The sequence below is a fragment of the Maritimibacter sp. HL-12 genome, assembly GCF_900177545.1.
Lineage (GTDB): Bacteria > Pseudomonadota > Alphaproteobacteria > Rhodobacterales > Rhodobacteraceae > Sinisalibacter.
The window spans coordinates 111,370-167,219 of the sequence record NZ_FXBQ01000001.1; the positions used below are offsets into that span (position 1 = coordinate 111,370).

General features: G+C 67.4%; 55 protein-coding genes and 2 tRNA genes (2 of these 57 only partly in view). 33 read left to right on the forward strand and 24 right to left on the reverse strand.

Annotation, left to right across the window (positions count from 1 at the left end; all coding sequences use genetic code 11):
* The 4 genes from B9Y97_RS00580 to B9Y97_RS00595 form a co-directional block, all read right to left on the reverse strand.
* Positions 1-59, reverse strand: the beginning of a protein-coding gene (locus B9Y97_RS00580; RefSeq protein WP_085528026.1) for a DUF3179 domain-containing protein. 901 nt of this gene lie to the left of the window's left edge; only the first 59 of its 960 coding nucleotides appear in the window; it begins with the start codon at positions 57-59; its stop codon lies beyond the left edge, outside the window.
* 138 nt (positions 60-197) lie between these two features.
* Entirely contained in the window at positions 198-524 is a 327-nt protein-coding gene (locus tag B9Y97_RS00585; RefSeq protein ID WP_085524934.1) for a hypothetical protein, read from the reverse strand.
* 375 nt (positions 525-899) lie between these two features.
* Positions 900-1,448, reverse strand: a complete 549-nt coding sequence (locus tag B9Y97_RS00590) for a peptidylprolyl isomerase (RefSeq protein WP_085528027.1) — start codon at positions 1,446-1,448, stop codon at positions 900-902.
* Positions 1,449-1,551: 103 nt separating this feature from the next.
* A complete protein-coding gene (locus tag B9Y97_RS00595; protein ID WP_085524935.1) occupies positions 1,552-2,058 on the reverse strand; it encodes a peptidylprolyl isomerase in 507 nt (168 codons plus the stop codon).
* A gap of 197 nt (positions 2,059-2,255) precedes the next feature.
* Here B9Y97_RS00595 and pgk point away from each other — a divergent pair, with 197 nt between their 5' ends.
* From pgk to B9Y97_RS00630, 7 genes are all read left to right on the forward strand, one after another.
* A complete protein-coding gene (gene pgk, locus B9Y97_RS00600) occupies positions 2,256-3,452 on the forward strand; it encodes a phosphoglycerate kinase (RefSeq protein WP_085524936.1) in 1,197 nt (398 codons plus the stop codon).
* 135 nt (positions 3,453-3,587) lie between these two features.
* Positions 3,588-4,478, forward strand: coding sequence for a fructose bisphosphate aldolase (locus B9Y97_RS00605; protein WP_085524937.1), 891 nt, complete (start codon positions 3,588-3,590; stop codon positions 4,476-4,478).
* Between the two features lie 133 nt (positions 4,479-4,611).
* Positions 4,612-4,914: a septum formation initiator family protein gene (locus B9Y97_RS00610; protein WP_085524938.1), complete on the forward strand. Its 303-nt coding sequence runs from the start codon at positions 4,612-4,614 to the stop codon at positions 4,912-4,914.
* Positions 4,915-5,090: 176 nt separating this feature from the next.
* Positions 5,091-6,080, forward strand: a complete 990-nt coding sequence (gene pdhA, locus B9Y97_RS00615) for a pyruvate dehydrogenase (acetyl-transferring) E1 component subunit alpha (protein WP_085524939.1) — start codon at positions 5,091-5,093, stop codon at positions 6,078-6,080.
* 10 nt (positions 6,081-6,090) lie between these two features.
* Positions 6,091-6,474, forward strand: a complete 384-nt coding sequence (locus B9Y97_RS00620; RefSeq protein ID WP_085524940.1) for a VOC family protein — start codon at positions 6,091-6,093, stop codon at positions 6,472-6,474.
* A 7-nt stretch (positions 6,475-6,481) separates the two neighbouring features.
* Positions 6,482-7,873 carry a pyruvate dehydrogenase complex E1 component subunit beta gene (locus B9Y97_RS00625; protein WP_085524941.1) on the forward strand — a complete coding sequence of 464 codons (1,392 nt, stop codon included), beginning with the start codon at positions 6,482-6,484 and terminating at the stop codon, positions 7,871-7,873.
* A gap of 13 nt (positions 7,874-7,886) precedes the next feature.
* Positions 7,887-9,206, forward strand: a complete 1,320-nt coding sequence (locus tag B9Y97_RS00630) for a pyruvate dehydrogenase complex dihydrolipoamide acetyltransferase (RefSeq protein WP_085524942.1) — start codon at positions 7,887-7,889, stop codon at positions 9,204-9,206.
* Positions 9,207-9,260: 54 nt separating this feature from the next.
* Here B9Y97_RS00630 and B9Y97_RS00635 read toward each other — a convergent pair whose 3' ends face one another.
* Together B9Y97_RS00635 and cysE are read right to left on the reverse strand one after the other, a co-directional pair.
* Positions 9,261-9,845, reverse strand: a complete 585-nt coding sequence (locus tag B9Y97_RS00635; protein WP_085524943.1) for a Tll0287-like domain-containing protein — start codon at positions 9,843-9,845, stop codon at positions 9,261-9,263.
* Positions 9,846-10,223: 378 nt separating this feature from the next.
* Positions 10,224-11,033, reverse strand: a complete 810-nt coding sequence (cysE, locus tag B9Y97_RS00640; RefSeq protein WP_085524944.1) for a serine O-acetyltransferase — start codon at positions 11,031-11,033, stop codon at positions 10,224-10,226.
* 149 nt (positions 11,034-11,182) lie between these two features.
* On the opposite strand from cysE, the gene B9Y97_RS00645 reads away from it, so the two are divergent.
* Positions 11,183-12,367 (forward strand): vWA domain-containing protein, encoded by a 1,185-nt coding sequence (locus B9Y97_RS00645; protein WP_085524945.1) that lies wholly within the window; start codon positions 11,183-11,185, stop codon positions 12,365-12,367.
* Between the two features lie 537 nt (positions 12,368-12,904).
* Here the strand turns inward: B9Y97_RS00645 and B9Y97_RS00650 are convergent.
* Entirely contained in the window at positions 12,905-13,318 is a 414-nt protein-coding gene (locus B9Y97_RS00650) for a VOC family protein (protein ID WP_085524946.1), read from the reverse strand.
* 161 nt (positions 13,319-13,479) lie between these two features.
* Between B9Y97_RS00650 and B9Y97_RS00655 the strand changes: the two genes are divergently transcribed.
* Positions 13,480-14,766 carry an O-acetylhomoserine aminocarboxypropyltransferase/cysteine synthase family protein gene (locus B9Y97_RS00655; protein WP_085524947.1) on the forward strand — a complete coding sequence of 429 codons (1,287 nt, stop codon included), beginning with the start codon at positions 13,480-13,482 and terminating at the stop codon, positions 14,764-14,766.
* 366 nt (positions 14,767-15,132) lie between these two features.
* On the opposite strand, the gene B9Y97_RS00660 is transcribed toward B9Y97_RS00655, so the two are convergent.
* From B9Y97_RS00660 to B9Y97_RS00670, 3 genes are all read right to left on the reverse strand, one after another.
* A complete protein-coding gene (locus tag B9Y97_RS00660) occupies positions 15,133-16,398 on the reverse strand; it encodes an NAD(P)/FAD-dependent oxidoreductase (protein ID WP_085524948.1) in 1,266 nt (421 codons plus the stop codon).
* Positions 16,399-16,463: 65 nt separating this feature from the next.
* Positions 16,464-17,165 (reverse strand): c-type cytochrome, encoded by a 702-nt coding sequence (locus B9Y97_RS00665; protein WP_085524949.1) that lies wholly within the window; start codon positions 17,163-17,165, stop codon positions 16,464-16,466.
* 331 nt (positions 17,166-17,496) lie between these two features.
* Positions 17,497-19,308 (reverse strand): divergent polysaccharide deacetylase family protein, encoded by a 1,812-nt coding sequence (locus tag B9Y97_RS00670; protein ID WP_176224260.1) that lies wholly within the window; start codon positions 19,306-19,308, stop codon positions 17,497-17,499.
* Positions 19,309-19,420: 112 nt separating this feature from the next.
* On the opposite strand from B9Y97_RS00670, the gene B9Y97_RS00675 reads away from it, so the two are divergent.
* The 6 genes from B9Y97_RS00675 (at position 19,421) to B9Y97_RS00700 (ending at position 25,860) form a co-directional block, all read left to right on the forward strand.
* Positions 19,421-20,002, forward strand: coding sequence for an anthranilate synthase component II (locus tag B9Y97_RS00675; RefSeq protein ID WP_085524951.1), 582 nt, complete (start codon positions 19,421-19,423; stop codon positions 20,000-20,002).
* A complete protein-coding gene (trpD, locus tag B9Y97_RS00680; RefSeq protein WP_085524952.1) occupies positions 19,999-21,015 on the forward strand; it encodes an anthranilate phosphoribosyltransferase in 1,017 nt (338 codons plus the stop codon). The genes B9Y97_RS00675 and trpD overlap by 4 nt, the downstream gene beginning before the upstream one ends.
* Positions 21,016-21,082: 67 nt before the next feature.
* Positions 21,083-22,261 (forward strand): aminotransferase, encoded by a 1,179-nt coding sequence (locus B9Y97_RS00685; protein WP_085524953.1) that lies wholly within the window; start codon positions 21,083-21,085, stop codon positions 22,259-22,261.
* A gap of 83 nt (positions 22,262-22,344) precedes the next feature.
* Positions 22,345-24,192: a peptidyl-prolyl cis-trans isomerase gene (locus B9Y97_RS00690; RefSeq protein ID WP_085524954.1), complete on the forward strand. Its 1,848-nt coding sequence runs from the start codon at positions 22,345-22,347 to the stop codon at positions 24,190-24,192.
* A gap of 9 nt (positions 24,193-24,201) precedes the next feature.
* Positions 24,202-25,710 (forward strand): anthranilate synthase component I, encoded by a 1,509-nt coding sequence (gene trpE / locus B9Y97_RS00695; RefSeq protein ID WP_085524955.1) that lies wholly within the window; start codon positions 24,202-24,204, stop codon positions 25,708-25,710.
* Positions 25,711-25,786: 76 nt separating this feature from the next.
* Positions 25,787-25,860, forward strand: a tRNA-Gly gene (locus B9Y97_RS00700).
* 37 nt (positions 25,861-25,897) lie between these two features.
* Here B9Y97_RS00700 and B9Y97_RS00705 read toward each other — a convergent pair.
* Together B9Y97_RS00705 and B9Y97_RS00710 are read right to left on the reverse strand one after the other, a co-directional pair.
* A complete protein-coding gene (locus tag B9Y97_RS00705) occupies positions 25,898-27,715 on the reverse strand; it encodes an ABC-F family ATP-binding cassette domain-containing protein (RefSeq protein WP_085524956.1) in 1,818 nt (605 codons plus the stop codon).
* A 48-nt stretch (positions 27,716-27,763) separates the two neighbouring features.
* On the reverse strand, positions 27,764-28,510 hold the full coding sequence (locus B9Y97_RS00710) for a GNAT family N-acetyltransferase (RefSeq protein WP_085524957.1): 747 nt from the start codon (positions 28,508-28,510) through the stop codon (positions 27,764-27,766).
* Positions 28,511-28,614: 104 nt separating this feature from the next.
* Between B9Y97_RS00710 and msrB the strand changes: the two genes are divergently transcribed.
* A complete protein-coding gene (gene msrB / locus B9Y97_RS00715) occupies positions 28,615-29,010 on the forward strand; it encodes a peptide-methionine (R)-S-oxide reductase MsrB (RefSeq protein WP_085524958.1) in 396 nt (131 codons plus the stop codon).
* A gap of 11 nt (positions 29,011-29,021) precedes the next feature.
* Here the strand turns inward: msrB and B9Y97_RS00720 are convergent, their stop codons facing one another.
* Positions 29,022-29,480 (reverse strand): outer membrane protein assembly factor BamE, encoded by a 459-nt coding sequence (locus B9Y97_RS00720; protein ID WP_254900817.1) that lies wholly within the window; start codon positions 29,478-29,480, stop codon positions 29,022-29,024.
* Between the two features lie 87 nt (positions 29,481-29,567).
* Between B9Y97_RS00720 and B9Y97_RS00725 the strand changes: the two genes are divergently transcribed.
* From B9Y97_RS00725 to B9Y97_RS00760, 8 genes are all read left to right on the forward strand, one after another.
* Complete coding sequence (locus tag B9Y97_RS00725; RefSeq protein ID WP_085524959.1) at positions 29,568-30,149, forward strand: YceD family protein; 582 nt, start codon at positions 29,568-29,570, stop codon at positions 30,147-30,149.
* Positions 30,150-30,325: 176 nt separating this feature from the next.
* Positions 30,326-30,535 carry a 50S ribosomal protein L32 gene (rpmF, locus tag B9Y97_RS00730; protein ID WP_085524960.1) on the forward strand — a complete coding sequence of 70 codons (210 nt, stop codon included), beginning with the start codon at positions 30,326-30,328 and terminating at the stop codon, positions 30,533-30,535.
* 20 nt (positions 30,536-30,555) lie between these two features.
* Positions 30,556-31,680 carry a phosphate acyltransferase PlsX gene (gene plsX, locus B9Y97_RS00735; protein WP_085524961.1) on the forward strand — a complete coding sequence of 375 codons (1,125 nt, stop codon included), beginning with the start codon at positions 30,556-30,558 and terminating at the stop codon, positions 31,678-31,680.
* The gene (locus tag B9Y97_RS00740) at positions 31,677-32,651 is read left to right on the forward strand and encodes a beta-ketoacyl-ACP synthase III (RefSeq protein ID WP_085524962.1); all 975 of its coding nucleotides are present in this window, start codon (positions 31,677-31,679) and stop codon (positions 32,649-32,651) included. The genes plsX and B9Y97_RS00740 overlap by 4 nt, the downstream gene beginning before the upstream one ends.
* 103 nt (positions 32,652-32,754) lie before the next feature.
* Positions 32,755-33,057, forward strand: a complete 303-nt coding sequence (gene ihfA / locus B9Y97_RS00745) for an integration host factor subunit alpha (RefSeq protein ID WP_085524963.1) — start codon at positions 32,755-32,757, stop codon at positions 33,055-33,057.
* Positions 33,058-33,125: 68 nt separating this feature from the next.
* Complete coding sequence (locus tag B9Y97_RS18280) at positions 33,126-34,337, forward strand: MerR family transcriptional regulator (protein ID WP_254900818.1); 1,212 nt, start codon at positions 33,126-33,128, stop codon at positions 34,335-34,337.
* Between the two features lie 62 nt (positions 34,338-34,399).
* Positions 34,400-34,476 (forward strand) — tRNA-Pro (locus B9Y97_RS00755).
* 37 nt (positions 34,477-34,513) lie between these two features.
* The gene (locus B9Y97_RS00760) at positions 34,514-35,605 is read left to right on the forward strand and encodes a 2'-deoxycytidine 5'-triphosphate deaminase (RefSeq protein WP_085524964.1); all 1,092 of its coding nucleotides are present in this window, start codon (positions 34,514-34,516) and stop codon (positions 35,603-35,605) included.
* Between the two features lie 93 nt (positions 35,606-35,698).
* On the opposite strand, the gene B9Y97_RS00765 is transcribed toward B9Y97_RS00760, so the two are convergent.
* From B9Y97_RS00765 to B9Y97_RS00795, 7 genes are all read right to left on the reverse strand, one after another.
* Complete coding sequence (locus tag B9Y97_RS00765; protein ID WP_085524965.1) at positions 35,699-35,929, reverse strand: hypothetical protein; 231 nt, start codon at positions 35,927-35,929, stop codon at positions 35,699-35,701.
* Between the two features lie 84 nt (positions 35,930-36,013).
* The gene (scpB, locus tag B9Y97_RS00770; RefSeq protein ID WP_085524966.1) at positions 36,014-36,670 is read right to left on the reverse strand and encodes an SMC-Scp complex subunit ScpB; all 657 of its coding nucleotides are present in this window, start codon (positions 36,668-36,670) and stop codon (positions 36,014-36,016) included.
* Entirely contained in the window at positions 36,660-37,451 is a 792-nt protein-coding gene (locus tag B9Y97_RS00775) for a segregation and condensation protein A (RefSeq protein WP_085524967.1), read from the reverse strand. The genes scpB and B9Y97_RS00775 overlap by 11 nt, the downstream gene beginning before the upstream one ends.
* Before the next feature lie 10 nt (positions 37,452-37,461).
* On the reverse strand, positions 37,462-38,466 hold the full coding sequence (nagZ, locus tag B9Y97_RS00780; protein WP_085528029.1) for a beta-N-acetylhexosaminidase: 1,005 nt from the start codon (positions 38,464-38,466) through the stop codon (positions 37,462-37,464).
* Complete coding sequence (locus B9Y97_RS00785; protein WP_085524968.1) at positions 38,463-39,629, reverse strand: SPOR domain-containing protein; 1,167 nt, start codon at positions 39,627-39,629, stop codon at positions 38,463-38,465. The genes nagZ and B9Y97_RS00785 overlap by 4 nt, the downstream gene beginning before the upstream one ends.
* An 87-nt stretch (positions 39,630-39,716) precedes the next feature.
* Positions 39,717-41,438, reverse strand: coding sequence for an arginine--tRNA ligase (argS, locus tag B9Y97_RS00790; RefSeq protein ID WP_085524969.1), 1,722 nt, complete (start codon positions 41,436-41,438; stop codon positions 39,717-39,719).
* Between the two features lie 51 nt (positions 41,439-41,489).
* Complete coding sequence (locus B9Y97_RS00795) at positions 41,490-42,695, reverse strand: deoxyguanosinetriphosphate triphosphohydrolase (protein ID WP_085524970.1); 1,206 nt, start codon at positions 42,693-42,695, stop codon at positions 41,490-41,492.
* A gap of 86 nt (positions 42,696-42,781) precedes the next feature.
* Between B9Y97_RS00795 and B9Y97_RS00800 the strand changes: the two genes are divergently transcribed.
* Together B9Y97_RS00800 and B9Y97_RS00805 are read left to right on the forward strand one after the other, a co-directional pair.
* Entirely contained in the window at positions 42,782-43,117 is a 336-nt protein-coding gene (locus B9Y97_RS00800; RefSeq protein WP_085524971.1) for a HesB/IscA family protein, read from the forward strand.
* Between the two features lie 58 nt (positions 43,118-43,175).
* The gene (locus tag B9Y97_RS00805; RefSeq protein ID WP_085524972.1) at positions 43,176-43,547 is read left to right on the forward strand and encodes an iron chaperone; all 372 of its coding nucleotides are present in this window, start codon (positions 43,176-43,178) and stop codon (positions 43,545-43,547) included.
* Here the strand turns inward: B9Y97_RS00805 and B9Y97_RS00810 are convergent.
* The gene (locus B9Y97_RS00810; protein ID WP_139828182.1) at positions 43,541-44,080 is read right to left on the reverse strand and encodes an NADase-type glycan-binding domain-containing protein; all 540 of its coding nucleotides are present in this window, start codon (positions 44,078-44,080) and stop codon (positions 43,541-43,543) included. The genes B9Y97_RS00805 and B9Y97_RS00810 overlap by 7 nt on opposite strands.
* 147 nt (positions 44,081-44,227) lie before the next feature.
* Here B9Y97_RS00810 and B9Y97_RS00815 point away from each other — a divergent pair, with 147 nt between their 5' ends.
* The 5 genes from B9Y97_RS00815 (at position 44,228) to B9Y97_RS00835 (ending at position 48,766) form a co-directional block, all read left to right on the forward strand.
* Entirely contained in the window at positions 44,228-44,878 is a 651-nt protein-coding gene (locus B9Y97_RS00815; RefSeq protein WP_085524974.1) for an SDR family NAD(P)-dependent oxidoreductase, read from the forward strand.
* Positions 44,879-45,017: 139 nt separating this feature from the next.
* Positions 45,018-45,911: a hypothetical protein gene (locus tag B9Y97_RS00820; protein WP_085524975.1), complete on the forward strand. Its 894-nt coding sequence runs from the start codon at positions 45,018-45,020 to the stop codon at positions 45,909-45,911.
* A gap of 125 nt (positions 45,912-46,036) precedes the next feature.
* The gene (gene surE / locus B9Y97_RS00825) at positions 46,037-46,822 is read left to right on the forward strand and encodes a 5'/3'-nucleotidase SurE (RefSeq protein WP_085524976.1); all 786 of its coding nucleotides are present in this window, start codon (positions 46,037-46,039) and stop codon (positions 46,820-46,822) included.
* A complete protein-coding gene (locus B9Y97_RS00830) occupies positions 46,819-47,466 on the forward strand; it encodes a protein-L-isoaspartate(D-aspartate) O-methyltransferase (protein WP_085524977.1) in 648 nt (215 codons plus the stop codon). The genes surE and B9Y97_RS00830 overlap by 4 nt, the downstream gene beginning before the upstream one ends.
* A gap of 121 nt (positions 47,467-47,587) precedes the next feature.
* Positions 47,588-48,766 (forward strand): M23 family metallopeptidase, encoded by a 1,179-nt coding sequence (locus B9Y97_RS00835; RefSeq protein ID WP_085524978.1) that lies wholly within the window; start codon positions 47,588-47,590, stop codon positions 48,764-48,766.
* A gap of 109 nt (positions 48,767-48,875) precedes the next feature.
* Here the strand turns inward: B9Y97_RS00835 and der are convergent, their stop codons facing one another.
* The 3 genes from der to B9Y97_RS00850 are packed head-to-tail and all read right to left on the reverse strand — an operon-like array spanning position 48,876 to position 52,460.
* A complete protein-coding gene (gene der / locus B9Y97_RS00840; protein WP_085524979.1) occupies positions 48,876-50,351 on the reverse strand; it encodes a ribosome biogenesis GTPase Der in 1,476 nt (491 codons plus the stop codon).
* A 52-nt stretch (positions 50,352-50,403) separates the two neighbouring features.
* Entirely contained in the window at positions 50,404-51,774 is a 1,371-nt protein-coding gene (locus B9Y97_RS00845) for an outer membrane protein assembly factor BamB family protein (protein WP_085524980.1), read from the reverse strand.
* A gap of 38 nt (positions 51,775-51,812) precedes the next feature.
* Positions 51,813-52,460, reverse strand: coding sequence for a hypothetical protein (locus B9Y97_RS00850; protein WP_085524981.1), 648 nt, complete (start codon positions 52,458-52,460; stop codon positions 51,813-51,815).
* A 192-nt stretch (positions 52,461-52,652) separates the two neighbouring features.
* Here B9Y97_RS00850 and B9Y97_RS00855 point away from each other — a divergent pair, with 192 nt between their 5' ends.
* Together B9Y97_RS00855 and B9Y97_RS00860 are read left to right on the forward strand one after the other, a co-directional pair.
* The gene (locus B9Y97_RS00855; RefSeq protein WP_085524982.1) at positions 52,653-53,915 is read left to right on the forward strand and encodes an efflux RND transporter periplasmic adaptor subunit; all 1,263 of its coding nucleotides are present in this window, start codon (positions 52,653-52,655) and stop codon (positions 53,913-53,915) included.
* Positions 53,912-55,850 carry the 5' portion of an efflux RND transporter permease subunit gene (locus tag B9Y97_RS00860; RefSeq protein ID WP_085524983.1) on the forward strand. It continues 1,850 nt past the right edge of the window, so only the first 1,939 of its 3,789 coding nucleotides appear in the window; its start codon is at positions 53,912-53,914; its stop codon lies off the right edge, out of view. Before B9Y97_RS00855 ends, B9Y97_RS00860 begins: the two co-directional genes overlap by 4 nt.

Genomic DNA, 55,850 nt, shown 5'->3' on the forward strand with positions numbered 1-55,850 from the left:
TCGGGGTCGGCGCGGGCAGCGCTGGTGACAACGGCAAGGGCGAGACCGAAAGCAAGCATGCGGGCGAAGATGCGGGCCATCATGGCGGGCGTCCTTCTCATGGATATGCCTGCCACAGCCTAGGCCATTGCGCGCGATCGCGTCAGTCACACTGCCGTCGCGCCCGATCACATCTGCCCGACCATTGCGGCAGGCGATCAGGTCAGCGCGGTCACCGTGATGTCGGCCGGATCGAGCGCCGGATCACCCTCGATGAGGGCCACGACCACGCCGTTGACCGCCACGGCGGTGGTCTTGCTGGCCCGGTCATAGGCAACCGTGGCCACCGGCCAGACACCGGGGACAAGCCCGAACAGCGCGGCATCGAGAAGGTGCAGATGCAGGGCATCGCGCTTCGGGTCGAAACCGTGGATGCGCGCAGGGGCCTCCGCGCCGGGCATGTCGAAAACCGCGTAGGCCCCCGGCTCCTGCGCCACGTCATCCGGGTCGGGGCGAAACAGGTTTTCGCGCTGCAGGCGGGTCATCTCGCGGCCCCGGTTTCGAGGCGGGATCGTGTCCGGCCCGGCCCTGTCGTGATCTGTGGCATCTGTGGCATCTGTCGAAATCCCGTTCTCCCCCCCGACCCGTTCTCAGCCCCGACACAATCTCGGACAATACAGGCGAATTGTAGGAATTTCAGAGGTATTTGCGGGGTTTATGCGAGGGGCGCGAAACAGTCTGTCGCCGCCAACGGGCCCAAATCGGAAAGGATTCATTAACCAAGTTATGCCAAAAACCGGGCATGAGCAGAATCATCCCCATCCCCGCCCTCGAAGCCCTCGCCCTTGCCGCCTTCATCGCCGCGCTCTGGGCCTCGGGCTGAAACGCCAGCGCCCCCGGTTTCGGGGGCGCGGCCCTTGCTACTGCACCACCCGGGCGCGCTCGATCAGGTCCGGCTCGCCGGTCACCGCACCATTGCGGCCGGTGCCGCGCTTGATCGACTGCACCACCTCCATGCCGGAGATCACCCGGCCAACGGCGGTGTACTGGCCATCGAGATGGGTGGCGGTGTCGAACATGATGAAGAACTGCGAGTTGGCCGAGTCGGGATCGGCCGAGCGCGCCATGCCGACCACGCCCGCCACGAAGGGCTCCTCGGAAAACTCCGCCGCAAGATCGGGGTAGGACGACCCGCCCATGCCTGCCCTCGACAGATCGCCGCCCTCGCGGCCGAATTCCACGTCGCCGGTCTGCGCCATGAAACCGTCGATCACGCGGTGAAACACCACGCCGTCATAGGCCCCCTCATCCACCAGCGTCAGGATCCGCTCGGCATGGTTCGGGGCGAGATCGTCGAACAGCTCGATCACCACCTCGCCCGATCCCTCGCCCGCTACCGTCAGCGCCACCTTCGGGCCGTCGCCGGGCGGCACGGTGACGACCTGCGGCGTCGAGCCGGGCACGGTCATGAAATAATAGAGCCCGATCAGCCCGACGCCGACAAGGAAGATGATCCAGGCCACCAGCCGCGACCGGCGACCCCGCCCGCCCTGCTGATCGCGCGGCCCTTGATCAGACATCCGCGGCCACCTTTACCGAGATCATCTTGTCGGGGTTCGCGGGCGGCTCGCCTCGGGTGATCTTGTCGACATGCTCCATCCCGGAGATCACCCGGCCGTAGACGGTGTATTGCCCGTTGAGGAAATGGTTGTCGCCGAAGTTGATGAAGAACTGGCTGTTGGCGCTGTTGGGGTTCTGCGACCGCGCCGCGCCGAGCGTGCCGCGATCATGCGGCAACTTGGAGAACTCGGCCGGGAGGTCAGGCAGATCGGAGCCGCCGGTGCCGGCCCGGCGCAGATCGCCGCCGCCGTCGACATTGCCATGCTCCACGTCGCCGGTCTGGGCCATGAAACCCTCGATCACCCGGTGAAAGACCACCCCGTCATACTTGCCCGCGCGCGCCAGTTCCTTCATCCGCGTCGCGTGCTGCGGGGCCACGTCGGGCAGAAGCTCGATCGTCACGGTGCCATCCTTCAGCTCGATCAGGATGGTGTTTTCAGGGTCTTTGATCTCGGCCATGGGGCGCTCCTTCGGATTTCGTTTGGCGAAACCTATGCCCGCGAGGTGCAAAGGAAAAGGGGGCATCCACCGGTGCCACAATTAGATTTTCGTTTCATGCAAGAAAAAAAGAAATTGCCGGCCCGTGCATTTGTCTCATTGACCCGTCGCCCCCGGATCGTGTCTTTGACCCGTAAAAGACAGCACGGGAGAAAGATATGGCCTGGAAAACCCTCGACGACATGGATCTGGCCGGCAAGGTTGTGCTGGTGCGGGTGGATATCAACGTGCCGGTGGACGAGGCCGGCAATGTCACCGATGCCACCCGGATCGACCGGGTCGTGCCAACGGTGCAGGACATCGTCGCCAAGGGCGGCAAGCCGGTTCTGATGGCGCATTTCGGCCGTCCGAAGGGCCAGCCGGTGCCCGAGATGAGCCTCAAGACAATCCTTCCCGCGCTCGAAGCGGCCTTTGGCATGCCGGTGAAATTCGCGACCGATTGCATCGGCGGCCCGGCCAAGGAAGCGGTCGGAGCGCTTGGCGACGGCGAGGTTCTGCTGCTGGAAAACACCCGGTTTCACAAGGAAGAAACCGAGAACGATGCGGTCTTTGCCGCTTCGCTGGCAGCGCTTGGCGGTGTCTACGTCAACGATGCCTTTTCCGCCGCGCACCGGGCGCACGCCTCGACCGAGGGCATCGCCCGGCTGTTGCCGGCCTGCGCCGGACGGCTGATGGAGGCCGAGTTGTCGGCGCTCGAGGCCGCGCTCGGCAACCCCGCGCGCCCGGTGGTGGCGGTGGTCGGCGGGGCCAAGGTCTCGACCAAGCTCGACCTCTTGGGCAATCTCGTCGGCAAGGTCGATCACCTTGTGATCGGCGGCGGCATGGCCAACACCTTCCTCGCCGCGCAAGGCATCAACGTGGGCAAATCGCTCTGCGAACACGATCTGGCCGATACCGCCCGCGAGATCCTCGACAAGGCCGAGGCCGCGGGCTGCGAGATCATCCTGCCGCGCGACGTGGTGATCGCGTGGGAATTCGCCGCCAACACCCGCCATGAAACCGTCGCCGCCGATGCCTGCCCGGCCGATGCGATGATCTTCGACGCCGGGCCCGAGACGCTGGCCTACATCACGTCGGTGCTCGGCGGTGCCAAGACCCTGATCATGAACGGCCCGCTCGGCGTGTTCGAGCTGGAGCCCTTCCACAAGGGCACCTTCGAGATGCTCGACGAGATCGCCCGGCTGACGAAGGAGAACGGCCTGGTTTCGGTCGGCGGCGGCGGCGATACCGTGTCGGCGATCAACGCCTCCGGCCACGGCGAGGATTTCACCTATGTCTCCACCGCGGGCGGCGCCTTCCTCGAATGGATGGAAGGCAAGGAATTGCCCGGTGTCGCGGCGCTCGACCAGGACTGAACCGGACACGGCCAGCAGGAGCGGCGGGCCCCGAGCGGCCCGCCGTTTTCGTGCCCGCAATAGCGCTACCACGATTGAACCCCCTTGCGGCCCGGCCTACAAAGCCCGGGAAACCAGCCACGAAAGGGGGCCGACATGCCGAACCAGGACAAACTCGCCCAGATGAAGACGGGCCAGGGCTTTATCGCCGCACTCGACCAGTCCGGCGGCTCGACGCCCAAGGCGCTCGCCGCCTACGGCGTCGGCGAAGACGCCTGGACGACCGAGGAAGAGATGTTCGACCTGATCCACGCCATGCGCGCGCGGATCGCCACCGCTCCCGCCTTCACCGGCACCAAGGTGCTCGGCGCGATCCTGTTCGAGATGACGATGGAGCGCGAGATCGCGGGCAAACCGGCGGCGGAGTTCCTGTGGAACGAGCGCCGGGTGGTGCCCTTCCTCAAGGTCGACAAGGGGCTCGACACCGAGGCTGACGGCTGCCAGTTGATGAAGCCGATGCCCGAGCTCGACGCGCTCCTCGACCGTGCGGTGGCGGCGGGCATCTTCGGCACCAAGATGCGGTCGGTGATCAATGCCGCCAACCCGCAAGGCATTGCCGCCGTGGTGGCGCAGCAGTTCGAGGTGGGCAAACAGATCCTCGCCAAGGGGCTGGTGCCGATCATCGAGCCGGAGGTGAGCATCCACTGCCCCGAGAAGGCCGATGCCGAGGATATCCTGCTGGAAGAAATCACCCGGGCACTCGACGCGCTCAACGAAGGCCAGGAGGTGATGCTCAAGCTCACCCTGCCGACGATCACAAATCATTACGGCACCCTGATCAAGCACCCGCGCGTGGTGCGCGTGGTGGCGCTTTCGGGCGGCTATGCGCGCGACGAGGCCAATGCGCTGCTGGCCCAGAACGAGGGCATGATCGCGAGCTTCAGCCGCGCGCTGACCGAGGGGCTGACCGCCGATATGAGCGACGACGCCTTCAACGCCGCCATCGGCGAGGCGATCGAGGCGATCTACCAGGCTTCGATCACCTGAACCCGCTTGACCGGCGGGAGGCCGCCCCCGGCCCGCCTCCCGCCGCAAAAGGGGATTCACAAGCCGAATCACCTGTGCGATAGTCGCCCGTAGCGTCCGCGAGAGGCGCGCAAGAGGCAGAGCAGTCGTTCCTATGGTCAATTCGCGCAATCAATCCGGGCTTGGCGGGGGGATCTTCTTCATCGGTCTGATCGCGGCAGGGCTCTATTTCACCTTCGCCAGCGTGCAGGGCGATTTCGGCCTGTTCAATCGGGTGCGGATCGACGCCGAGGCCGAGGCCCTGCGCGCCGAGCGCGACCGGCTGGCCGAGGAGCTTGGCGTGCTGCGCAACAAGACCCGCCGACTGTCCGACGATTATCTCGATCTCGACCTTCTGGATGAACAGGCCCGCTCGGTGCTGGGCCTCGTGCGCGGCAACGAAGTGGTTCTGCGCTGAGCACAGCCCCCGCCCGCCTTGGCCCTCCAGCGATCCAGCCCCCGCTTCGCGCCCTTGCGTCGCCGCAAACCCGCCTTGCAAAACCCGCAGGAAAACCCCCCTCGCATCGAAGCGCATTTTGGTGTAAAAGGTAGTTTAGTATTAAACCAATTCCCGCACCGGTGAGGAGGCTGCCGATGGCGACCGCCAAAAGCAAAAAGAAATCAAACACATCCAAGGAAGACCTGCTCCATTATTATCGCGAGATGCTGCTCATCCGTCGATTCGAGGAGAAGGCCGGTCAACTTTACGGCATGGGCCTGATCGGCGGGTTTTGCCACCTCTACATCGGTCAGGAGGCCGTGGTGGTCGGGCTCGAAGCCGCCGCCGAGGAAGGCGACAAGCGCGTCACCTCCTACCGCGATCACGGCCACATGCTGGCCGCCGGGATGGACCCGAAGGGCGTGATGGCCGAACTCACCGGGCGCGAGGGCGGCTATTCCAAGGGCAAGGGCGGCTCGATGCACATGTTCAGCGTCGAGAAGCACTTCTACGGCGGCCACGGCATCGTCGCGGCGCAGGTGCCGATCGGCACCGGCCTCGCCTTCGCCGACAAGTACAACGAGAACGGCCGCGTCACCTTCACCTATTTCGGCGATGGCGCGGTGAACCAAGGCCAGGTTTACGAGGCGTTCAACATGGCCTCGCTGTGGAAACTGCCGGTGATCTACGTGATCGAGAACAACCAGTATGCCATGGGCACCTCGGTGGGCCGGTCGTCCTCCACGCCCGAGTTCTACACCCGCGGCGAAGCCTTCGGCATCCCCGGCGAGGCGGTTGACGGGATGGACGTGCTGGCGGTCAAGGAAGCCGGCGAGCGCGCCATCGCGCATTGCCGCGAGGGCAACGGGCCCTACATCCTCGAGATGAAAACCTACCGCTACCGCGGCCACTCGATGTCGGACCCGGCGAAGTATCGCACCCGCGAGGAAGTTCAGAAGGTGCGCGAAACCCAGGACGCGATCGAGCATGTGCGCGAGCTTTTGCTCCAGGGCAAGCACGCCGACGAGGACGAGCTGAAAGCGATCGACAAGGAGATCAAGGCGATCGTCAACGAGGCCGCCGACTTCGCCCGCGAGAGCCCCGAGCCGTCCCTCGACGAGCTCTGGACCGATATCTACGCGTGAGGCCTGAGCGATGCCGCATTTTGAAATCCACGTGAACGATGTCGACGAGGCAAAGAGCTTCTACGCCGGGCTGTTCGGCTGGAGCTTCACGCCGATGCCGGGTGGCGAAGAGATGGGTTACCATTTGATTGAAGGCGCTGAAATCGGTGACGGCAAAGGCCTTACCGGCGCGATCATGCAGCGCGTGGGCGCTGCGCCCGAGCCGCACGGACCAATCCGTGGCGGCACCATGACCCTGGAAGTCGACAACTGCGACGACCGCTATGCCTGGGCGCTTGCCAACGGTGGCGGCGAGGCGCTTCCCCCGACAGACTACCCCGACATCGGCCGCGCGGCTTACGTCGAGGATGGACAAGGCAATGTCGTCGGAATGATTACACCGGCAAAAGGATAATACCGAGATGGCTACCGAAATTCTCATGCCGGCGCTGAGCCCGACGATGGAAGAGGGCACGCTGGCGAAATGGAACGTGAAGGAAGGCGATACCGTCTCCGCCGGTGACGTGATCGCCGAGATCGAAACCGACAAGGCGACGATGGAGTTCGAGGCGGTCGATGAAGGCACCCTCGGCAAGATCCTGATCGCAGAAGGCACCGAAGGGGTGAAGGTCAACACCCCGATCGCGGTGCTGATCGAGGAAGGCGAAAGCGCCGAAGATGCCGCGGCCTCGGTCGAGAAGGCCCATGCCGGCACCCATGAACAGGGCGCGGGCCACCCTGCCCCGTCGAAGGTGGTGGACGAAGCCGGCCCCGGCGGCCAGGCCCCGGCCCCTGCCGTTCCGGATGATCCCGAGATCCCCGAGGGCACGAAGATGCGCGAGATGACCGTGCGCGAAGCCCTGCGCGATGCGATGGCCGAGGAGATGCGCGCCGACGAACGGGTGTTCCTGATGGGCGAGGAGGTCGCCGAATACCAGGGTGCCTACAAGGTCAGCCAGGGCCTGCTCGACGAGTTCGGCGCCAAGCGGGTGATCGACACACCGATCACCGAGCACGGCTTCACCGGGCTCTCCACCGGCGCGGCGATGGGGGGGCTGAGGCCGATCGTCGAGTTCATGACCTTCAACTTCGCGATGCAGGCGATCGACCAGATCATCAACACCGCCGCCAAGACCCGCTACATGTCGGGCGGACAGATGAGCGTGCCGGTGGTGTTTCGCGGTGCCTCCGGTGCGGCGGCCCGCGTTGCCGCCCAGCACAGCCAGGATTATGCCGCCTGGTATGCCCACATCCCGGGCCTTCACGTCGCCATGCCCTATTCGGCGGCCGACGCCAAGGGCCTCCTGAAAACCGCGATCCGGGGCGAAACCCCGGTGATCTTCCTCGAAAACGAGCTGCTCTACGGCCATTCCTTCGAGGTGCCCGAGCTTGACGATTTTGCCATTCCCTTCGGCAAGGCGCGGATCTGGCGCGAGGGCAGCGACGTGACGCTGGTCAGTTTCGGAATCGGCATGGAATACACCCTCAAGGCCGCTGAAAAGCTGGCCGAAGACGGCGTGAGCGCCGAGGTGATCGACCTGCGCACGCTCAGGCCGATGGATACCGCCGCGGTGATCAAGAGCGTGAAGAAAACCAACCGCTGCGTCACAGTGGAAGAGGGCTGGCCGGTCGGCTCGATCGGCAACCATATCTCGGCGGTGTTGATGCAGGAGGCCTTCGACTGGCTCGACGCCCCGGTGATCAACGTCACCGGCAAGGACGTGCCGATGCCCTATGCCGCCAACCTCGAAAAACACGCGCTCACGAGCGTCGAGGAAGTGCTCGAGGCGGTCCGTCTCGTGACCTATCGCTGAGGAGGACGACGACATGGCAACCGAAATCCTGATGCCCGCGCTTTCCCCGACGATGGAGGAAGGCACGCTGGCGAAATGGCTGGTCAAGGAGGGCGACACCGTCGCCGCCGGCGACCTGATCGCGGAAATCGAGACCGACAAGGCGACGATGGAATTCGAGGCCGCCGACGAGGGCATCGTCGGCAAGATCCTCGTTGCAGAGGGCAGCGAGGGGGTGAAGGTCAACACCCCGATCGCGGTGCTGGTCGAGGAAGGCGAAAGCGCCGACGACATCGAGGCCTCCGCGCCCGCCCCGAAGGACAAGGACGAAGGCGAACAAGAAGGCGAACAAAAGGACGAGGCCGCCCCTGAGGCGAAGACGTCCGACGACGCTCCTGCCACCAAGGCGGCCCCGGCCGCGCCGAAGGACGACAGCGGCGAACGGGTCTTTGCCTCGCCGCTGGCGCGCCGGATCGCCGCCGAGAAGGGGATCGACCTGACCGCGCTGCAAGGCTCCGGTCCGCGCGGCCGGATCGTGAAGGCCGACGTCGAGGCGGCAAAGCCGGGGGCTGCCAAGGCACCCGCAGCCGACGAAGCGGCCCCGAAAGCCGCTCCTGCCGCCGGCCCCGACGCCGCGCAGGTGATGAAGATCTACGAGGGCCGCGACTACGAGGAAGTCAAGCTCGACGGCATGCGCAAGACGGTGGCCGTCCGGCTCACCGAGGCCAAGCAGACGATCCCGCATTTCTACCTGCGGCGCGACATCCTGCTCGACGAGCTCCTGTCCTTCCGTGCCCAGCTCAACGCCCGCCTCGAAGCCCGCGGCGTCAAGCTTTCGGTCAACGATTTCATCATCAAGGCCTGTGCCCTCGCACTACAACAGGTGCCGATGGCCAACGCGGTCTGGGCCGGCGACCGGATTCTCAAGCTCACCCCGTCCGACGTGGCCGTGGCCGTGGCGGTCGATGGCGGGCTGTTTACGCCGGTGCTGAAAGACGCCGAGCAAAAGAGCCTCTCGGCGCTCTCTGCGGAAATGAAAGACCTCGCCAGCCGCGCCCGCGACCGCAAGCTCGCGCCGCACGAATACCTTGGCGGCTCCTTCGCGGTTTCCAACCTCGGGATGTATGGCATCGACAATTTCGACGCCGTGATCAACCCGCCGCACGGCGCGATCCTCGCGGTCGGCGCAGGTGTGAAAAAGCCCGTGGTGCAGGACGATGGCAGCCTCGGGGTGGCCACGGTGATGAGCGTGACGCTCTCGGTCGATCACCGGGTGATCGACGGCGCACTCGGGGCCGAACTGCTGGAAGCGATCAAGCAAAACCTCGAAAACCCGCTCGCCATGCTGGCCTGAGCCGGGCACTCGCAAAAAAAGACAGCCCCGGCCCGAAGGCCGGGGCTTTTTCGTTCAGTCGAGAACCTTCGACAGCGTGAACACGCCGCGCATCTGGCCCGGCGAGAAGCCGCGCGCGGTATCCTCGGGATACATCTCCGCCAGCGCCGCCACGACCTCGTCCTTCACGTTGTCGCCGCCGTGGCAGGCCACGCAAGGTTCGCCGGTGGGGATCGCCTTGACGATGTGAAACACGCGTTTGCCGTCTTCTTCCACGACCGCCGCCGTGGCGAGGCTGTCGACCGCTTCGCCTGCCGCTTCGCGGGCAAGGAAATCGTCGATCGCAGCGGCGGTGAAGGCGTCGGGGGCATTGTCGGGATTGCGCAACCTGTGGCTCGACCGGCCCACGCTCCAGCCCGAATCGGCCGACACCGACTCGGCGATCGCCGGGGCCGCTTCGTTGCAGACCGAGATCGCCTTGACCGGCCCGCCCGCCTCGATCGCCGCCACCAGTTCACCGCGCAGCGTATCGCCGAACGACTTCATCAACCCGGCGGCTTCCGCCTTCAACGCCTCGACATCCGCGTCGGACGCCAACGCCGGCCCCGCCAAAGCGATCGCCACGCCGCAGAACGCCGCGCGCAATGTAGTGACTTTCATGAATATCTCCCTCTCGTCGTGCTGATACCAGGTTCGCGCCGGGCGATCCTGCCACGTTGGGCCTCCGCCGCGAAGAGGGTAATGCGCAATAAAATTGCGCGGGCGATCTTTCGCCTAGAGGGCGGGATTTGCGGGAAAAAGCGAAGCGGCTGTTGGTCCCGTCGGGGGCGCAGCGGCCCCCGGCAGGACATCGTGTCTGGCGGTCAGACGACCACCAACGCCATCACGTAGAGTGCGGAGAAACCGGCCACGGTGGCGATCCACATACGAAGCATCACGAACTCCCAAGTCTGCCAATGGCGCAGACCATGGCCGCTTTGGCGCGTGAAGTCACGCGTCCGTGAACACGATGGGCGGAGAATGGCCGATACCGGGCGCTCAGCAGCCGTCGTCGAGCGTCTGGCGCATCTCGGACGCGGGGTGTTCGCAGCCTGCCCCACCCACCACGCGGGCGGGAACACCGGCCACCGTGGTTGCCGGCGGCACGTCTTCGAGCACCACCGAGCCGGCGGCGATCCGCGAGCAGCAGCCCACGGTGATATTGCCCAGAACCTTGGCTCCCGCGCCGATCAGCACGTCGTCGCCGATCTTGGGGTGGCGGTCGCCGTCTTCCTTGCCGGTGCCGCCGAGGGTGACCGAGTGCAGCATCGAGACGTTGTCGCCGACCACCGCGGTTTCACCGATGACGATGGAATGGGCATGGTCGATCATGATCCCCCGGCCGATCCGCGCGCCGGGGTGAATGTCGATGCCGTAAACCTCGCTTGCGCGCATCTGCAGGAAATAGGCCAGATCGCGGCGCCCGTCCTGCCAGAGCCAATGCGCAACACGGTAGGCCTGCATCGCCTGGAAGCCCTTGAAATAAAGGATCGGCTGCAAGAGCCGGTGGGTGGCCGGGTCGCGGTCGAGCACCGCCACGAGATCGGCGCGCGCCGCCTCGGCCAGCGCCGTATCCGCCGCATAGGCCTCGTCGGCCACCTCGCGCAGAACCAGCATCGACATCTCGTTCGAGGAGAGCTTGGCCGAAATCCGGTAGGACAGCGCCTTCTCCAGCGTCGCGTGGTGCAGGACGCAGGAATGGATCAGCCCCCCCATCAGCGGTTCGCGCGCCACGGCGGCCTCGGCCTCGGCGCTGACCCGGTCCCAGACCGGATCGACAAGAACGGGTTTTCTGCGGGTCTCGGCCATGGCAGGCCTCCTGTCTCGTTGTCGCACTCAATGTATGACGAAATGACTCGGGATTCCAAACGCAAAGCTGTGACCGCGGCGCGTCGCCCGCCCTTGCCTCGCTCGCCGGGCTCTGCCAAACCAAGGACAGATACCAGAGGCCGCCCGCGATGTTCCTGCCGTTCTTCGATGCCCTGCGCGCCCACAAGGTGCCGGTTTCCTTGCGCGAATACCTCACCTTCCTCGAAGCGATGAGCGCCGGGCTGGTGACCTATGACGTCGAAGGGTTCTACTACCTTGCCCGCGCCGCGATGGTGAAGGACGAGCGCAACATCGACAAGTTCGACCGCGCCTTCGCGCAGGCCTTCGAAGGGATTGAGGCGATCAGCCTCGATGCCGTGCTGGAGGCCGTGGATATCCCCACGGACTGGCTCGAGAAGCTCGCCGAAAAGCATCTGACCCCCGAGGAAAAGGCCGAGATCGAGGCGCTTGGCGGCTTCGACAAGCTGATGGAAACGCTCAAGGAACGTCTGCGCGCGCAGGAAAAGCGCCACCAGGGCGGCTCGAAGTGGATCGGCACCGCCGGCACCTCGCCCTTCGGCGCCTACGGCTACAACCCCGAGGGCGTGCGCATCGGGCAGGACAAGAGCCGCCACCAGCGCGCGGTGAAGGTCTGGGACAAGCGCGAGTTTCGCGATTTCGACGACACGGTGGAACTGGGCACCCGCAACATCAAGGTGGCGCTGAAACGCCTGCGCAACTGGGCGCGCGACGGCGCACACGAAGAACTCGACCTCGACGGCACGATCCGCGCCACCGCCGAACACGGCTATCTTGACGTGAAAACCCGCCCTGAGCGACGCAACGCGGTGAAGGTGCTGCTGTTTCTCGACGTCGGCGGCTCGATGGACCCGCATATCAAGGTGGTCGAAGAGCTGTTCTCGGCGGCACGGGCGGAGTTCAAGCACCTCGAATACTACTACTTCCACAACTGCCTCTACGAAGGTGTCTGGCGCGACAACCGCCGCCGCTGGCAGGAACAAACCCCGACACATGAGGTGCTGCACACCTACGGGCCCGACTACAAGTGCATCTTCGTCGGCGATGCCGCGATGAGCCCCTACGAGATCGCCTGGCCCGGCGGCGCGAACGAGCACTGGAACGCCGAGGCCGGGCAGGTCTGGCTCCAGCGCGCCCGCGAGGCCTGGCCCGATCACCTCTGGATCAACCCGGTGCCCGAGGCGCATTGGCGTTACAGCCAGTCCACTGCGATGATCGCGGAGATCTTCGAGGGCCGGATGGTGCCGATGACGCTGGAAGGCATCGAGCGGGGGATGCGCGCGCTGGGGCGGTGAGCGGCCTCACCTCGAGTGCTCCCGGACATATGCACACAGGCGTCACCCCGGTGCATTCACCCAAATGCTGCGGTTGGTGCAAAGCAAGGACCAAACACCCCGCCCCGGGCAAACCTTGGCATCTTCGGCTCATGAGTCGCGGGACGTTGTCCTGCGCAGGCGTACCGTTCCATCCCTGGCCTTGGCCATTGCGGCAATTGCCCTCTTCGGTTGTTCCCCCCATCCCGTATTGACCAGACGATGACGTGTGGCGGAAAAGAATACCAACGCGGGCGGGGCGAAGGCCTGAGCCCTTCATCGTGATCAACAACACGCGCGTCAGTTGCCAAAAAGACATGACCGACGCCGAGTCGACCAACAGCGTCATCACGGACCACAAGACCTGCTGCGCCACGATTTCGCTCTACCTCGCCGACCAGGAAAGGAAGGCCGCTCGGGACGCCCGTCACGAAACGATGTTCGGTGCGAGCGATGACGACGACAGCGGCGGCGGTGGGCATCACGGGCCGCAAGCACGGGCTCCGCTCCGGATCGCACCTAACGGGCGAACGTGCGCCCCATGTCGGCCAACCCCTTGAACTCAAGCGGGTTTCCGGACGGGTCGCGCAGGAACATCGTCCATTGCTCGCCCGGCTCGCCGGCGAAGCGCAAGGTCGGCGCGATCACCCACTCCGTGCCCGCCGCGTCAAGCCGGTCGGCCAGCCCGCGCCAGGCATCGTAGGGCAGAACCACGCCGAAATGCGGCATCGCCACCATGTGATCGCCGACCCGGCCGGTATCGGCGGTGGCGAAAGGCGGGCCGAGGTGCAGGCTGAGCTGGTGGCCGAAAAAGTCGAAATCCACCCATGTCTCGGTCGCGCGCCCCTCGGCGCAGCCCAGCACGCCGCCATAGAAGGCGCGGGCGGCGTCGAGATCGGTGACGTTGATGGCGAGATGGAAGGGTGTGGGCATCGGCGCGCTCCGAAACGATTGTTCCGCGCAACCTACCCCGTCGGCATCAGAATTCCAGCCCCCCGCACCGGCGCGAAATTCCCTCCCTTTCCATACCTCCCGATTGCCCCGATCCCGGCTTTGGCCTAGCCTCGCGCGGGAAACGTCAGGGAGACCGCAACATGACCAAAGACCTCGGCTTCGACACCCTTCAGGTTCACGCCGGCACCGAGCCCGACCCCGCCACCGGCGCGCGGCAGGTGCCGATCTACCAGACCACGGCCTACGTGTTTCGCGACGCCGACCACGCCGCGGCGCTTTTCAACCTCCAGGAGGTTGGCTACATCTACTCGCGCCTGACCAACCCGACGGTGGGCGCGCTGGCCAACCGGATCGCGGCGCTCGAAGGCGGTGCCGGCGGCGTCTGCACCTCCTCGGGCCATGCCGCGCAGATCATGGCGCTCTATCCGCTGATGGCGCCGGGGCTGAACATCATCGCCTCGACCCGGCTCTACGGCGGCACCTACACCCAGTTCACCCAGGTCTTCAAACGCTTCGGCTGGGAAGCGAAATTCGTCGACTTCGACGATCCGGCTGCGGTGGCGGCGGCGATCGACGACAATACCCGGGCGATCTTCTGCGAAAGCATCGCCAACCCGGCGGGCGTGCCCACCGATCTCGATGCCATCGCCAAGGTGGCAAACGACGCCGGGATCCCGCTGGTGGTCGACAACACCTCCGCCACGCCCTACCTGTGCAAGCCGATCGAGCACGGCGCGACGCTGGTGGTGCATTCCACCACCAAGTTCCTCACCGGCAACGGCACGGTGACTGGTGGCGCGATCGTCGACAGCGGCACCTTCGACTGGTCGGCATCGGGCAAGTTCCCCTCGCTGTCCGAGCCGGAGCCGGCCTATCACGGCATCAAGTTCCACGAAGCGCTCGGGGCGATGGCCTTCACCTTCTACAGCATCGCAGTGGGCCTGCGCGACCTGGGCATGACGATGAACCCGCAGGCGGCGCATTACACGCTGATGGGGATCGAAACACTGTCGCTGCGGATGCAGAAACACGTTCAGAACGCGCAACAAGTGGCCGAATGGCTGGAAAAGGACGCGCGCGTGGAAAGCGTGAGCTACGCCGGGCTGGCCTCCTCGCCCTACAACGAACGCATCAAGCGGCTCTACCCAAAGGGCGCAGGCGCAATTTTCACCGTTACCCTCAAGGGCGGCTACGACGCCTGCGTCAAGCTGGTGGACAACCTCGGCCTGTTCAGCCACGTCGCCAACCTCGGCGATACCCGCTCGCTGATCATCCATTCCGCCTCCACCACCCACCGCCAGCTCAGCCCCGAGCAGCGCGCGGCGGCGGGCGCGGGAGACAACGTGGTGCGGCTCTCGATCGGGATCGAAGACCCGGCCGACCTGATCGCCGATCTCGACCAGGCGCTGGCCAAGGCCGCCGGTTGAGCGGTTTCGCCCCGGGCTGCGCCCGGGACGACCGGGAGGGGGGCTTTGCCCCCCTCTTGGCCTCACGGCCAATTCACCCCCCAAGGTATTTTCGGACCCAAGAAGGTCGAAACGAACACCCCCCGCACGGCCTGCGTGCGGGGGGCTTCTCGGGTCACGGCCATCGGCTCCTCAGCCTGTGCCGCACCCCCGAGTCTGCCGAAGCAGGGTTAAGAATTCGTTGCTTCTTGGGTCGAAAAATACCTTCGGGGGGTGAGCGCGTCAGCGCGAGGGGGGCAGACAGCCCCCCTTTCTTCCGGCCTTGCCGAAAGAAAAGACGCGCGCCCGTCAAGGCGCGCGTCTCGATGTTCGACGGAGGTTCCCGGCTCAGCCGAACATGTCGGAGGCGATCCCCTCGTACCAGCCGATGCTTTCCTCGAAGGTGCGCTTGCGCATTTCGGCGTCTTCGCCGGGCTGGCTGATGAAGCCGTCGACCTTGGCGATCTTGCCATCGGCAGGCTCGTAGGAGTTGCCGACCTTCACGCCGTCGTCGGTGGCGATCAGCGACCAGCAGGTGTTGGCATACTTGGCCGGGAACACCCGCGCATCGTTCAGCTCGCCGCGGATCGACATCGCCGCGACCTTGGCCTGGCTGTTGGCCGAGAAGCCCGACTTCGGCATGTCACCGGCACTGGTGGCATCGCCCAGCACGTAGATGTTGGCGTCGATGGTGGAGCGCATCGTATCGGCCTCGATCGGTGCCCAGTTGCCATCGTTCACGCCGGCGATCTCGACGATCCGGCCCGCCTTCTGGCCCGGAATGACGTTGCAGACATCGACATTCGTCACTTCGCCGTCGATCGTCACCGTCATCGCGCCCGGGTCGACGACAACGCCTTCGCCGCCGAATTCCGGCCCGATCCAGTCGACCATGCCGGAATAGTGCTTGCCCCAGCCTTCCTCGAAGAGACCCTGCTTGGAGAAGGAGGGTTTCGGGTCGAGCACCATGATCTTGGCGGTCGGGTTGTTGTTTTTCAGCATGTGAGCGACCATCGAGATCCGCTCGTAGGGGCCCGGCGGGCAGCGGTAGGGGTTCGGCGGCGCAACCATGGCGAAGAGGCCACCCTCGGGCATCGATTCGATCTGGCGCTTGAGCAGTTCGCTTTGCGAGCCGGCCTTGTAGGCATGCGGCATCGCGTTCTGCGCCGAGATATCCCAGCCTTCAACGGAGCCATCGACGAAGTCGATCCCCGGCGAGAGCACGAGCCGGTCATAGGGCAGCGTGCCGCCGCCGGCGAGCGAGACGGTCTTGGCGTCGCGGTCGATGCCGATCGCCCAGTCGTGCACCACGTTGATGCCGTAGTCGGCGGCGAGGGTGCCGTAGCTGTGGGCGATGCTGTCCAGCGTGCGGAAGCCGGCCATGTAGAGGTTGGAGAAAAAGCAGGTGTAGTAGGTCTTGGTGGGCTCAACCAGCGTCACGTCGATGGCACCATCGCTGTCCTTGGCGATGTAGCGTGCTGCTGTGGCACCGCCGGCACCGCCGCCGATCACGACGACGCGGGGCTTGCCGCCCTGGGCATGCAGCATCGGTGCCGAAAGGCTTGCCGCGGCCGCCACGCCAGCGCCGACGAAGGTGCGTCTGTTAAGTTTCATTCCGTGTCCTCCCTTGGGTACAGATCGACCCGTTACCATGGCCGATACGAACTTGGCTGCCCGGGTTACAGGCCGCCAAAATACGCGGCCAGAGCCGCGATCTCCTCATCCGACAGCCTGGATGCGAACATCTGCATCACCGGATGCGGCCGGATCTTGCGTTTGTAGGCGTGCATCGCCACCACGAAGTCTTCTTCGGGCCATCCAACGATCGACGGCACGCCCTCGTCGTCACCGTCGACCTGGTGGCAGGTCGTGCACTCGGTCGACAGGTAATCACCATAATCGACATCCCCGACGATGGCGAGCACATCGGGCGAAAGCTCCACCTCGCGCGACATCGCGGTGGGCGCGGCTTCGGGGATGTTGGCGGGATCGGCCGAGAACAGCCGCAGGTAGGCCAGCACATCGGCGCGTTCTTCCGGATCCTTGATCCCGCGGAAAGCCATCCTTGTATCGCTCACCAGCGCCTTGGGGTTCTCGATATAGGCATCGAGGGTGCGCAGGTCCCAGAACAGACCATCGACGCCTTCGCGCACGAGGCCCTTGGAATAGCGTTTGTAATCCTCCAGCGAGCCGGCGCGGCGATCGAAGATGCCGTTGAGGTGCGGGCCGACCCGGTGTTTTGCACCTTCGCCGACCTGGTGGCACGAGGCGCATTGGCGGTAGGCTTTGGCACCGCGTTCGGCATCGCCGAATTCCTGGGCGGCAGCGGGGCTGGCGATCATAACGGCAGACAAGAGTGCCGCAAGCGACGATCTTTTCATCACGTTCCTCCCTGTCGCCTCTCCGGTAGCCATGGCTCTTTTTCGGCAATGGTCTCCGGCGGCACTATCTTTCTATTATTCCGATATGTCGATTTGATCCACAATTTTATTACGGATACCTGTTTTTTTCAGCAATGAAGCGCGTTGCTTGCCGTTGGGGAAGCGGCGCATGGTCGCGCCGTCGGTCCGGTTGCGGGTGTGTCGAGGCGGCGGCATCGTGCCACGGCACAACCGACCGCATGCCGATTCGCCCCGCGGACCTGCGGGCCAGAACGGCGCGCCCGACCAACGCGCAAACGCGGGCTGTTTCGGCCTTCGCCCTGTGCCGGCGCTACCTGGCCCCGAGCACCGCCGAGATCGGCGCAAGGGTGACGGACGCGGCCCGCGTGCCGAGGGACCATTCGAGCAACGCCTGCACGGTTTCCTCGCGGGTCCGCGCCACGACGATCACCTGCTCTTCGTTGCGCGCCCGGAAGGCGGCATTGTCGAGAAAGCGGCGGATCACCGGCCCGGCCTGGCCCTCGGCGTCGAGATCGCGGAACACGAGCCCGGCCCGTACCCCTTCCTTCTGTGCCGCCTTGTGGCCGGTGTTGAGCCCGGCCGGGTAACTCACGAAGCCATGGCCGGTTTCGGCAAGGTTGACGGCCAGTTGCACGGCACCGTCGCCCAGCGCCTGAAACCCGAGCCCCGCCTCGGCCATTGCCGCCACGCTGTCTTCGAGTAGCGGCGCATAGGCTTCGAGGTTGATCTCGATATCCGCTGCCGTGGCCCCCTCGGGCAGCGGCAGGATGGTGACGACCTCCAGTCCCTGGTCGCGGTAGAACGCAATGGCCTCGGCCGCATCGAGCGCGCTTGCGTCCACCGCCACGCTGACCGGGAAAGGCAGCGCGCCGAGATCGGCGAAGGCCGCGCGCTCGGCGGCGGTATCGAGCAGCAGCAAGGCCATGAGCGGCAAATCGTCCGGCGCGGTGAAGGCGACGGCGTTGCGTTCGAGCGCCGAAGCGCGCGCGGGCGCAGAGGTCTGGTCGCCGTCCGCCGCGTCGGCACCGATCGCGGGCAAGCGCCCGGTAACCACCGGCGGCGCAGAGGCATCGGGACCGGAACCGGGTTCGGCCATGGCGGTCTCGTCGGCAGGGGCCGCTTCAGGTGCCGGCTCGGGCGTTTGCTCGGGGGCGGGCGCTGGCTCGGCCTGCACTTCGGCTGTCTCGTCGCTCTGGGGGGCCTCGGGTTCGACCACGGCGGTCTCGTCGTCGGAAGACGCCTCGGGCGCTGGCTCGGCTTCGGCGTCCGGGTCTTCCCCGGCCCCGGATTCCGACCCCGCTGTCGATCCGGGCGGCGGCGCAGCGTCGGGCGCATCTGCAACCGGGCTCTCGGGCGCATCCGGGGCTTCGGACAAATCGTCTGCCGCTTCCGCGCCCGCCTCGTCCCCGGCGGCCTCGTCTTCCATGCCCAAGGCCGGCGAAGTCTCCGCCTCCGGCGTACCGGTGTCGTCGGCGCCGCTGTCGGGATCGGCCTCCGGTGCCGCCCCGTCGGTCTCGCCGGCGGGATCGGAGGTATCGGACGCAGCAGGTGTATCGGACGTGTCCGAAGCCGCGGACAGATCGGCCCCGTCAGCACTCTCCCCCTCGTCTTCCCCCTCGTCTTCCCCGGCGTCGGTGGTGGAGCCATCGTCCTGAGGCGCATCAGGCGCGTCCGGGGCCTCGTCGGGTGCCGTCCCGGCTTCGGGCTCGGATGCGGCGTCATCCTCCGCATCCAGCGCGGGCTCGGCGGGGTCGGCTGGAGCGGCCTCGTCCTGCGGGGAGGCCTCGGGGGACTGGGATGGCGGCGCGTCGGCCTCATCTTCTTCGGACGCCGGCGCGGACTCCCCGGTATCTGTCCCGTCGTCCTCCGCCGGTGCCTGCGGCTCCTCCTCCTCCGGCGTCAATGGCTCGGGCGCGTCGGCCGGTGCCCCGGTTTCGGGCACCGCCGCGGGATCGGTCTCGCCACCCTCCGCGTCCGGCTCCACGTCCTGCGGCGCGGCCTCCGGGTCCGGCGCGACCGCCCCCGGCATATCGACCGGTTCGATCACCAAGGACGCCGTGCCCAGCCCCAGACCTGCCACCACGGCTCCCGCCGCGATGCCCGCCAATATGCCCCGTGCCACTGCCGGCCCCCTTTCCGAATTCGCACCCCGCCTCTTGACCCTCGGCGGCGGCTCTGAACATGTATACCCCGACCAGACCGCCAGAAAACCCCCTTTGCCCGGACCCGCGCGCATGATCCTGCTGATCGACAATTATGACAGCTTCACCTACAACCTTGTTCACTATCTGGGCGAGTTGGGCGCGGATGTGACGGTCCGGCGCAACGATGCGTTCGACGTTCAGGCCGCGATGGCCCTGAAGCCCGAGGCCATCGTGCTCTCGCCCGGCCCCTGCGATCCCGACCAGGCGGGCATCTGCCTGCCGCTCAGCCTTGCCGCGGGCGAGATCGGCGTGCCGCTGCTGGGCGTCTGCCTCGGCCACCAGACCATCGGCCAGGCTTTCGGCGGCAAGGTGGTGCGCGCCGACGACATCGTGCACGGCAAGATGGGCACGATCCACCACGGCGGGCAAGGCGTGTTCAGGGGCCTGCCCTCGCCGCTGCAAGCCACGCGCTACCATTCGCTGATCGTCGAGCGCGAAAGCCTGCCCGATTGCCTCGAGATCACCGCCTGGCTCGAAGACGGCACGATCATGGGCCTGCGCCACAAAAGCCGTCCCATCGAGGGGGTGCAGTTCCACCCCGAGAGCATCCGCTCCGAGCACGGCCACGCGATGCTGAAAAACTTCCTCGACCAGGTGAAAGTGCCCGCATGAGCGACGCGATCAAACCCCTCATCGCCGCCGCCGTCGACCGGCCGCTCAGCCGCGCCGAGGCCGAAGCCGCCTTCGGGATCCTGTTCGAGGGCGAGGCCACGCCAAGCCAGATCGGCGGCTTCCTGATGACCCTGCGCACCCGCGGCGAGACGGTCGACGAATACGCTGCCGCCGCCCACGTCATGCGCGAGAAATGCCGCCGGGTTCATGCCCCGGCGGGCGCGATCGACATCGTCGGCACCGGCGGCGACGGCAAGGGCACGCTCAACATCTCCACCGCCACCGCCTTCGTGGTGGCCGGCGCCGGCGTGGTGGTGGCCAAGCACGGCAACCGCAACCTCTCGTCGAAATCCGGCGCGGCGGACGCGCTGACCGAACTGGGCGTGAACGTGATGGTCGGCCCCGAAGTGGTCGAGAGAGCCCTCGAGGAAGCCGGCATTGCCTTCATGATGGCGCCGATGCACCACCCGGCGATCGCCCATGTCATGCCCACCCGGCAGGAACTTGGCACCCGGACAATCTTCAACATTCTCGGACCCTTGACCAACCCGGCTCATGTAAAACGTCAACTGACCGGCGCATTCTCGCGCGACATGATCGGGCCGATGGCGGAAACCCTCAAGGCGCTCGGCAGCGAGAAGGCCTGGCTCGTGCACGGCGGCGACGGCACCGACGAGCTGTCGATTGCCGGGGTGAGCTGGGTCGCGGCACTGGAGAACGGCGAGATCAGCGCACGCGAGATAAACCCGGAAGATGCAGGCCTCCCGGTGCACCCGTTCGAAGACATCCTCGGCGGCACCCCGGAGCACAACGCCCGGGCCTTCCGCGCCCTGCTCGACGGCGCACCGGGGGCCTACCGCGACGCGGTGCTGCTCAACGCCGCCGCCGGGCTGATGGTTGCCGACAAGGCCGCGAGCCTGCCCGAAGGCGTCGAGTTGGCACGCGCGAGCATCGACTCGGGCGCAGCAAAGGCGAAGATCGAGGCGCTGGCGCGGGTAACCTCGGCGGCCTGACCCGGGGGCTCGCCGCCGCGCGGCGGCCGCCCCCGCGACCGATCCGCGCGCAACCACGAGGCACGGCATGAACCCGATCAACCCCAACATCGCCCGCACCTCCCCGCCCCCGGTGATGGAAGCGCGGCGCTGGATCGAGGGGGTCAGCTTCCCGCCCGAGCGCCCGCTGATCAATGTCAGCCAGGCCGCGCCGGTCGCGCCGCCGCCCAAGGGGCTGCGCCAGGCCATCGCCGAGGCGGCGCTGACCGACGACACCGCCCATCTCTACGGCCCGGTCCTCGGCCTGCCCGCGCTGCGCGAGGAGGTGGCCCGGCAGGTCTCCACACTCTATCGCGGCGCGGTCGCGCCCGACCAGGTCGCGATCACCGCGGGCTGCAACCAGGCTTTCGCGGCAGCCATCGCCACCCTCGCGGGCCCCGGCGACGAGGTGATCCTGCCGGTGCCGTGGTATTTCAATCACAAGATGTGGCTCGACATGAGCGGGGTCACCGCCGTGCCGCTGGCCACCGGCGCGGAGCTTCTGCCCACAATCGCCGCCGCCGAAGACCTGATCACGCCGCGCACCCGCGCCATCGTGCTGGTCACCCCCAACAACCCCGGCGGCGTCGAATACCCCGCCGATCTCGTCGCCGCCTTCCACGATCTCGCCCGCACCAGGGGGCTTGCGCTGATCCTCGATGAAACCTACCGCGATTTCGACAGCCGCCCTGCCCCCGCGCACTCCTTGTTCACGGCCCCCGACTGGGACGAAACCCTGATCCACCTCTATTCCTTCTCCAAGGCCTACCGCCTCACCGGCCACCGTGTCGGCGCGCTGATCGCCGCCCCCGGGCACCTCGCGCAGGTAGAGAAGTTTCTCGACACGGTGACGATCTGCCCCAACCAGCTCGGCCAGCGCGCCGCGCTCTGGGGGATGCGCAACCTCGCGCAATGGCTCGCCGGCGAACGCGCCGAAATCCTCGCCCGTCGCGCCGCCATCGAGACGGGGTTCGCCACCCTGCCGGGTTGGCACCTGCTCGGGGTCGGCGCCTATTTTGCGTATCTCCGCCACCCGTTCGACGAACCCGCCGAGGCACTTTGCCAACGCATGGTGCGCGAGATCGGCCTGCTCGCCCTGCCCGGCACGATGTTTCGCCCCGAGGACGATCCTTCGGGCCCGCGCGAGCTGCGCATCGCCTTCGCCAATATCGACGCGAACGGCATCGCCGAGATGTTTCGCCGCCTCGCGGCGCTTGCCCCCGGCTGAGCCCCGCGCCTGCCGTTTCCCCTGTTGGCAATCGCCCCCACAGGCCCTAGAACCGGGTGACCGAAAAGGGGAGATTTCCGCTCATGTCGATGGCGCAGAACAAGATCAGCCGGGCGTTCGTCTGGATCATCATGGGCCTTGTGATGGTCGGCCTCGTCGGCTTCGGCTCGTTCAATTTCGGCGGCGGCGTCAATGCCATCGGCAAGGTCGGCGAGACCGAGATCTCGGCCGACCGCTACTTTCGCGAGGTCAACGCCCAGATCAACGCCTTCCAGGCCGAGGTTGACCAGCGGCTGACCTTTGCCGAGGCGCAATCCATCGGCCTCGACCAGGCGGCGCTGGAAACCGTGATCAACCAGGTGGCGCTTGAGAACGAAAACGCCCGCCTTGGCATTTCGGTCGGCGACGACCAGCTTGCCCGGCGCATCCGCGACATCGACGCCTTCCACGGGCCGGGCGGCGGGTTCGACCGCGACACCTACAATTTCGTGCTCCAGCAATCGGGCCTCACCGCGCGCGAGTTCGAGGAAACCCTGCGCTCGGAAGTCGCCCGCACCGTGCTTCAGGGCGCGGTGACCAACGGCATCGCCCTGCCGCCGGTTCTGGCCGAAGTGCTCTACGGATGGGCCCGCGAGACCCGTGATTTCACCTGGGCCGAGGTCGGGCCCGACACGCTCGACGCCCCGGTGGGCACGCCCGACGACGCGACCCTCGCGGCCTTCCACGAGGACAATCCCGATCTCTTCACCCTGCCCGAAGCCCGCCGCATCACCTATGCCTGGCTCACGCCCGAGGATGTGATCGACGAGATCGAGGTCTCCGAGGACGAGCTGCGCGCGCTCTACGAATCGCGGATCGACGAATACCGCCTGCCCGAGCGGCGGCTGGTCGAACGGCTGGTGTTCGGCACCGAGGCCGAGGCCGAAGCAGCGGCAGCCGCGATCGAAAGCGGCGACGCGACGTTCGAGAGTGTCGTCGCGGAACGCGGGCTTGATCTTGCCGACATCGACCTGGGCGATGTCACCGAAGACAACCTTGGCGGCGCGGCCGCCGACGTCTTCGCGCTAGAGACCCCGGGCGTTGTCGGTCCGGTGATGACCGATCTCGGTCCGGCGCTGTTTCGGATGAACGCGATCCTGCCCGCGCGTGAAACCAGCTTCGAGACCGCCCGCGAGGAGCTGCGCGCGGAATATGCCGACGACGCGGCGCGGCGCCTGTTGCAGGACCGGATGATCGACCTGGACGACGTGCTCGCCGCCGGCGCTACGCTGGAAGACCTCGCCAGCGCAGAGGGGATGCGGCTGGACACCATCGACTGGACCGGTGCCCAGACCGACGGCATCGCCGCCTACGACGCCTTCCGCGACGCTGCCGAAACCGTCGATGAAGACGACTACCCGGCCATCGACACGCTGTCCGACGGCGGGTTGTTCGCGCTCCGGCTCGACGAAGTTGTGCAGCCTCGGCTGCAACCGCTCGACGAGGTCCGCGACGAGGCAATCGCCGCCTGGCAGCGCGCGGAAACGCTGGACCGGCTCGCCGCCCGGGCCGAGGAAATGCTGGACCAGATCGAGGCGGGCGAGAGCCCCGCGAGCCTTGGCCTGACCGAGGTGATCGAAAGCGGGCTGTCGCGGGACGGTTTCATCGAGGACGCGCCATCGGCGCTGGTCGACCGCGCCTTCGACCTTGCCTCTGGCGACTGGGCGGTGGTCGAGGACGAGTCTGGCGTGTTCCTGTTGCACCTTGACGCGGTGAACGCGGCCGACCAGGACAGCGCCGAGGCGCGCGAGGTGAAGGCCAACTTCCTCGCCAGGTCGGCGCAGACGCTCGCCCTCGATATCGAGGCCGCCTTTTCCGCAGCGATCGAAGCGCAGGCGGGCATCACGCTCGACCAGTCGATGATCAACGCGGTCAACACGTCGTTCCAGTGAGGTGATCCCTTGGCCCTGACACCCACCTTCGACGCCTTCGAGAAAGCCTGGGAGGCGGGGCAGAACCAGGTGGTCTATACCCGGCTCGCTGCCGACCTCGACACCCCTGTTTCGCTCATGCTCAAGCTCGCCGAGGCCAAGCGCGACAGCTTCATGCTCGAAAGCGTGACCGGCGGCGAAACCCGCGGGCGTTACTCGATCATCGGGCTGAAACCCGACCTGATCTGGGAATGCCGGGGCACCAGCGCCCGGGTCAACCGGCAGGCGCGCTTCGACCCCGACGCCTGGCAAGACATGGACGCCGATCCCCTCACCGCGCTGCGCGACATTCTCGCCGAAAGCCGGATCGATCTGCCCGAGGGCCTGCCCGCCGCCGCCGCCGGGCTGTTCGGCTACCTTGGCTACGACATGATCCGCCTTGTCGAACACCTTCCGAACGTTAACCCCGACCCGCTCGGCCTGCCCGACGCGATGATGATGCGCCCTTCCGTGGTGGCGGTGCTCGACGGCGTGAAGGGCGAGGTGATTCTCGTCTCGCCGGCCTTCCAGGGCGGCGGGCTCACCGCCCGCGCGGCCTATGCCCAGGCCGCCGAACGGGTGATGGACGCGCTGCGCGATCTCGAACGCCAGCCCCCCACCACGCATGATCTCGGCGAGGTGACAGACACGCCCGAGCCGGTCTCGAACTTCGCGCGCGCCGATTACCTCGCGGCGGTGGAGAAGGCGAAAGACTACATCCGCGCGGGCGACATCTTCCAGGTGGTGCCGAGCCAGCGCTGGCGCCAGCCGTTTGCCTTGCCGCCCTTCGCGCTCTACCGCAGCTTGCGCCGCACCAACCCGTCGCCGTTCATGTTCTTCTTCAACTTCGGCGGCTTCCAGGTCGTGGGGGCCTCGCCCGAAATCCTCGTGCGGGTGTTCGGCCGCGAGGTCACCATCCGGCCGATCGCGGGCACCCGCAAACGCGGCGCAACGCCGGAGGAAGACAAGGCGCTGGAAGCCGACCTGATGTCGGACCAGAAGGAACTGGCGGAACACCTGATGCTGCTCGACCTTGGCCGCAACGACGTCGGGCGGGTGGCCAAGATCGGCACGGTGCGCCCGACCGAGGAATTCATCGTCGAGCGCTATTCCCACGTCATGCACATCGTCTCCAACGTGGTGGGCGAGCTGGCCGAGGGGCAGGACGCGCTTTCGGCCCTGCTCGCGGGGCTGCCTGCGGGCACGGTTTCGGGTGCGCCCAAGGTGCGGGCGATGGAGATCATCGACGAGCTGGAACCGGAAAAGCGCGGCGTCTACGGCGGCGGCGTGGGCTATTTCGCCGCCAATGGCGACATGGACATGTGCATCGCGCTGCGCACCGCCGTGCTGAAGGATCGCAAGCTATACATCCAGGCCGGTGGCGGCGTTGTCTATGACAGCGACCCGGAGGCGGAGTTCGAGGAAACCGTCAACAAGTCCAAGGCGATCCGCATGGCGGCAGAGACGGCGGGCATCTTCGCCAAAAGCTCCGGCAACTGACCGAAGCGATGGCGAGAATTGCGCGCGCGCCGCGTTGACCACGCCGCGGGACTGCCCTATCTAGAGCGGGCGTGACGCGGGTGTAGCTCAATGGTAGAGCAGCAGCTTCCCAAGCTGACGACGAGGGTTCGATTCCCTTCACCCGCTCCAGCCTTGCACAGATCTGGCCGCCAAGGGCCTGCCCGTCTCAGGCGCTCGCGCTCTCCGCCTTCTCCATCAGCGCAAGCCATTCCTCTTCGGCTGCCGCGCGCTTTTCCTGCCGCTCGACAAGGGCCTCGCTCGCCTTGGCGAATTTCGCCGGTTCGCGGGCAAACAGGTCGGGATCGGAGAGGAACGCCTCGAGCTTTGCAATCTCGGCGCCGATCCGGTCAATCTCGCCCGGCAGAGTTTCGAGCCTGTGCGCCTCGGTGAAGCTGAGGCCCGTTTTCGCCGCTTTCGGCGCATCCGCCTTTGCAGGCGCACCCTTGCCCCGGGGTGCCTGCTCGGACCGTTGGGCCTCGCCGCGCTGCGCCAGGTAATCCGACCAGCCGCCAGCATAGATCGTCGCCCGCCCGTCGCCCTCCATCGCGATGGTGGTGGCGGCGACCCGGTCGAGAAAATCGCGGTCGTGGCTGACCAGCAGCACGGTGCCGTCGTAATCCGAGATCAGTTCCTGCAACAGATCGAGGGTTTCGACATCGAGATCGTTGGTCGGCTCGTCGAGCACCAGCAGGTTCGAGGGCTTGGCCATGATCTTGGCGAGAATGAGCCGCGCCTTCTCGCCGCCCGACAGCGCCGACACCGGCGCGCGGGCCTGCGATTCGTCGAACAGGAAATCCTTGAGATAGCCCACCACGTGCTTGGGCTGGCCCCGCACCATGATCTGGTCGGCCTTGCCCGAAACCCGCATGTCCTTGTCGCCCGCGAGGTTTTCCCACAGCGAGGCGGTCTCGTCGAGCGCGGTGCGGTTCTGGTCGAACACCGCCATTTCGAGCCCGGTGCCGAGCTTCACGCTGCCCGTATCGGGCGCGATCTCGCCGGTGAGCAGCTTCAGCAGCGTTGTCTTGCCCGCGCCGTTGGGGCCGACGAGCGCCACCCGGTCGCCGCGATTGATCAGAACCGAGAAGTCACGCAGGATCACGGTCTCACCGTAGGCCTTTGAAATTCCCGTTGCCTCGATCACCCGCTTGCCGGATTTCGGGGCCGTCTCCAGCGCCATCGCGGCGCTGCCCTGGCGGCGGATCTGGGCCGCGCGGTCGTCGCGCATGGCCTCCAGCGCCCGCACCCGTCCTTGGTTGCGCTTGCGCCGGGCACTGATGCCTTCCACCGCCCAACGCGCCTCGGCCTTGATCTTGCGGTCGAGCTTGTGGCGGGCGGTGTCTTCTTCTTCCCAGATCTTGTCGCGCCAGGCCTCGAACCCGGCAAAACCCTCCTCCTGCCGGCGCACCTGGCCCCGGTCGATCCAGAGCGTGGCGCGGGTGAGCGCGCGCAGGAAGGCGCGGTCGTGGCTGATGATGACAAAGCCCGCCCGGGTGCCCTTCAACTCGGCCTCGAGCCAGGCGATCGCCTCGATATCGAGGTGGTTGGTCGGCTCGTCGAGCAACATCAACTCGGGCGCTTCGGCGATCAGCTTGGCCAGCGCCGCGCGCCGCCGCTCGCCGCCGGAGGCGCTGGTGCAGGGCCTGTCGGGCTCGAATTTCAGCCCCTCCGCCGCCCGCGCCACGCGGTACTCCTCGCCCGGGGCCAGTCCGCTCGCGGCAAACTCGCCAAGGGTGGCAAAGCCGGTCAGGTCGGGGTGTTGCTCCATGTAGCCCACGGTGACGCCCGCAGGCAGCACCCGCGCGCCCCGGTCGGGTTCCACCAGCCCCGCCATCACCTTCATCAGCGTCGATTTGCCCGAGCCATTGCGCCCCACGAGGGCCACCCGGTCGCCGGGATGGATGACGAGATCGAGCCCGTCGAAGACGGGATCGCCGCCGAAGCTGAGCGAGATTTCGGTGAGTTGCAGAAGCGGTGCGCGGGCCATGCTGCGCAGGTAGCCGCGCACGCGGGCGGCGTCAACGGCTGTTGACACTCACGCCCCGGCCAGTGCCCCCAGCGCGCGACGGCGGTTCTCCGGAACGCGCCCCACCTCCAGCCCGGTGAAGACGTGCAAGGTGCCGAGATCGCGGTCGATCACCGCGTGGTCGGAGACGAATCCCCCCATCAGCAGATAGGTGCGCAACAGCGGCGGCATCGCCTTCAGGGCGCGCTTGAGATCGGGCTTGCCGCGCGGCCTCTGACCAAAGCGGAACACGTTGGGGGCCTTGATCCGCGGCAACCAGCGCGGCGGGGCAAGGTGACGGGCACGCAGCAGCGCGAAGGCATCGAGATAGGCTTCCGGCGCGGTGCCGGCGAAGGAGGAACAGCCAAACAGCATCTCCACCTCCTCGGCTTCGACCACCTGTGTGAGCGCGCCCCAGGTCAGGCGCAGCACGTCCGCCCCGCGCGCCTCCGGCGCGATGCAGAACCGCCCGACTTCGAGCATCCGCCCGGGCTGGCCGGCCAGTCCGTCGAGGCTGTAGAACTGCGCCGAATAGCTGCCGCCGATCGCGGCACCGTTTTCGATCACGAGCAAACGGCAACTTGCAACCACCGCGCGGGTTGCGATGTCTTCGACGATGAGGTGGCGACAGCGCGCATCGAACCCGTCTTCGTCGCTTGCCGCCGGATCGCCGCGAAACACCCGGCCGCGCAGCGCCAGCGAACGGGCGATGTCGTCGGGGCCTGCGTCCAGACGGGCACGATATCCCGCGGTCTCGATCAAGGCTTCGTGAGGCATCGCGCCCTCCCGCCCCCTTGGCGGCTTCGGGGGCTTTCCTTAACTATCGTTCAGCGCAGGTATGGCTGCAAGCCATGTCAGGCGCATGACAGCGGAGAGGCAAAATGGACAAGATCGACAAGACCGACGACGAATGGCGCGAGGTGCTCAGCCCGCTGGCCTTCGAGGTTACCCGCAGGCGCGGCACCGAACGCCCCTTCAGCCATGACGATTTCCCGGCCACGCCGGGGCGGTTCCATTGCCTGTGCTGTGGCGCGGAATTGTTCGACCAGTCCGACAAGTTCGATGCCGGCTGCGGCTGGCCGAGCTTCACCCGCCCGGCGGCCAGTGACGCACCGGTAGGCGAGAGCACCGATCTCAGCCACGGGATGCAGCGCACCGAGGTGCATTGCACGAACTGCGGCGCGCATCTCGGCCACGTCTTTCCCGACGGTCCCGCGCCGACCGGGCTGCGTTACTGCATCAACGGGGTTGCGCTCGATTTTCGCGAGGAAAGCTGAGGCCGGCGGCCTCAGCGGAAGGCATTGGCGAGCGCGTCCATGCTCGCACCGCGGCCGAACAACTGTTGCAGGATGCTCACGCCGTCGATGTTGCTTTCGGTCACCCGCCGCGACAGCACCACGACCTCGCCGCGCTCCTGCCCGAAGCGTTCGATGTTCTCGACCACGTCGTTGTCGTCGAAGCTGATCGCCACCACCTCGCGGTCGATTTCCTCGGGGGCGCGGAAGGTGTCGTGCTTGAACTCGGAACGGACGTAATACCATGCGCTTTCGGCCAGCAGGCCCGAAGCACCCGGATCGCCGATGATGGTTGCAACGGTTGTGCGGGTATCGAGCCCGACCTCGATTTCCTCGAGGTCTTCATCGGTGGGGGTGAAGCCGTGGTATTGATAGACCGGCGAACAGGCAACGAGCGCGGCCAGAGCCACGAGCGCTGCGATGCTCTTCATCCATGCACCCGGTTTCGCCATGCTGCCCCCCTTGCCTTGCGCGGCCTGTTCTGTCACTCGGCTTACAGAAGGATAGCATCTGTTTCAAGAAACGAAAGCGCCGTTGCGATGAGATCTGAGCCCCGCCCCGCCCGTTTCGGCCCGGTCCTGCGCGTGGCCGAACTCGCGCCCGGCCAGAGCCGGGATATCCTCATCGAACCGCAGCCGCAGGTTTGCGCCGACATTGCCGAGTTGCTCGACCTGACCGCGCTGCGCAAACTCCGGCTTCAAGGCGTGCTGGCCCCGCTCGGGCGGCGAGACTGGCGCTTTTCCGGGCACCTCGGTGCCACCGTCGTGCAGCCTTGCGTCGTCACCCTCGCGCCGGTCACCACCCGGATCGAGGACGACATCACCCGCACCTGGCGGGCAGACTTCGCCGAGCCCGAAGCCGACGAGGTGGAGATCCCCGAGATCGTTGAGGAGGAACCGCTCGGCACCGAGATCGACCTTGGCGCGATGATGATCGAGGCGCTGGCGCTTGCCCTGCCCGATTACCCCCGCGCCGAGGGCGTGGCCCTTGGCGAGGCGGTCTTTGCCGCACCCGGGACGGCACCGATGACCGACGACGACGCCAAACCTTTCGCCGGCCTTGCCGCCCTGCGTGAAAAACTTGCCGACGATGACGACGATGACGAGACCGGCGATGCCTGAAGCCGCCCCTGCCGCGCGAAAAACCCCTTGAAACGCGCAAGAATCGCAGTATGTTCCGCCGCTCTTGCTAAAGATGGGTTGGACAGCAGGCGCGATAGCGCATAAGACGCGGTCAGACTCAAGAAACACCGGGCGACGCAGAGGCTGACGACGCCCCCGAATATCGAGGTTTGGACATGGCTGTCCCCCAGAATAAGATCACGCGGTCCCGCCGCAACATGCGTCGCAGCCACGATGCGCTGGTTGCCGCGAACCCGAACGAATGCCCGAGCTGCGGCGAACTCAAGCGCCCGCATCACGTCTGCCCGTCCTGCGGCACCTATAACGACCGCGAAGTCGTCGCGATGATCGACGAAGCCGTGTTCGACGACGAGGACGCGGCGTAAGCCGTCCGTCCGGGTCCGGAATGTCGGCAGGTACGGATCACCCGCAAACCGCCGCGACCGGCACGGGGCCGCGCAGAACCGTTATTTCGGTCGACGCCATGGGCGGCGATCGCGGGCCGGAGGCGATCGTCTCCGGACTTGCCAAATCCGCGCGCAAGAATCCCGATATCGCCTTCATCCTGCATGGTGACGAGGCCGAGCTGACCGCGCTCGTGGGCAAGCGCCCCGAACTGGCTGGCCGGGTCGATATCCGCCATGCCGACGGCGTGGTGTCGATGGAAGACAAGCCCGCGCAGGTTCTGCGCAACGGCAAGGGCTCCTCGATGTGGTCGACGATCGAGGCGGTGCGCGACCGCGAGGCCGAGGTGGCGGTGTCTTGCGGCAATACCGGCGCGCTGATGGTGCTGTCGATGATGCGGCTGCGCAAGCTGCCGGGGGTGAACCGCCCCGCGATTGCCTGCTATTGGCCCTCGAAGAACCCCGCAGGCTTCAACGTGATGCTCGATGTCGGTGCCGACGTGCGCGCCGATGAGCACGACCTTCTGCAATATGCGCTGATGGGCACGAGCTATGCCCGCAATTCGCTGGGCCTCGAACGCCCGCGCGTCGGCCTGCTCAACGTCGGCACCGAGGAACATAAGGGCCGCAGCGAGATCAAGGCCGCGGCAGACCTGATCGCCGAAGCCGCCGACGCGGGCGAATTCGAGTTCGTCGGCAATGTCGAAGGCTCCGATATCCCCTCCCGGAAGGTCGACGTGATCGTGACCGACGGCTTTACCGGCAATGTCGCACTGAAAACCGCCGAAGGCACGGCGGGGCTGTTCAAGAGCTTCTTCAAGGAAGCCTTCCGCGCCACCCTGCCGGCCCGGATCGGCGCGCTCTTCGCCGCGCGCCAGCTGAAGATCCTGACCCGCCGCACCGATCCCCGGCAGGTCAACGGCGGCGTCTTCCTCGGGCTGAACGGCACCGTGGTGAAGAGCCACGGCAGCGCCGATTCCACCGGCATTGCCGCCGCGGTGAACCTCGCTTTCGATCTCGCCCGCCACGACTTCAACCACAAGCTCGCGGCGCGGGTTGCATCCGTGCCCGCCCATGGGCAGGATGGCGCAACTTCAAACGACGAGCAGGACGAAACAGCCCAATGACGAAACGCGCAGTTGTCAGGGGCGTAGGCCACTACTTGCCCGAACGGGTGATCCCCAACGCCTGGTTCGAGGATCGGGTCGAAACCACGGACGAATGGATTCGCACCCGCACCGGGATCGAACGGCGCCATTTTGCCGCCGACGACGAAACCACGGCGTCGCTCGCGCTGGCCGCGGCAAGAGCCGCGCTCGACAACGCGGGGCTCCTCCCCGACGATATCGACGCGATCATTCTCGCAACCTCCACGCCCGACCTCACCTTTCCCGCCACCGCGACGATGGTGCAGGCCGCGCTCGGCATGACGCGTGGCTTTGCCTTCGACGTGCAGGCGGTCTGCGCCGGGTTCGTCTTCGCGCTGGCCAATGCCAACGCGCTGATCGTCTCGGGCCAGGCCTCACGGGTGCTGGTGATCGGGGCCGAAACCTTCAGCCGGATCCTCGACATGGACGACCGCGCCACCTGCGTGCTGTTCGGCGACGGTGCCGGTGCACTGGTGCTGGAAGCGCAGGACGGCGCAGGCACCGCCGACGACCGCGGCATCCTTTCCGCCGACATCAACTCCGACGGGCGGTTTCGCGACATGCTCTATGTCGATGGCGGCGTGTCCACCACCGGCACCGCCGGCGTCGTGAGGATGCAGGGCAACGCGCTGTTCCGCCAGGCTGTCGAAAAGCTCGCGGCCACTGCCGATGCCGCGCTCGCCAAGGCCGGTCTCGGGCACGGCGATGTCGACTGGATCGTGCCGCACCAGGCCAATATCCGCATCATTCAAGGCACCGCGAAGAAACTCACGATGTCGATGGACAACGTGGTGGTGACGGTTCAGGACCACGGCAACACCTCGGCCGCCTCGATCCCGCTGGCGCTCTCGGTGGGTGTTGGGCGCGGCCAGATCAAGCCCGGCGATCTGATCGTCACCGAGGCGATCGGCGGCGGCCTGGCCTGGGGTGCCGTGGTCTTGCGCTGGTAAGTCCCGCCCCCCGGCTTCAAGCCTGCGCGCCAAACCGTTGATCTTGACTTGAAATCCATGTGACCCCATGCTGCCCGCCAAGGTATGAAACCGGGGGGGACGCATGAGCGAAAAGACACTGACCCGCATGGACCTCAGCGAAGCGGTGTTTCGCGAGGTCGGATTGTCCCGCAACGAAAGCGCACAGCTTGTCGAAAGCGTGCTCGGCCACGTCTCCGACGCCCTGGTGCGCGGCGAGTCGGTCAAGATCTCGTCGTTCGGCACCTTCTCGGTGCGCGACAAGGCCGCCCGCGTCGGGCGCAACCCGAAAACCGGCGAGGAAGTGCCGATCCTGCCGCGCCGGGTGCTCACCTTCCGGCCCTCGCACCTGATGAAGGAACGGGTGGCGGCGGGCAACAAGGGGTAGCCCGCCACGGCCGGGCAAACCCCAGCCGCGCATCGCCCCGAGCAGAGTAAAGACAAACAGGCGCAAGCATGGACCACAAATCCCCCGAGGCTTTCCGCACCATCAGCGAAGTCGCCGAATGGCTCGGGGTGCCGACCCACGTTCTGCGGTTCTGGGAAAGCCGGTTCAGCCAGGTCAAGCCGGTGAAGCGCGCCGGCGGGCGGCGCTACTATCGGCCCGCCGACATGGAATTGCTCGGCGGGATTCGAAAACTCCTGCACGAAGACGGCATGACCATTCGCGGGGTGCAGAAGCTGCTGCGCGAAAAGGGCGTGCGCCACGTCGCGGAAATGTCTCCGCCGCTCGATCTCGGGGCCGAATCGAAAGACGTGACCCCGGACAACGTGGTCGAGTTGTCGGACCGCCGCGAGACCGGCGCGGAGCCGGAGAAGGCGCAATCGGCAGAGACCTCCGGGGCAGGCGGCGAGGACGAAGACGCGCCGTGGTATGACAGCGGCATCTTCGCCGAGGCCCCCAAGCCACAACCCGGGACCGCGGATTCGCCCGACACCGGCGATGCGGAGCGGGCCCCTGAAACCGCGACCGAGCCGCCCACCGCCGAGCCCCGGCGCGCTCCGGCCGGTTCCGACACGACCGGCGATGGCCCGCCCCCGGTGGATCCGGGCGATCCGATGCCCGACCCCGTCACCATGGATTTCCTCGCGCATGACGCCACCCCGGACGGCGGCGAACCCGAGGCACCCGCGCGCGATGCGCCAGCCCCGGCCGACCCCGCGCAGACCGACCCGGCCGATCCGATGTCGAGCCCCGACGCGCTCGATTTCTCGGCCCATGACGCGCAGCCCGAAACCCATGAATCCGGCCCCGCGGCCGCGACCGCCGACGAAGACGCCGAGCCCGAGGCGCGACCGGCCGCATCCGTCCCGCCCCCCGATCCGGGCACAGCCCCCGTCGATGCCGAAGGCGCGGCGGGCGGAAGCGAACCGGCAGCCCCCGAGGCCGCCGAGGATACGCCGGACCCCGACGCCGGACGCCCGGTGCAACCAGCCGCCGCCGGCCCCGAGCCAACCTCGCGCCCGGCCCTGGTGATGCCCGAGATCGCCGCCGATCCCGCCGACGATGGCCCCGCGCCCGAAGGGCCGCGGATGGCCACACGGATCCGCGACCTGCGGACGGCGCGCACCGTCGTGCCCACCTCCAGCTTGCGCGCCCTTGCTGACCGGCTTGAGGAGATCGCCCGCCGGATGAACGAGAACGGCAGCCCGCCGAACGGATTTTAGGGCGGTTTCATGCGCATTCCCGCTTGCCCCTGTCGGCAAAAACGCTATGTAGAGCGTCACGTCGGGCTATGGCGCAGTCTGGTAGCGCGTCCGTCTGGGGGACGGAAGGTCGCAGGTTCAAGTCCTGCTAGCCCGACCATGAAATCACTCCCCGCAATCCCCCACCGGAGGCGCTGATGATCCCCGGCACCGGCGTTTTGCCATCCCAGACCCTGCGCGCGATGATCAGCGCGGGCGTGATCGCCGCCGAACCCGCGGTTCTGCCCGAACAGATCCAGCCCGCCTCGCTCGATCTGCGGCTTGGCACCGTCGCCTACCGCGTGCGCGCCTCGTTCCTCGCGGGCGAAGGTGCGCGGGTGGAAGACCGTCTGGCCGAGTTCGAGATGCACCGGATCGACCTTTCCCCCGGCGCGGTGCTGGAAAAGGGCGCGGTCTATGTCGTGCCGCTGATGGAACGGCTGGCGCTGCCCGAGGGTGTTCAGGCGGTGGCGAACGCGAAAAGCTCGACCGGGCGGCTCGATCTGCTGACCCGGCTGATCACCGATTCCGGCGTCGAGTTCGACCGGATCGCACCGGGCTACACCGGCCCGCTCTACGCCGAGATCTGCCCGCAGAGCTTCTCGGTTCTGGTCCGCCCCGGCATGCGGCTCAACCAGATCCGGTTCCGGGCCGGCAAATCGGTGCTCGACGACGAAACGCTCGAAGCGCGCCACCGCGCCCACCGGCTCGTCGATGGCCCGGCGGTGATCGACCATGGCCTTGCCTTCTCGGTCGACCTGCAACCGCGCGAGGGCGACCTCGTGGGTTACCGCGCCAAGCCGCACGCCGGCGTGATCGACCTCGACCGGATCGGGTTTTATGCGCCGGAAGACTACTGGGAACCGATCCGCACCACCGCGGGCCGGATCATCCTTGATCCGGGTGCCTTCTACATCCTCGTGAGCCGCGAGGCGGTGCATATCCCGCCCGACTGCGCCGCCGAAATGGCGCCCTATCTCGCCATGGTCGGCGAATTCCGGGTGCATTACGCGGGCTTTTTCGACCCCGGCTTCGGACACGGCGCGGTCGGCGGCACCGGCTCGCGCGGGGTGCTCGAAGTGCGCTGCCACGAAGCGCCCTTCGTGCTCGAACACGGGCAGGTCGTCGGCCGCCTCGTCTACGAGCACATGGCCGAAGTGCCCGAGGCGCTCTATGGCGCGGGGCTGGGCTCGAACTACCAGGGTCAGGGGCTGAAGCTGTCAAAGCATTTCAAGACGGTAGAGGTATAGGGCCATTACCGAAGCGCAACGCATATTGCGCGGGTGACTGCCCCATATCCGAAGTCTGGCCGGCGCGCAGCGGACCCCGCGCCTTGATCCGCCTCAGCGCATCCGGCGGGTGAGGCGCGCGGCCTGGCGCGCGCGCTTGGCGGCCTCCTTCGCCGCCGCAGCGCGCTTTTGCTCCTCGGGGGTCAGCGGTGCCGACGGGTCCGAACCGCCCTGGCCGCCGCGCCTGCGCCGCGCGGCCATGTCGATCCCGGCGTCGATGCCGCGATTGATGAAACGCCGGGAAACCTGGCGGATGATCATGCTGATGATACGTTCGATATTCATGCCTGCCTCTTTGTTTCGGCAAACATAACAGAATTCCGCGCCCGTCCCAAGCGAGACCCGCGTGAGACCGCACAGGCGGCGGTTTCAATCCTCGAACAACTCCGATTGCCCGGCGTCCCCGGCCTCGTCGTCGTCCTCACCCTCCAGCCCGGCACCGGGCGGCGGGCGATTGTCGAGCAGGCCCGCTGCGCGCAGTTCCTTGAGCCCCGGCAGGTCGCGCGCCGATTCGAGCCCGAAATGGTCAAGAAATCCTTGCGTCACCACGAAAGTGACCGGGCGGCCCGGCGTCATCCGCCGCCGCCCGAAGCGGATCCACTCCAGTTCGAGCAACTGGTCGACGGTGCCCCGGCTCACGCTCACGCCGCGGATCTCCTCGATCTCGGCCCGCGTCACCGGCTGGTGATAGGCGACGATCGCCAGCGTCTCGATCGCGGCCCGGCTGAGCTTGCGGGTCTCCATCGTTTCCTTCTGCATCAGGAAGCCGAGATCGGGCGCGGTGCGGATCGCCCAGGCGTCGCCGACCTTCTGAACCCGCACGCCGCGCCCCTCGTAACGCTTGCGCAGATGCACCAGCGCTTCCGCCGGATCGGACCCGTGCGGCATCCGCGCGGCAAGCTCTGCCACCGTCACCGGCTCGGCAGAGGCGAAGAGAATGGCCTCCACCATGCGTTCCTGCTCACCCATCGGCGGCGCTTCGAACAGGCTCCGGTCCTGTTCCATCGGCGGGGTTTCATCTGCCATGAGGTCGTTTCCGTATCTGGATCGGGGCGAAGGTCTCGCCCTGTCGCATGTCGATCTGGCCTTCCTTGGCCAGTTGCAGCGTGGCCGCGAAGGTGGCGGCGGTGGCCGATCTGCGGCGGGCCGGGTCGATCTCCCAGCCCTCGGGAATGTAGCTCGCAAGCTCGGTCCAGTCGCCGGCATAGCCGATCAGACCGCGCATCCGGTCGAGTGCCTGTTCCAGTGTCATCACCGCGTCGCGGTCCATCACGAAGGGGCGAAACTCGTCCCTCGTGCGGATCCGGGCATAGGCCTGCATCAGGTCCATCAGCGTCGCGGTGTAGCTCACCCGCCGGGTCCGGGCGACATCCTCGGGAATGCCGCGCACGAAAAAGTCACGCCCCAGTTGGTCGCGCCCCATCAGCCGGGCGGCGACGTCGCGCATCGCTTGCAGGCGTTCGAGCTGGAAGGCGAGATGGGCCGCCAGTTCCTCGCCCGAAGGCCCGTCCTCGGAAGGATCGGGCGGCAGCAGCAGGCGCGACTTAAGGAAGGCGAGCCAGGCCGCCATCACGAGATAATCGGCGGCGAGTTCGAGCCGCAGGTGCCGGGCCTTGTCGACGAAGGCGAGGTATTGCTCGGCCAGCCCCAGCACCGAGACCTTGCGCAGATCGACCTTCTGGGTCCGCGCCAGCGTCAGCAGCAGATCGAGCGGCCCCTCGTAGCCATCGACATCGACGATCAGCGCCTCGGCGGCAAGCCGTTCGCTGACGCTGAGCGCGTCCTGTTGGAAATCGTCGTCGGTCAAGAAATCGCCCCTACAGCGCACCGCTCATCAGGGCCTCAAACTCGGCTTCGAGCGCGGCAATGTCAACGGGCTCGGGGTCGCGGCGCCAGCCCAGCGCGGCATCGGCGCGGGCCTGTGCCGCAGCGCTCATCGCCCCTGCCGCAGCGGCAACGGTTTCCATTTCGGCCATGTCGCCGTTGCAGTGCAGAACGATATCGCAGCCTGCGACGAGGGCGGCGCGGCTGCGCGCCTCGATCGGGCCGGAGAGCGCCTGCATCGAGATATCGTCGGTCATCAGCAGCCCCGAGAAGCCGATGGTCTCGCGGATCATCGCGATCACGCGCGGCGAGGTGGTGGCCGGGGCCCCGGTATCGAGCGCCTCGTAGACGACATGCGCCGTCATCGCGATCGGCAGGCCCGAGACCGCCTCGAAGGCCAGGAAATCCGACACCCGCAGCACCTTTTCCTTCGCCGTCACGCGGGGCAATTCAAGGTGGCTGTCGGCGGTCGCGCGGCCATGGCCGGGGATGTGCTTGATCACCGGCAGAACACCCCCCGAGATCAGCCCCTCGGCAGCGGCGGCGGCAATCTCGGCGACCTGCACCACGTTGTCGCCGTAACAGCGGTTGTGCAGGACCGGGTGGGTATCGGGCTGGGCCAGATCGAGCACCGGGGCACAATTGCCGTCGATCCCGATCCGGTGCAATTCGTCGGCAATGAGCCGGTAGCGGATCAGCATCGCGCGCGCGGCGTGGCGTCGGTTCTGCGCCACCTGGTCGAGCGGCGCGATCCATGCACGCCAGTGCGGCGGGCGCAGCCGGGCCACGCGGCCTCCCTCCTGGTCGATGAAGATCGGCACCGCCCGCCCGACCGCCTCGCGCAGCTCGGTGGTCAGCCAGCGCACCTGGTCGGGGTCTTCGATATTGCGGGAAAACAGGATGAAGCCCCAAGGCGCGGCGGCCCGGAAGAAGGCGCGCTCGTCGCGGGTAAGCCGGGTGCCCGCACATCCGAAGATGAAGGCGCCCTGCACGCTCACCGGGTCATGACCGGGATGCAATCGGCCTGCCCCGCCGCCAGGGTGGCGCAGAAATGGCGGATATCGGCAACATCGTCAAAGCCGATCGCCCGCAGCCGGTAGAAGGTCTTGCCGCCCGATTGAGCCTTCTGGATCACCCGGTCCTTGCCGTCGAAGAAGTCGGAAAAGCGTCCCGCGATCCTGCTCCACTCGGCGCGCGCGATCTCGGCGCTCTCGTAGGCACCAAGCTGCACCAGCCGCGAGCCCGCCGGGATGTCGGCAGGATCGACGTCGCGCACAACCGGCCCGGTGGCGGCGCTGGCCGAAGCCAGCGCAAGCTCGACCGGCGACGCGGCGGCGCGGGCCACGATGTCTTCAGGCCGGGGCACCGGCCGCAGGCTGCGCGCCACGCCGGGCACGCTGGCCGGGATGGTGGCGACCGCAAGCTCGGCTTCAGCTTCGGGCACCGGCTCCGGCTCGGCGTCTTCGCCCGAAAGCGCCGCGCCTTCAGACGCGGCCTCGGCCAGAGCCAGCGCGGCGGCGGTGGCTTCGTCCATCGCGCCGCTCTGCGCGGTCTCGACATCGGGGGTGAAGGCCGCGGTAGCGGCGGTCAGATCCGCCTCCGGCGCGTCCTCGCGTTCCGCGTCCGGCACCGCCGACACCGCGGCGGCGGCGGCATCGGACCGCGCGGGCGTGTCGTCCTCGGCGAGCGCGACCGGCGCGGGCGCGAGCGCGATCTGCTCGGCCGGACCTTCGGCGTGCCCGTCGGCGGCAACCGCATTGACCGCCAGCCCCTGGTGCGAAGCGGCAACCCCGCCCGGATCATCCGGCTGCATCCGCATCGGGCCTTCCAGCGCCCGCACCACCGGCACCCCGTTCACGTCACGCACGGCGAGCTGGTAGCCCCAGACCGAAAGCCCGGCAATCAGGCCAACCGACAAGAGCGCGCCGGCCCCATGCAAAACCTTGCCGATTGCCGATCCGCCGCCTGCCGGGGCAACCTGCCCGGCCCCCTCCCACGCCACCTGGGGCGCTTCGTGGTCGTCGATCTCCGGCCATGGTCCACCATGGGCAGGGTGCAGGTAAGGCGAGGCGCGATGGCTCGCGGCCCGTCTGTTCTGCTGGTGGGAATGGACATGCTGCGGGAAGGCGGCATGGCTGCCGCTCCAAGGTGCGTCTGACATCTGCCTGCTCCGCCCGGCGTTCAAGCGATCATGCCGCTCCCGCCGGTTCTCGTGTTGCCTCGATCCCGACCCGGGCGCGCCTTGTGGTCAGCGCATCTCCTCGGCCGGGGTGACCCCAAGAATACCAAGGCCAGCCGAAATCACAACGGAAACGGCTGTCGGGAGGAGGATTTTTGCCGCTGTTGCATCCCGGTCACCCTCCTGGATGAATCGCAAGGTCGCCGCATCATTGCCCTTGTTCCACAAGGCATGGAACGCCGACGCGAGATCGTAGAGATAGAAGGCAATGCGGTGCGGCTCGTGGCCGCGCGCGGCGATCTCGACAAGGCGCGGCCATTCGGCGAGCTTTTTCGCCACCGCCAGTTCGGCCTCGTCCTCGACCCGCGGCCGGGTGGCCGGTGCCACCCCCAGATCGGCCGCCTTGCGCAGCACCGAGTGGATACGGGCAGAGGCGTATTGCACGTAGAACACCGGGTTCTCGCGGCTCTGCTCCAGCACCTTGTCAAAGTCGAAGTCAAGCGGCGCGTCGTTCTTGCGGGTGAGCATGTGGAAGCGGGTCACGTCCTTGCCGACCGCCTCGACCACGTCGCGCAGGGTGACGAAATTGCCCGCCCGTTTCGACATCTTGAACGGCTCGCCGTTCTTGTAGAGCTTGACCAACTGGGTGAGCTTGATATCGAGCGGCACCCGGCCGTCGCTGAGCGCCGCCACGGCGGCCTTCATGCGCTTGACGTAGCCGCCGTGATCGGCCCCGAACACGTCGATAAGCTGGTCGTAACCTCTTGAAATCTTGTCGTAATGATAGGCGATATCGGGGGCGAAATAGGTCCAGGCCCCGTCCGACTTCATGATCGGCCGGTCGACGTCGTCGCCATGCGCGGTCGATTTGAACAGGGTCTGCTCGCGCGGCTCCCAATCCTCGGGCACCTTGCCCTTGGGCGGCTCCAGCACGCCCTTGTAGATCAGCCCCTTGCCGCGCAGGCTTTCGATCGCGGCCTCGATCAACCCGGTGCCGTAGAGCGATTTTTCCGAGAAGAACACGTCGATCTCGACACCGAGCGCGGCGAGATCGGCGCGGATCATCTCCATCATCTTCTCGATTGCGAAATCGCGCACCTCGGCGAGCCAGACCGCCTCGGGCTGGTCGAGCCATTTCTCGCCAACCTCGGCCGCCAGCGCCTCGCCCACCGGTACGAGATAGTCGCCCGGGTAGAGCCCCTCCTCGATCTCGGGCGCATGGCCGAGCGCCTCGCGGTAGCGCTCGTAGGCCGAGCGCGCCAGCACGTCGACCTGCGCGCCGCCATCGTTGATGTAATACTCCCGCGTCACCTCGTGGCCGGCGTATTCCAGCAGCGACGCCAGCGCATCGCCGAACACCGCCCCGCGCGTGTGACCGACGTGAAGCGGCCCGGTCGGGTTGGCCGAAACATATTCGACGTTGACCTTCTGCCCCTGCCCCGGCGCGCCTTGCCCGTAGCCTTCGGATGCCAGCACGGTCGAAACGAGATCGCCCCAGACCTCGGGCGCAAGGTCGATGTTGATGAACCCGGGCCCCGCCACCGAGGCCAGCGCCACACGCTCGTCGGCGACCAGCTTGACCGCCAGCGCCTCGGCGATGTCGCGCGGCTTCTTGCCCGCGGGCTTGGCCAGTACCATCGCGGCATTGGTCGCCATGTCGCCATGGGCGGCATCGCGCGGCGGCTCGACGGTGACCGCGTCGAAGGCAAGCCCGCCTGGCAGCACGCCTTCGGCCACCAGTTCGTCAAGCGCCACGATCACGAGGCCACGGATTTCGGCAAACAGGTTCATCTCTCTCACCTCTGCGGGGATAGGCGGGGTCTAGCACACCGCCCGCGAAGGTCAACGCCCCGGGACGGGAGGTGCCGCGGCCCCGGCAACAGCCTTGCGCTGGCCAATCAGCCGGGCATGGGTTTCCAGCGCGAAACGGTCGGTCATCCCGGCGATATAGTCACCGACGATGCGCGCCAGCGCCACCTCTCCCTCGTCCTCTGCCACGTCCTTGCGCCATTCGGGCGGCAGCAGCGCGGTATCGGCAAGAAACAGCGGAAACAGATCCTCGATCACCTTCGTCACCTTCTGGCGCATCTCCAGCACCGCCGGGGCGCGGTACATCCGGGCAAAAAGGAAAGCACGGATCTCCTTCAGGTCGCGCCACAGGTGGTCCGAGAAGCGGATCACCGGCGCGCCCGCATCGCGGATTTCCTGCGCCGAGGCCGGGTTGAGCCTTTGCAGGTGCCCGCGCGACGACACCAGCACATCTTCCACCATCACCCCGAATACCCGCCGCAGCGCCTCGTGGCGGCGGCGGCTTTCCTCGAGCCCGGGGTATTTCGCATCCACCGCCGCGAAGGCCGGACCGACGATCGGCAGGGCGCGGATCTCGTCGACGCTGAACAGCCCCGCGCGCAACCCGTCATGCAGATCGTGGTTGTTGTAGGCGATATCGTCGGCCAGCGCCGCCACCTGCGCCTCGCCGCTGGCATGGGTGTGCAATTCAAGGTCGTGGCGGGCGTTGTAATCGGCCAGCGCGAAGGGCAGATCCTCGCCCCCCGCGCCCGTTGCCTGCATCACCGGACCATTGTGTTTGGCAATGCCTTCAAGGGTTTCCCACGTGAGATTCAACCCGTCCCACTCGGCGTAATGGCGCTCCAGCGCGGTGACGATCTTCAGCGCCTGGGCGTTGTGGTCGAAGCCGCCGTAGGGTTTCATCAGCGCATCCAGCGCATCCTCGCCGGTATGGCCGAAGGGGGTGTGGCCAAGGTCATGCGCCAGCGCCACCGCCTCGGTGAGGTATTCGTTGAACCCCAGCGCCCCGGCGATCGTGCGCGCCACCTGCGCCACCTCGATCGAATGGGTGAGCCGGGTGCGGTAGTAATCGCCCTCGTGCTCGACAAACACCTGGGTCTTGTGCTTGAGACGGCGAAAGGCCGAGGAATGGATGATCCGGTCGCGGTCGCGCTGGAACGGCGAGCGGAAGGCACTTTCGGCCTCGGTGTAAAGCCGGCCGCGGGTTTCGGCCGGATCGCAGGCGAATGTGGCGAGCATGCGGCCCCCTTTTGCGCGGCGGTGGTTGCCGCGCCCTTTCCCTCCCCATATATTCAAAGTCGCGAACAGATGAAACCGAGGATGCCATGGAACTCCAGCTTCCCCCGAAAGTGACCGAGCGCGCCTTCACCCGTCTTGCCGAGATCGGCGCGGGCGACAGCGGCAAGGCCCTGCGCGTCGCCGTCGAGGGCGGCGGCTGCTCGGGCTTTCAATACGATATCTCGCTCGACGACCCGTCCGACGGCGACATGGTGTTCGAAAGCCCCGATGGCCACGAGCGCGTGGTGATCGACGAGGTTTCGCTGCCGTTCCTCTCGAACGCGGTGATCGACTTCACCGAGGAATTGATCGGCGCGCGCTTCGTGATCGAGAACCCCAACGCCAGCAGTTCCTGCGGCTGCGGCACCTCGTTCTCGATGTAGGCCCTGGCCCGGCGCGAAACCGCTTGCGCGCGGCCCGTGCAGCGGCGAAGCTCGGGCCATGACCGCGCCGGACACCCACGACGCCTATCTTGCCACCCTGCCGCCCGACCAGCGCGCAGCCCTTGAAGCGCTGCGCGTCCAGATCGCCGCCGCCGCGCCCGGCGCGCGCGAGGTGATCTCCTACGGCGTCCCCGCTTTCCGGGCAGGCCCCGGCAAGGGCAAGGTGCTGGTGGGCTACGCCGCGATGACGGCGCACCTCGGGTTCTACGTCTTCGAAGGCGACCTGCTCGCCCGGTTTGCAGACCGCCTTCAGGATTTCTCGATCTCGAAAGGCACCGTCCGCTTCACCCCCGCGCATCCGCTGCCCGAGCCGCTGGTGCACGAGATCGTCGCGGCGCGACTCGCGGAGATCGCAGCCGAACCTCAGTAGCCCTCAAAATCGACCTGTACCTCGTTGATGCAGGTATCGGCCCATTTCGCGCCGGCATAGGTATCGATGATGGTGAGCGACACCCATTCCACCCAACCGCCGCCAAGCGCGATCTGCTGCCAGCCGGTGTTGTCGGCCAGCTCGGTGCGCCACGCCGTCCCGGTAGAGGTGCGGATTTCGACATGGCGCGGTCGGGCATTGTCGAAATAGGCCTCCGCGCTCTTGGCGTAGCCGTTGCGGATCAGCAGGCGCAGCGGCGCGGCCTGCCCGCCGAAACTCACGGTGATGCGCTCACCCGCGCCGTTGCCCGCGACACCCTCGCACCAGGCGCTGCGGTCGGAGCGGTCGAACAGGTTTTCCACCCCGTAGGTGTTGGCCGATTGTGGCGGCAACACCGAGGTGGCCCAGTAGCGCAATTCGTCGAAGAACTGCCCGGCACCCACAGCGCGAACCGAGACATCGGCCGAAGCGGGCGCGGCGGCGGCAAGAAGCGTCGCGAGCGCAAGCCCGGCGCCGGTGACGAGACGTGTCATGGTTTCCCCCTTTCGCGGATCGCGGTGCATGACGATGCCAGCCTAGCGGCAAGCGCGCGACTCCGGCCATGACCTGCGTCAACCGCGCGCGCCGGCCACATCCCGGCCACCCTTGACCGGGCGGCGGCGACAGCGCAGATAGGCGGAATGGAACAGATCGCCCTCATCACCGGCGCGTCGCGCGGCCTAGGCGCCGCGCTTGCCGTCGCCCTCGCCCCCACCCACCACATCGTCGCCGTGGCCCGCACCACCGGCGCGCTCGAAGAGGTGGACGACAAGATCAAGGCCGCGGGCGGCGAAGCCACACTCGCGCCGATGGACATCATCAATCCAGATGCCATGGCCCAGCTCTGCCGGGCGATCTTCGATCGCTGGGGCGCGATCGACATCTGGGCCCATACCGCGATCGAGGCGATGCAGCTTACCCCCACCCACCACCTCGCGTTGCAGGAGGCCGACCTCGAGAAATCGCTCAAGGTCAACGTCGAGGCGACCGCGCGGCTGATTGCCTATGTCGCGCCGCTGCTGGGCGAAACCGGGCGGGCGGTGTTCTTCCGCGACGACCACGCCGGCGAGAAGTTCTTCGCCGGCTACGGTGCCACCAAGGCGGCGCAGATGGCGCTGGCCGAAAGCTGGCAGAAGGAGGCCGAAAAGATCGGCCCGGTGGTGAAAATCCTCGAACCCCGCCCGCTCGCCACCGCGATGCGCGCGCGCTTCTTCCCCTCCGAAATCCGCGCCGGGCTCACCCCGCCCGCCGAGGAGGCCGCCCGCTTCCTGCCCGAGATCCTCGCGACCTGAGCCGCCGCGGTCCGCTGCGTAGAAACTGGCCCGCGGTCCTTGCCGGACTTCGCGCGCCCGCGCCTTTTGAGCGAGGTCATGGCGGTGGCCCGAGGCTCACGCCATCCTGCCCCCGACGATTCGATCCCGGGGGGCGCGAATGGCAAATCATGCGTTGATGTGGGGCTTCGCGATGGTGGCGCTCACCGCCGGCGCCATCGCCAGTTTCGTCGGACTCTTCGCCCCGCCCCTGCCCTGGACGGCCACCGCGGGCGGCGCCACGTTCTGGCCCGACGCCGTCCCGCTCCGGGGGACCGGGCTTTATGATCTCGATACCGTCTTCTCGGCCGGGGCCGCGCAGGGTGCGGATATCGTCACGCTCGTGATCGTCATACCGGCCGCGCTGGTGCTCGCGTTTCGGTCGGATCCGCGCGGCCCGCTCCAGCCTTTCCTGCTGTCGGGCCTCTTGACATGGCTTCTCTACGACTATGCGAGCCTCGCCTTCGGAACGGTCGTCTACAACGAGATGTTTCTCGTCTACGTCACCGCGATGGCCAGCGCCGGCCTCGGCTTCGCCCTCGCGCTTCGGGCCGCGGCCCGCGCCCTGCCGGACCTGCCCGCGGCCCTGCCCGCCCGGTCGCTCGGGGTCTTCCTGCTGGTCAGCGGGCTGGTCACGGCCATTGTCTGGCTCCTGCCCCTTCTCGGCTCCATCCGGGCGGGCACGCCGCCGCCCTACATGGCGCATTACACCGGACGCGTCACCGACGCGCTCGACCTTGGCGTGATCGTTCCCGCCTGCCTCGCGGGCGCGGTGCTGCTGCTGCGCCACCGCCCGGCCGGGCTGCTGCTCGCGGTGCCGCTTCTCACCCTCGAGGCCCTGCTCCTGCCGATGATCCTCATGCAATCCCTGCAGCAGATCCGCATGGGCGTGAGCTTCACCCCGGTCGAACTCGCGGGTCCGATCGGCGGGTTCGTCCTCATCTCGGGGATCGCGGGCTACTTCCTGTGGCGCACGATCCGGGCGGTCGCCCCGTCCGGCTCCGCCGGCGGCTGAGCCTCCGCCCGGTTTCCTGAATGGAAACCGCCACGAAGTCTTCGCAAGACTTCGGCGCGGTGCCGCCCCCGCTTGCCCCGCTCGCGCCCCTCGCCTATTGAGAAGCGAGGCAAGGACGGGCAGACATGCGCATTCTCATCACCAACGACGACGGTATCAACGCGCCGGGGCTGAAGGCGCTCGAAGAAATCGGCGCCGAGATCGCCGGTCCGGATGGTGAGGTCTGGGTGGTGGCACCGGCCTTCGAGCAATCGGGCGTCGGCCATTGCATCAGCTACTCCCGGCCGATGATGCTGGCCGAACTGGAGCCGCGCCGCTATGCCGCCGAGGGCACGCCCGCCGATTGCGTGCTGGCGGCCTTGGGCGACGCGATGCCGGGGCGGCCCGATCTCGTGCTCTCGGGCATCAACCGGGGCAACAACGCGGCCGAGAACACGCTCTATTCCGGCACCATCGGCGCGGCGCTCGAAGCGGCGTTGCAGGGCCTGCCCGCGATCGCGCTGAGCCAGTTTCTCGGGCCGGAGATCATCAGCCGCGAGGATCTCTTCGAGGCCGCGCGGGTCCACGGCGCGGCGGTGATCCGCGCCCTCATCGAGCGCGCGCCCTGGGACGAGAGCGCCGATTACCGGTTGTTCTACAACGTCAATTTCCCGCCCGTTCCGGCGGCGGCGGTCAAGGGCGTGCAGGCCACCGCGCAAGGCTGGCGGCGCGATGCCTTCTTCTCGACCGAGGCCACCGACTCGCCCTCCGGGCGGCGTTTTCTCTGGGTCAAGGGCGGCCCGCAACATACCCCGACCCTGCCCGGCACCGATGCCGCGGCCAATCTCGAAGGCTACGTCTCGGTCACGCCGATGCGCGCCGATCTTACCGCGCATGACCGCCTCGCGGAGTTGGGCGGGATCTTTTCATGACCCCGCCGGCGCTCTCCGAAGCGGAACGCAAGATGCAATTCCTCTTCGCGTTGCGCTCGAAGGGGGTCACCGACACGCGGGTGCTCCGTGCAATGGAGGCGGTCGACCGTGGCCGTTTCGTGAAGGGCATTTTCGAGGATCGCGCCTACGAGGACATGCCGCTGCCGATCGCCTCGGGCCAGACCATCAGCCAGCCCTCGGTGGTCGGGCTGATGACCCAGGCGCTCGACGTGCAGCCGAAATCCAAGGTGCTGGAAGTCGGCACCGGCTCGGGCTACCAGGCGGCGATCCTCGCCAAGCTCGCGCGCCGGGTCTACACCGTCGACCGCCACCGCGCGCTGGTGCAGGACTCGCGCGCGCTGTTCGACGACCTGGGACTGCACAACATCACGGTGATCCTTGGCGATGGCTCGCACGGCCTGCCCGAGCAGGCCCCGTTCGACCGTATCATCGTGACCGCAGCCGCCGAAGACCCGCCCGGCCCGCTCTTGGCTCAGATGGCGATCGGGGGTATCATGGTTCTGCCGGTGGGCCAGTCCGACGCGGTGCAGACGCTGATCAAGGTCACGCGCACGGCGGAAGGCTATGATTATCAGGAGCTCATGCCGGTGCGCTTCGTTCCCCTGCTGGAGGGGGTGGGGTGAAAGCGCGATATGAACGAGGGACGCCGGCAGGCCCCGGCAAAGCGGCACAAGACCGCTTGGGGCAAAGACTGGCACGTAAGCAAGACAAGGCCCCAGGGCATGGGCCACGAGAGGACAGAGCATGATTTTCCCGTTGAACCACAGCACGCGCCTGGGGCTTGTCTCGGCATCGCTGCTGGCCCTGGCCGGTTGCACCGACGGCACCGGCGGGCTGAACAACCTCGATTTCGACCTGCGCGGACTGGCCGGCGGTTTCACCACCTCCGACGCCGCCCGAGGCGCGCGCACCACCTCGAAACCGCAACCCGATGCGCGCGGGGTGATCTCCTATCCGACCTATGACGTGGCCGTGGCGCGCGATGGCGAGACCGTCAGCCAGATGGCGTCCCGCCTCGGCTTCGGGGCCAACGAGCTTGGACGCTACAACGGCTTGCCGCCCGAAACCGCGCTGCGCGGTGGCGAGATCCTCGCACTGCCCGCGCGTGTCGGCGGCGGCACCGCGGCGAGTCCGGGGTCCGCCACCGCAGCAGGAACGATCGACGTGACCACGCTGGCAGGCTCCGCGCTCGACCGGGTCGACGGCAGCGCATCACCGGACACCGCCGAGGCGGCCAACACCCCCGCCGGTCAGGAACCGGTGCGCCACCAGGTCGCGCGCGGAGAGACCGCCTATTCCGTCGCCCGGCGCTACGACGTGCCGGTGCGCGCGCTGGCGGAATGGAACAGCCTCGACAGCGCGCTGACGGTGCGCGAAGGGCAATACCTGCTGATCCCGGTGGTCGTCGGCGAGCGCAGCGCGGCGCTTGACAGCGACACCGAGGCACCCGGCACCGGCTCGGCCACGCCGGTGCCGCCCTCCGCCGCGGCCCCGCTGCCCGACGAGGACGAAACCACCACGGCCGCCGCCCCCGCCTCGCCGGGTCTCGCCGAGAGCCGCACCGAGGCGTCCGGCGCCCGCATGGCGCTGCCGGTCGACGGCAAGGTGGTGCGGGCCTTCCAGAAGGGCAAGACCGACGGGATCGACATCTCGGCCTCCGCGGGCACGCCGGTCAAGGCCGCCGCGGCCGGCACCGTCGCCGCGATCACCCGCGACACCGACCAGGTGCCGATCCTGGTGATCCGCCACAGCGGCAACCTGCTCACGGTCTATGCCGGGATCGACGACATCAAGGTGGCCAAGGGCGACAGCGTGAGCCGGGGACAGCAAATCGCGACCGTGCGCGCGGCCGACACCACCTTCCTGCACTTCCAGGTGCGCGAAGGGACGCTCAGCGTCGATCCGATGACCTATTTGAACTGAGATGTCGCCCCGGCTGCGCCGGGGCGACGCAGAAAGGGGGGCGCTGCCCCCCTCTTGGCCTTACGGCCAATTCACCCCCCGAGGTATTTCCGGACCCAAGAAGCCGGGGTCAGCCCCTGGCTTTCGGGCTTGGCTTGCCGAGGTGCTTGCGCAGCCGCGAAGGGGTGGACTTCTTCTTGTCCTTGTAGGGGTTCTTGTCGGCCTGGCTGCGCATGTAGAGCCGGATCGGCGTCCCCGGCATGTCAAAGTCGTCGCGCAAGCCATTGACAAGATAGCGCGAATAGCTTTCCGGAAGCTTTTCCGGATGGGAACACATCACCACGAAACCGGGCGGCCTAGTCTTGACCTGCGTCATGTAGCGCAGCCGGATCCGCCGCCCGCCAGGGGCCGGCGGCGGGTGCGCGGCCACCATGCCTTCAAGCCAGCGGTTGAGGCGCGCGGTGGACACGCGGGCGTTCCAGGTCTGATGCGCGCGCAGCACCGCGGCGTGAAGCCGGTCGAGCCCCTTGCCGGTCTTGGCGGAAACGGTGACCAGCGGCGCGCCGCGCAACTGCGGCAACAGCCGCTCGAAGGCCTCGCGCAAGGCGGCGATCTTGGCGTTCTTCTCCGGCTCGGCATCCCACTTGTTGACCGCCACCACCACCGCCCGGCCTTCGCGCTCGGCAAGGTCGGCAATCCGCAGATCCTGGCTTTCAAACGGGATCGCGGCGTCGAGCAGCACCACCACGACCTCCGCGAACTTGACCGCGCGAAGCCCGTCGGCAACGGAAAGTTTTTCAAGTTTTTCCTGGACTTTCGCGCGCTTCCTCATCCCCGCCGTGTCGAAGATCCGGGTTGGCGTACCGGCCCAGTCAAAGCTCAGCGAGATCGCGTCGCGGGTGATGCCCGCCTCCGGCCCGGTGAGCAGCCGCTCCTCGCCGATCAGGTGGTTGATCAGCGTCGACTTGCCGGCGTTCGGACGACCCACCACCGCCACCTGCAAAGGGCGCGCCTTGGTCGGCGTGCGCGGCGCATCCTCGTCATCCTCGTCGCTGACCGCCACATCGGTTTCCGGTGCCTCGGCCTCGATCCGGGCCGCACGTTCGGCCATTTCCGCGGCGATCGGCTCGAGCGCGGTGGCCAGCTCGGCCATGCCCTCGCCATGCTCGGCCGAGAGCCCGATCGGCTCGCCCAGCCCGAGGCCCCAGGCTTCGATCAACCCCGACTCGCCAGCCCGCCCCTCGGCCTTGTTGGCGGCAAGGATGACATGGGCGTTCTTGCGCCGCAGGATATCGGCAAAGACCTCGTCGGTGGGCAGCACGCCGGCGCGGGCGTCGATCAGGAACAGGCAGGCATCGGCCATTTCCACCGCGCGCTCGGTCAGTTTGCGCATCCGCCCCTGAAGGCTTTCGTCGGTCGCCTCTTCCAGCCCCGCGGTGTCGATCACAGTGAAGCGCAAGGCACCGAGCCGGGCCTCGCCTTCGCGCAGGTCACGGGTCACCCCGGGGGTGTCGTCGACCAGCGCGAGGCGTCTGCCGACAAGGCGGTTGAAAAGCGTGGACTTGCCCACGTTGGGCCGGCCCACGATGGCGAGGGTGAAACTCATTGGTATGTCCTCAGGCGTCAGGCAGCCCGCTTACACCCAAAGTCCGGGCGTATCAACGCAGGCCGATCAACGCGCCGGTCTCGCTCATCAGCATCATCATGCCGGACACCACGATCGGGCGGCTGGCCGCACCGGCGGGCAGTTCGCTTTGGGAGAGCGCCGCGCCGTCGGCCGGGTTGAAGGCGCGCAGGATACCGTCGCCCGAGGCGATCCAGAGCCGCCCGCCCGCCAGCACCGGCCCGAAGGCGGGCCAGACCGACTTGAGCTTGCGTGGCTTGTCGGCCTTTTCGTAGCGCGGCAGCGGCACTTCCCAGACCTTGTCACCGTCGCGCGCCGAGAGCCGCACCAGCCTGGCCTCGTCATTGACGAAGAACACCGCGTCCCCCGCAACCGCCATGGTGCCCTGCGCGCCCTCGCCCGCGTCCCAGCGCAACTGGCCATCGTTCAGCCCGACCGCCACCGCCCGGCCCGACGCGTTCGCGGCATAGACCACGCCATCGGCCACCACCGGCTCGCCGGTAAAGGCCGAAAGCGCCGAGCGGCCACGCCCGGCACGGTCTCCGGCAACGCGCACGACCCATTTCATGTCGCCATTGGCGGCGTCGACCGCCACCAGGCTCTCGTTTGACACCGGGAAGATCACGGTGTTGCCGCCAACCGCCGGGGCCGCGACGCCGGACACGCCGCTGAAGCTCGGCACCCCGGCGAGTCGCCAGGCGATCCGGCCGGTGTCGGCGTGGATCGCATAGGCCACCGAGGCGGCGGTCGCGACATAGACCTTGCCGCCCGCCACGGTCGGCGCACCGTTCACCGCCGCATCGAGCTTCTGGCGCCAGAGCACCTCGCCCGAGGCGGGATCGAGCGCCGCCAGTTCGCCTTGCGTGGTGGTGGCGAAGAGCTTGCCACCGCCAAGCGCGAGCCCGCCACCCATGGCGCTGCCCTCGCGCTCGCCCGGCGCGTTGATCGCGGCGGTCCAGAGCGCATCGCCGCCGATCGCATGCGCGGTGACGTTGGCATGGCTGTCCATCGTGTAGACGCGGGAGCCATCGGCCACCGGCTCGGCGGTGATGCGGAACTTGCGCTCGTTGCCCTCACCGGCATCGGACGACCACGCCACCACCGGGCTGGACGAGAATTGCGCGTGCGGCGGACGGTTCATCGCGTTGGCACCGCGCTGCGACCAGCTTCCCACCGCCTGCACCGCGCCGAGCGACACCGGGCGCGACTGGTTTTCGAAGGCGGCGGCATCTTCCGCCGCGCGCGCGCTGGCGGCCGCCACCGCGTCGGCATCATTCACGTCGTAGCCCGGGCTGCGCAGGTCTTCCCGCATGCCGTCGAGGATCAGTTCGCGAGAACATCCCGCCGCTGCCAGAGCCAGCGTGGACACCAGCAAAAGGTTCCGCATCGCCTTGGTCTGTTTCACGCGTTAGCCCCCCACGCTTGCTCTCTCACCCGCGCCATTCAGAACGCGGTTCCGGACGCCGTGCCGCCCAGTGCCACAATCAACTGCGAAACGCGCCGACGCAAGGCCTGGCTCGCCTCGGTATCGCTCAGAAGTGCCTCGAGCCGCGTCCGCGCGGCCTCGGTTTCCCCCAGCTCGATCTCCGCCAATGCGATCTGTTCCTCCGCGAGCACCCGGAAGGCACCGCCCGGCTCGGTCAGCGGCGTGAGCACCTCCACGCGGGCGGCGGCATCGAGCGCACCGGGCAGCAGCGTCCGCTTGAGCTGGGCGAGATCGCGGTAGAGCGCAGGCAGGCTGTCGTCCCCGGCCAGCGCCGCAAGCCTCTGATCGGCCTCTGGCGGATCGTCGGCCACCGCCGCGGCGATCAGGGCGATCAGCGCCGCCCGGTCGCCTTCAGGCTCAAGGCTGTCGAGCGCGCCAAGGCGTGCCGTGGCATCGTCGAGTTCGACGGCGGTGAGAATCGCATCGCCCGTCGCCTCGGCCGCCGCCCGGTCGCGCGCCTTGATCCATTCGTTCGCGGTTGCGCCGCCGACGATCAGCAAGACAGCGACCACGCCGATCCAGCCGTATTTTTTCAACTGGGCATAGAGCTTGTCGCGGCGAACCTCTTCGGTCACCTCGTCGATGAAGGATTCGGGGTTGCTCAAGGGCCATGCCTCCGGCTGCGATTTGCCCCTCTTTAACGCGAAGCCGTGATCTTTGCCAAGAGTTGCGCAAAAAGTGATCCGTTCACGCAACATATGGCTATCAAGGGTATGGTCCCTGTTGAGCGCGCAGGCCGCAGCGCTTATCTGCGGGGCGAGTATCAATTTCGGGCACTGCCCGCTCATGGGGAACCGATGCGTATCATCCCGATCTTCACCGCGATCTTCGCCGCCGCCATCCTGTTCATGCTCGTGTTCGAGCGTGATACCGTGCGCGCCCTTGCGGGGCTCGCGCCCGCCGAGGCGGAGGCTTCCGACACCGCGCAATCCCGCCCCGAAGAAGGCACCGACGCGCCGCCGGACGCGGCCCCCGACACCGGGGTTTCGGTCGTCGCCTTCGAAAGCCGGGCGCGCGAGATCGACAGCGCCGTTGTGGTGCGCGGGCGGACGGAGGCGGCGCGCGCGGTCGACCTGCTGGCGGAAACCTCGGGCCGCAGCGTCGCGCCGCCGATTCCCAAGGGCACGCTGGTGGCCGAGGGCGACGAGCTGTGCCAGATCGACATCGGCACCCGCGCCGAGGCATTGGCCGAGGCGCGCGCGCGGTTGGCCGAGGCCGAGGCCAACGCGCCATCCGCGCAAGCCCGTGTCGCCGAGGCCGAGGCCCGGCTGGAAGAGGCCGAAACGACTCTCGGCAACACCGAAACTCTGGCCGCCGGAGGGTTTGCCGCCGACACCAGGGTGATCAACGCCCGCGCCGCGATGCGCACCGCCGAAGCCGGGCTGGCCACGGCCGAGGCGGGGGCCAAGAGCGCCGCCGCCGCGATCGAAGGCGCGCGCACCGCTGTGGCCAACGCCGAGCGCGAGATCGCGCATACCCGCATCACGGCGCCCTTCGAGGGCGTTCTGGAAACCGACACCGCCGAGCTTGGCAGCCTGCTTCAGCCCGGCGCGCTCTGTGCCCGGGTGCTCGATCTCGACCCGATCCGCCTCGTTGGCTTCGTCTCCGAGATGGATGTCGATCGGGTGGAACCGGGCGCGATGGCTGGCGCGCGGCTGACGTCGGGGCGCGAGGTCGCGGGCAAGGTCACCTTCGTGTCGCGGTCGGCCGATCCCACCACCCGCACATTCCGCGTCGAGGCCGAGGTCGCCAATCCCGATCTCGCGATCCGCGATGGGCAGGCGGCCGAAATCCTGATCCGCGCCGCCGGGCGCACCGCCCACCTGGTGCCGCAAAGCGCGCTGACGCTCGATGACGAGGGCACCCTCGGGGTGCGGCTCGCGGTGGCCGAAGCCGAGGGTGACGTTGCCCGCTTTGTCCCGGTCGAGTTGCTGCGCGACAGCAACGAGGGCGTTTTTGTCGCCGGACTGCCGGAGGTCGCCCGCGTGATCGTCGTCGGGCAGAATTACGTCGCCGACGGCGTGGCGCTCGCGGTGACGATGCAGGAGAGCGGGTCATGACCGGGATCGTCGACTGGGCCGCAGCCCGGGCACGGATGATCATCGCCTTCATCGCGCTCACGCTGGTGGCGGGGGCGGCGGCCTATGTCGGGCTGCCCAAGGAGGGTGAGCCCGATATCGAGATCCCCGCGCTCTTCGTCTCGGTGCCCTTCCCCGGGATTTCCGCCGAGGATGCCGAGCGCCTGCTGGTCAAGCCGATGGAAACCGAGCTGGCCGACATTGACTCGCTCAAGAAAATCACCGGCACAGCGGCGGAAAACTATGCCGGCGTGGCGATGGAATTCGAGTTCGGCTGGGATCGGTCCAAGGTGATCGCGGATGTGCGCGACGCCATGAACAAGGTCGAGGCCAAGTTTCCCGAGGGGGCCGACAAGTATTCCGTCAACGAGATCAACTTCTCGGAGTTCCCCTTCCTCGTCGTCAACCTCACCGGCGACGTGCCCGAGCGCAGCCTCGTGCAACTGGCGCAGGAGCTTCAGCGCGAGGTCGAGGGAATCGACGCGGTTCTGGAGGCCAAGCTCACCGGCTTCCGCGAGGAGATGGTCGAGGTCACGATCGACCCGCTGCGGCTGGAAGCCTACAACGTCACCGCGGGCGAGCTGATCGACGTCATCACCCAGAACAACCAGTTGATCGCGGCCGGCGAAGTGGTAACCGCCAGCGGCGCCAACGCGGTGAAGATCCCGTCGAGCTTCTCGGAGGTGTCCGACATCTACGGCCTGCCGGTGAAGGTCAACGGCGACCGGGTGGTGACGCTGGGCGATCTGGCCGACATCCGCCTCACCTTCGAAGACCGCCAGGGCACCGCGCGGTTCAACGGTGACACCACGGTTTCGTTGCAGGTGGTCAAGCGCAAGGGCTTCAACATCATCGAATCGGCGAGCTTCGTGCGCGCCGCGGTCGAAAGCGCCCGGGCCGACTGGCCGGAGGCGCTGCAGGAATCTGTGTCGGTGCAGTTCTCCAACGACAGCTCCTACCAGGTCGAGAGCATGGTGAGCCAGCTCGAAGGCTCGGTGATCACCGCCATCGCGCTGGTGATGGTGGTGGTGCTGGCCAGCCTCGGGATGCGCTCGGCGCTGCTCGTGGGCTTTGCCATTCCCACGTCCTTCTTGCTCACCTTCGCGCTGTTCGCGGTGCTGGGCTACGCGGTGAACAACATCGTGATGTTCGGCCTGATCCTCGCCGTGGGCATCCTCGTCGACGGGGCGATCGTGGTGGTGGAATACGCCGACAAGCGGATCAAGGATGGCGTCGGGCCGATGCATTCCTATGTCGAGGCGGCCAAGCGGATGTTCTGGCCGATCGTCAGTTCCACCGCCACCACGCTCTGCGCCTTCCTGCCGATGCTGTTCTGGCCCGGGGTGGCGGGCGAGTTCATGGAGATGCTGCCGAAGACGCTGATCTTCGTGCTCACCGCCTCGCTGGTGGTGGCGCTGGTCTACCTGCCGATCGTCGGCGGCGTCGCCGGGCGCTGGAGCCGCACCCTCGATCATGCCAGCGAAGTGCTGCGCCCGCTGCCGTGGCTGCTGCGCCTCGGCCTGTTGATCGCCGCCGCCTACGGCCTTTTCATCGCCGCGATGCAGGTGTTCAACCCCGACTACCTGTTTGCGCAAGGCAACCCGCTGCCCGCCACCGCCGCGATGCTGCTCGGGATCGCCGGCTTTGTCGTGATGGCGACGATCACCACGATCCTTGCCGACGCGGTGAAGCTGCACCGCGCGCCGAAACGGGTCGAGGCGGGCTACCGCCGCTCGGCCTTCGGCTGGTTCATGCGGGCGATCACCGGAAACCCGGTGATGCCGGTGCTCACCATACTCGCCGTGCTCGCCGTCGTCGCGACCACCTTCGTGGTCTACGGCAAGAACAACAACGGCGTTGAATTCTTCGCCGATATCGAGGCCGAGCAGGCCATCGTCTACGTCCGCGCCCGCGGCA

Coding starts and splice junctions, on each gene's coding strand:
- B9Y97_RS00585 (WP_085524934.1), bottom strand. CDS start 524: ATGACCCGCCTGCAGCGCGAAAACCTGTTTCGCCCCGACCCGGATGAC.
- B9Y97_RS00590 (WP_085528027.1), bottom strand. CDS start 1,448: ATGACCGTGCCCGGCTCGACGCCGCAGGTCGTCACCGTGCCGCCCGGC.
- B9Y97_RS00595 (WP_085524935.1), bottom strand. CDS start 2,058: ATGGCCGAGATCAAAGACCCTGAAAACACCATCCTGATCGAGCTGAAG.
- pgk (WP_085524936.1), top strand. CDS start 2,256: ATGGCCTGGAAAACCCTCGACGACATGGATCTGGCCGGCAAGGTTGTG.
- B9Y97_RS00605 (WP_085524937.1), top strand. CDS start 3,588: ATGCCGAACCAGGACAAACTCGCCCAGATGAAGACGGGCCAGGGCTTT.
- B9Y97_RS00610 (WP_085524938.1), top strand. CDS start 4,612: ATGGTCAATTCGCGCAATCAATCCGGGCTTGGCGGGGGGATCTTCTTC.
- pdhA (WP_085524939.1), top strand. CDS start 5,091: ATGGCGACCGCCAAAAGCAAAAAGAAATCAAACACATCCAAGGAAGAC.
- B9Y97_RS00620 (WP_085524940.1), top strand. CDS start 6,091: ATGCCGCATTTTGAAATCCACGTGAACGATGTCGACGAGGCAAAGAGC.
- B9Y97_RS00625 (WP_085524941.1), top strand. CDS start 6,482: ATGGCTACCGAAATTCTCATGCCGGCGCTGAGCCCGACGATGGAAGAG.
- B9Y97_RS00630 (WP_085524942.1), top strand. CDS start 7,887: ATGGCAACCGAAATCCTGATGCCCGCGCTTTCCCCGACGATGGAGGAA.
- B9Y97_RS00635 (WP_085524943.1), bottom strand. CDS start 9,845: ATGAAAGTCACTACATTGCGCGCGGCGTTCTGCGGCGTGGCGATCGCT.
- cysE (WP_085524944.1), bottom strand. CDS start 11,033: ATGGCCGAGACCCGCAGAAAACCCGTTCTTGTCGATCCGGTCTGGGAC.
- B9Y97_RS00645 (WP_085524945.1), top strand. CDS start 11,183: ATGTTCCTGCCGTTCTTCGATGCCCTGCGCGCCCACAAGGTGCCGGTT.
- B9Y97_RS00650 (WP_085524946.1), bottom strand. CDS start 13,318: ATGCCCACACCCTTCCATCTCGCCATCAACGTCACCGATCTCGACGCC.
- B9Y97_RS00655 (WP_085524947.1), top strand. CDS start 13,480: ATGACCAAAGACCTCGGCTTCGACACCCTTCAGGTTCACGCCGGCACC.
- B9Y97_RS00660 (WP_085524948.1), bottom strand. CDS start 16,398: ATGAAACTTAACAGACGCACCTTCGTCGGCGCTGGCGTGGCGGCCGCG.
- B9Y97_RS00665 (WP_085524949.1), bottom strand. CDS start 17,165: ATGAAAAGATCGTCGCTTGCGGCACTCTTGTCTGCCGTTATGATCGCC.
- B9Y97_RS00675 (WP_085524951.1), top strand. CDS start 19,421: ATGATCCTGCTGATCGACAATTATGACAGCTTCACCTACAACCTTGTT.
- trpD (WP_085524952.1), top strand. CDS start 19,999: ATGAGCGACGCGATCAAACCCCTCATCGCCGCCGCCGTCGACCGGCCG.
- B9Y97_RS00685 (WP_085524953.1), top strand. CDS start 21,083: ATGAACCCGATCAACCCCAACATCGCCCGCACCTCCCCGCCCCCGGTG.
- B9Y97_RS00690 (WP_085524954.1), top strand. CDS start 22,345: ATGTCGATGGCGCAGAACAAGATCAGCCGGGCGTTCGTCTGGATCATC.
- B9Y97_RS00705 (WP_085524956.1), bottom strand. CDS start 27,715: ATGGCCCGCGCACCGCTTCTGCAACTCACCGAAATCTCGCTCAGCTTC.
- B9Y97_RS00710 (WP_085524957.1), bottom strand. CDS start 28,510: ATGCCTCACGAAGCCTTGATCGAGACCGCGGGATATCGTGCCCGTCTG.
- msrB (WP_085524958.1), top strand. CDS start 28,615: ATGGACAAGATCGACAAGACCGACGACGAATGGCGCGAGGTGCTCAGC.
- B9Y97_RS00720 (WP_254900817.1), bottom strand. CDS start 29,480: ATGGCGAAACCGGGTGCATGGATGAAGAGCATCGCAGCGCTCGTGGCT.
- B9Y97_RS00725 (WP_085524959.1), top strand. CDS start 29,568: ATGAGATCTGAGCCCCGCCCCGCCCGTTTCGGCCCGGTCCTGCGCGTG.
- rpmF (WP_085524960.1), top strand. CDS start 30,326: ATGGCTGTCCCCCAGAATAAGATCACGCGGTCCCGCCGCAACATGCGT.
- plsX (WP_085524961.1), top strand. CDS start 30,556: ATGTCGGCAGGTACGGATCACCCGCAAACCGCCGCGACCGGCACGGGG.
- B9Y97_RS00740 (WP_085524962.1), top strand. CDS start 31,677: ATGACGAAACGCGCAGTTGTCAGGGGCGTAGGCCACTACTTGCCCGAA.
- ihfA (WP_085524963.1), top strand. CDS start 32,755: ATGAGCGAAAAGACACTGACCCGCATGGACCTCAGCGAAGCGGTGTTT.
- B9Y97_RS18280 (WP_254900818.1), top strand. CDS start 33,126: ATGGACCACAAATCCCCCGAGGCTTTCCGCACCATCAGCGAAGTCGCC.
- B9Y97_RS00760 (WP_085524964.1), top strand. CDS start 34,514: ATGATCCCCGGCACCGGCGTTTTGCCATCCCAGACCCTGCGCGCGATG.
- B9Y97_RS00765 (WP_085524965.1), bottom strand. CDS start 35,929: ATGAATATCGAACGTATCATCAGCATGATCATCCGCCAGGTTTCCCGG.
- scpB (WP_085524966.1), bottom strand. CDS start 36,670: ATGGCAGATGAAACCCCGCCGATGGAACAGGACCGGAGCCTGTTCGAA.
- B9Y97_RS00785 (WP_085524968.1), bottom strand. CDS start 39,629: ATGTCAGACGCACCTTGGAGCGGCAGCCATGCCGCCTTCCCGCAGCAT.
- argS (WP_085524969.1), bottom strand. CDS start 41,438: ATGAACCTGTTTGCCGAAATCCGTGGCCTCGTGATCGTGGCGCTTGAC.
- B9Y97_RS00795 (WP_085524970.1), bottom strand. CDS start 42,695: ATGCTCGCCACATTCGCCTGCGATCCGGCCGAAACCCGCGGCCGGCTT.
- B9Y97_RS00800 (WP_085524971.1), top strand. CDS start 42,782: ATGGAACTCCAGCTTCCCCCGAAAGTGACCGAGCGCGCCTTCACCCGT.
- B9Y97_RS00805 (WP_085524972.1), top strand. CDS start 43,176: ATGACCGCGCCGGACACCCACGACGCCTATCTTGCCACCCTGCCGCCC.
- B9Y97_RS00810 (WP_139828182.1), bottom strand. CDS start 44,080: ATGACACGTCTCGTCACCGGCGCCGGGCTTGCGCTCGCGACGCTTCTT.
- B9Y97_RS00815 (WP_085524974.1), top strand. CDS start 44,228: ATGGAACAGATCGCCCTCATCACCGGCGCGTCGCGCGGCCTAGGCGCC.
- B9Y97_RS00820 (WP_085524975.1), top strand. CDS start 45,018: ATGGCAAATCATGCGTTGATGTGGGGCTTCGCGATGGTGGCGCTCACC.
- surE (WP_085524976.1), top strand. CDS start 46,037: ATGCGCATTCTCATCACCAACGACGACGGTATCAACGCGCCGGGGCTG.
- B9Y97_RS00830 (WP_085524977.1), top strand. CDS start 46,819: ATGACCCCGCCGGCGCTCTCCGAAGCGGAACGCAAGATGCAATTCCTC.
- B9Y97_RS00835 (WP_085524978.1), top strand. CDS start 47,588: ATGATTTTCCCGTTGAACCACAGCACGCGCCTGGGGCTTGTCTCGGCA.
- der (WP_085524979.1), bottom strand. CDS start 50,351: ATGAGTTTCACCCTCGCCATCGTGGGCCGGCCCAACGTGGGCAAGTCC.
- B9Y97_RS00855 (WP_085524982.1), top strand. CDS start 52,653: ATGCGTATCATCCCGATCTTCACCGCGATCTTCGCCGCCGCCATCCTG.